The 57671-nt window shown below is 68.2% G+C and carries 44 protein-coding genes, 1 tRNA gene and 2 pseudogenes (2 of these 47 running past the window's edge); 10 read left to right on the top strand and 37 right to left on the bottom strand.

The window, feature by feature from the left end; translation table 11 throughout:
* A protein-coding gene (locus tag PWF70_RS09440) for a TetR/AcrR family transcriptional regulator (RefSeq protein WP_006360593.1) crosses the window boundary here: on the top strand, window positions 1-436 show its 3' portion. 185 nt of this gene lie to the left of the window's left edge; the window shows 436 of its 621 coding nt (coding positions 186-621); its start codon lies beyond the left edge, outside the window; its stop codon occupies window positions 434-436.
* Here the strand turns inward: PWF70_RS09440 and PWF70_RS09435 are convergent.
* The 5 genes from PWF70_RS09435 to PWF70_RS09415 all read right to left on the bottom strand — a co-directional run bounded on the left by PWF70_RS09435 (window position 410) and on the right by PWF70_RS09415 (window position 5645).
* On the bottom strand, window positions 410-1084 hold the full coding sequence (locus PWF70_RS09435; protein WP_035755332.1) for a TetR/AcrR family transcriptional regulator: 675 nt from the start codon (window positions 1082-1084) through the stop codon (window positions 410-412). The genes PWF70_RS09440 and PWF70_RS09435 overlap by 27 nt on opposite strands.
* A 96-nt stretch (window positions 1085-1180) precedes the next feature.
* Window positions 1181-2326 (bottom strand): acyl-CoA dehydrogenase family protein, encoded by a 1146-nt coding sequence (locus tag PWF70_RS09430; protein WP_155225213.1) that lies wholly within the window; start codon window positions 2324-2326, stop codon window positions 1181-1183.
* 21 nt (window positions 2327-2347) lie between these two features.
* Window positions 2348-4024, bottom strand: coding sequence for a class I adenylate-forming enzyme family protein (locus tag PWF70_RS09425; protein ID WP_035755331.1), 1677 nt, complete (start codon window positions 4022-4024; stop codon window positions 2348-2350).
* A 47-nt stretch (window positions 4025-4071) separates the two neighbouring features.
* Window positions 4072-4821: an SDR family NAD(P)-dependent oxidoreductase gene (locus PWF70_RS09420; protein ID WP_006360589.1), complete on the bottom strand. Its 750-nt coding sequence runs from the start codon at window positions 4819-4821 to the stop codon at window positions 4072-4074.
* 32 nt (window positions 4822-4853) lie between these two features.
* The gene (locus PWF70_RS09415; RefSeq protein ID WP_005196147.1) at window positions 4854-5645 is read right to left on the bottom strand and encodes an enoyl-CoA hydratase-related protein; all 792 of its coding nucleotides are present in this window, start codon (window positions 5643-5645) and stop codon (window positions 4854-4856) included.
* Between the two features lie 233 nt (window positions 5646-5878).
* On the opposite strand from PWF70_RS09415, the gene PWF70_RS09410 reads away from it, so the two are divergent.
* Both PWF70_RS09410 and eutC read left to right on the top strand, forming a co-directional pair.
* Window positions 5879-7288, top strand: a complete 1410-nt coding sequence (locus tag PWF70_RS09410; protein WP_042376157.1) for an ethanolamine ammonia-lyase subunit EutB — start codon at window positions 5879-5881, stop codon at window positions 7286-7288.
* The gene (gene eutC / locus PWF70_RS09405) at window positions 7285-8085 is read left to right on the top strand and encodes an ethanolamine ammonia-lyase subunit EutC (RefSeq protein ID WP_006360587.1); all 801 of its coding nucleotides are present in this window, start codon (window positions 7285-7287) and stop codon (window positions 8083-8085) included. The genes PWF70_RS09410 and eutC overlap by 4 nt, the downstream gene beginning before the upstream one ends.
* A 21-nt stretch (window positions 8086-8106) precedes the next feature.
* Here eutC and PWF70_RS09400 read toward each other — a convergent pair whose 3' ends face one another.
* The 26 genes from PWF70_RS09400 to PWF70_RS09275 form a co-directional block, all read right to left on the bottom strand.
* Entirely contained in the window at window positions 8107-8442 is a 336-nt protein-coding gene (locus PWF70_RS09400; protein WP_006360586.1) for an SHOCT domain-containing protein, read from the bottom strand.
* A gap of 13 nt (window positions 8443-8455) precedes the next feature.
* Window positions 8456-8893: a DUF6325 family protein gene (locus tag PWF70_RS09395; protein WP_006360585.1), complete on the bottom strand. Its 438-nt coding sequence runs from the start codon at window positions 8891-8893 to the stop codon at window positions 8456-8458.
* On the bottom strand, window positions 8890-10728 hold the full coding sequence (locus tag PWF70_RS09390; protein WP_006360584.1) for an AMP-dependent synthetase/ligase: 1839 nt from the start codon (window positions 10726-10728) through the stop codon (window positions 8890-8892). The genes PWF70_RS09395 and PWF70_RS09390 overlap by 4 nt, the downstream gene beginning before the upstream one ends.
* Before the next feature lie 110 nt (window positions 10729-10838).
* The gene (locus tag PWF70_RS09385; RefSeq protein ID WP_155225212.1) at window positions 10839-12821 is read right to left on the bottom strand and encodes an ABC transporter ATP-binding protein/permease; all 1983 of its coding nucleotides are present in this window, start codon (window positions 12819-12821) and stop codon (window positions 10839-10841) included.
* A gap of 201 nt (window positions 12822-13022) precedes the next feature.
* Window positions 13023-13487, bottom strand: a complete 465-nt coding sequence (locus PWF70_RS09380; RefSeq protein ID WP_035755326.1) for a hypothetical protein — start codon at window positions 13485-13487, stop codon at window positions 13023-13025.
* 10 nt (window positions 13488-13497) lie between these two features.
* Window positions 13498-14376 carry an acyl-CoA thioesterase gene (locus PWF70_RS09375; RefSeq protein WP_035755324.1) on the bottom strand — a complete coding sequence of 293 codons (879 nt, stop codon included), beginning with the start codon at window positions 14374-14376 and terminating at the stop codon, window positions 13498-13500.
* Between the two features lie 145 nt (window positions 14377-14521).
* Window positions 14522-15946, bottom strand: a complete 1425-nt coding sequence (pyk, locus tag PWF70_RS09370) for a pyruvate kinase (RefSeq protein ID WP_035755322.1) — start codon at window positions 15944-15946, stop codon at window positions 14522-14524.
* Between the two features lie 184 nt (window positions 15947-16130).
* Window positions 16131-17636: a glutamate synthase subunit beta gene (locus tag PWF70_RS09365; RefSeq protein WP_006360579.1), complete on the bottom strand. Its 1506-nt coding sequence runs from the start codon at window positions 17634-17636 to the stop codon at window positions 16131-16133.
* On the bottom strand, window positions 17629-22200 hold the full coding sequence (gltB, locus tag PWF70_RS09360; protein ID WP_155225211.1) for a glutamate synthase large subunit: 4572 nt from the start codon (window positions 22198-22200) through the stop codon (window positions 17629-17631). Before gltB ends, PWF70_RS09365 begins: the two co-directional genes overlap by 8 nt.
* A 337-nt stretch (window positions 22201-22537) precedes the next feature.
* Entirely contained in the window at window positions 22538-24184 is a 1647-nt protein-coding gene (gene lgt / locus PWF70_RS09355; protein WP_006360577.1) for a prolipoprotein diacylglyceryl transferase, read from the bottom strand.
* A 124-nt stretch (window positions 24185-24308) separates the two neighbouring features.
* A complete protein-coding gene (gene trpA, locus PWF70_RS09350) occupies window positions 24309-25118 on the bottom strand; it encodes a tryptophan synthase subunit alpha (protein WP_042376160.1) in 810 nt (269 codons plus the stop codon).
* A complete protein-coding gene (gene trpB, locus PWF70_RS09345) occupies window positions 25115-26446 on the bottom strand; it encodes a tryptophan synthase subunit beta (RefSeq protein WP_035755318.1) in 1332 nt (443 codons plus the stop codon). The genes trpA and trpB overlap by 4 nt, the downstream gene beginning before the upstream one ends.
* 61 nt (window positions 26447-26507) lie before the next feature.
* Entirely contained in the window at window positions 26508-27326 is an 819-nt protein-coding gene (trpC, locus tag PWF70_RS09340; RefSeq protein ID WP_035755315.1) for an indole-3-glycerol phosphate synthase TrpC, read from the bottom strand.
* A gap of 181 nt (window positions 27327-27507) precedes the next feature.
* Window positions 27508-28293: a Trp biosynthesis-associated membrane protein gene (locus PWF70_RS09335; protein ID WP_006359160.1), complete on the bottom strand. Its 786-nt coding sequence runs from the start codon at window positions 28291-28293 to the stop codon at window positions 27508-27510.
* Window positions 28290-29882, bottom strand: coding sequence for an anthranilate synthase component I (locus PWF70_RS09330; protein WP_035755313.1), 1593 nt, complete (start codon window positions 29880-29882; stop codon window positions 28290-28292). Before PWF70_RS09330 ends, PWF70_RS09335 begins: the two co-directional genes overlap by 4 nt.
* Window positions 29879-30058 carry a tautomerase family protein gene (locus tag PWF70_RS09325; protein ID WP_005196179.1) on the bottom strand — a complete coding sequence of 60 codons (180 nt, stop codon included), beginning with the start codon at window positions 30056-30058 and terminating at the stop codon, window positions 29879-29881. The genes PWF70_RS09330 and PWF70_RS09325 overlap by 4 nt, the downstream gene beginning before the upstream one ends.
* Before the next feature lie 39 nt (window positions 30059-30097).
* On the bottom strand, window positions 30098-30469 hold the full coding sequence (hisI, locus tag PWF70_RS09320; protein ID WP_006359158.1) for a phosphoribosyl-AMP cyclohydrolase: 372 nt from the start codon (window positions 30467-30469) through the stop codon (window positions 30098-30100).
* A gap of 19 nt (window positions 30470-30488) precedes the next feature.
* On the bottom strand, window positions 30489-31262 hold the full coding sequence (gene hisF, locus PWF70_RS09315; protein WP_006359157.1) for an imidazole glycerol phosphate synthase subunit HisF: 774 nt from the start codon (window positions 31260-31262) through the stop codon (window positions 30489-30491).
* Between the two features lie 71 nt (window positions 31263-31333).
* Window positions 31334-32155: an inositol monophosphatase family protein gene (locus PWF70_RS09310; RefSeq protein ID WP_006359156.1), complete on the bottom strand. Its 822-nt coding sequence runs from the start codon at window positions 32153-32155 to the stop codon at window positions 31334-31336.
* Entirely contained in the window at window positions 32155-32898 is a 744-nt protein-coding gene (priA, locus tag PWF70_RS09305; protein WP_006359155.1) for a bifunctional 1-(5-phosphoribosyl)-5-((5-phosphoribosylamino)methylideneamino)imidazole-4-carboxamide isomerase/phosphoribosylanthranilate isomerase PriA, read from the bottom strand. Before priA ends, PWF70_RS09310 begins: the two co-directional genes overlap by 1 nt.
* Window positions 32899-32950: 52 nt before the next feature.
* Entirely contained in the window at window positions 32951-33250 is a 300-nt protein-coding gene (locus tag PWF70_RS09300) for a hypothetical protein (protein WP_006359154.1), read from the bottom strand.
* Entirely contained in the window at window positions 33247-33888 is a 642-nt protein-coding gene (hisH, locus tag PWF70_RS09295) for an imidazole glycerol phosphate synthase subunit HisH (RefSeq protein WP_006359153.1), read from the bottom strand. Before hisH ends, PWF70_RS09300 begins: the two co-directional genes overlap by 4 nt.
* Complete coding sequence (hisB, locus tag PWF70_RS09290; protein ID WP_005196188.1) at window positions 33885-34508, bottom strand: imidazoleglycerol-phosphate dehydratase HisB; 624 nt, start codon at window positions 34506-34508, stop codon at window positions 33885-33887. The genes hisH and hisB overlap by 4 nt, the downstream gene beginning before the upstream one ends.
* Window positions 34505-35668, bottom strand: a complete 1164-nt coding sequence (locus tag PWF70_RS09285) for a histidinol-phosphate transaminase (protein ID WP_035755311.1) — start codon at window positions 35666-35668, stop codon at window positions 34505-34507. Before PWF70_RS09285 ends, hisB begins: the two co-directional genes overlap by 4 nt.
* On the bottom strand, window positions 35665-37008 hold the full coding sequence (gene hisD / locus PWF70_RS09280; RefSeq protein ID WP_040004186.1) for a histidinol dehydrogenase: 1344 nt from the start codon (window positions 37006-37008) through the stop codon (window positions 35665-35667). The genes PWF70_RS09285 and hisD overlap by 4 nt, the downstream gene beginning before the upstream one ends.
* A gap of 172 nt (window positions 37009-37180) precedes the next feature.
* A complete protein-coding gene (locus tag PWF70_RS09275; protein WP_006359150.1) occupies window positions 37181-37579 on the bottom strand; it encodes a hypothetical protein in 399 nt (132 codons plus the stop codon).
* A 285-nt stretch (window positions 37580-37864) separates the two neighbouring features.
* Between PWF70_RS09275 and PWF70_RS09270 the strand changes: the two are divergent.
* From PWF70_RS09270 to PWF70_RS09250, 5 genes and pseudogenes are all read left to right on the top strand, one after another.
* Window positions 37865-39510: pseudogene (locus PWF70_RS09270) on the top strand (DUF222 domain-containing protein).
* A 67-nt stretch (window positions 39511-39577) separates the two neighbouring features.
* Window positions 39578-39749, top strand: a pseudogene (locus PWF70_RS09265) (dicarboxylate/amino acid:cation symporter); the annotation flags it as partial.
* Between the two features lie 456 nt (window positions 39750-40205).
* Complete coding sequence (locus PWF70_RS09260) at window positions 40206-41669, top strand: flavin monoamine oxidase family protein (protein ID WP_006357354.1); 1464 nt, start codon at window positions 40206-40208, stop codon at window positions 41667-41669.
* 33 nt (window positions 41670-41702) lie between these two features.
* Window positions 41703-42338 (top strand): TetR/AcrR family transcriptional regulator, encoded by a 636-nt coding sequence (locus PWF70_RS09255; protein WP_006357353.1) that lies wholly within the window; start codon window positions 41703-41705, stop codon window positions 42336-42338.
* 14 nt (window positions 42339-42352) lie between these two features.
* A complete protein-coding gene (locus PWF70_RS09250) occupies window positions 42353-44386 on the top strand; it encodes a neutral/alkaline ceramidase (protein ID WP_286352927.1) in 2034 nt (677 codons plus the stop codon).
* Between the two features lie 7 nt (window positions 44387-44393).
* Here the strand turns inward: PWF70_RS09250 and PWF70_RS09245 are convergent, their stop codons facing one another.
* The 4 genes from PWF70_RS09245 to PWF70_RS09230 form a co-directional block, all read right to left on the bottom strand.
* Entirely contained in the window at window positions 44394-45908 is a 1515-nt protein-coding gene (locus PWF70_RS09245) for a DUF4185 domain-containing protein (RefSeq protein ID WP_006357351.1), read from the bottom strand.
* A gap of 42 nt (window positions 45909-45950) precedes the next feature.
* Complete coding sequence (locus PWF70_RS09240) at window positions 45951-47141, bottom strand: L,D-transpeptidase (RefSeq protein WP_006357350.1); 1191 nt, start codon at window positions 47139-47141, stop codon at window positions 45951-45953.
* A 256-nt stretch (window positions 47142-47397) separates the two neighbouring features.
* Window positions 47398-47470 (bottom strand) — tRNA-Lys (locus tag PWF70_RS09235).
* Between the two features lie 143 nt (window positions 47471-47613).
* Window positions 47614-47835 (bottom strand): DUF3618 domain-containing protein, encoded by a 222-nt coding sequence (locus tag PWF70_RS09230; protein ID WP_006357349.1) that lies wholly within the window; start codon window positions 47833-47835, stop codon window positions 47614-47616.
* A 150-nt stretch (window positions 47836-47985) separates the two neighbouring features.
* Here PWF70_RS09230 and bcp point away from each other — a divergent pair, with 150 nt between their 5' ends.
* Entirely contained in the window at window positions 47986-48477 is a 492-nt protein-coding gene (gene bcp / locus PWF70_RS09225; protein WP_006357348.1) for a thioredoxin-dependent thiol peroxidase, read from the top strand.
* 12 nt (window positions 48478-48489) lie between these two features.
* Window positions 48490-49116 carry a TetR/AcrR family transcriptional regulator gene (locus tag PWF70_RS09220; RefSeq protein ID WP_006357347.1) on the top strand — a complete coding sequence of 209 codons (627 nt, stop codon included), beginning with the start codon at window positions 48490-48492 and terminating at the stop codon, window positions 49114-49116.
* Between the two features lie 29 nt (window positions 49117-49145).
* Here PWF70_RS09220 and acpS read toward each other — a convergent pair whose 3' ends face one another.
* Window positions 49146-49538: a holo-ACP synthase AcpS gene (gene acpS / locus PWF70_RS09215; RefSeq protein WP_006868104.1), complete on the bottom strand. Its 393-nt coding sequence runs from the start codon at window positions 49536-49538 to the stop codon at window positions 49146-49148.
* Window positions 49539-49576: 38 nt separating this feature from the next.
* A protein-coding gene (locus PWF70_RS09210; RefSeq protein ID WP_035750847.1) for a type I polyketide synthase crosses the window boundary here: on the bottom strand, window positions 49577-57671 show its 3' portion. The gene runs 1148 nt beyond the window's last position; the window shows 8095 of its 9243 coding nt (coding positions 1149-9243); its start codon lies beyond the right edge, outside the window; it ends in the stop codon at window positions 49577-49579.

Genomic DNA, 57671 nt, shown 5'->3' with positions numbered 1-57671 from the left:
AACGGCCTACGGTGAGTTGGTCGGCATGCTCCTGGCGCCCTACGACGACCCCGCCGACGGGATCGAGGCGGCGTTCGTCGCCGCAGCAGAGACCATCGAACAGGGCGGCTGGCTGAACATGTGCCCCGTGGGGACCGTCGCAGGTGAGATCGCCGACGCCGAACCGGACCTCCGAGAGATCGCCGCAGAGGTCATGTCATCGTGGATCGACGCCGGCGCGGCGCTGTTCACGGCGCGCGGACTCCCCGTGGCGGACGCCCGCTCACTGATGTCGGCGGTGGTCTCGGCACTCGAGGGAGCGTTCATCGTCGCCCGCACCCAGCGCTCCACCGACGCGATCCTCGCCGCGGGTCGAGCGATGGGCTGTTACGCGCGAGCGCTCACCACACAGGCACGGACGGAAGCGATCTCACAGTCGGGCGAGGTAGGTCGGTAGGGCGTCCTCGACGACGAGGGACTGCAACGCGAAGCGGAGCTGGGCCTCGACGTACCGGTCGAGGTCGTATCCGGGCGCGAAATGCCAATGTTTGAGCGCCCATCCGTGCGCCAGCATCATCAGGTCGAAGACCACGAGGTCGGCGTCGACATCGAGGATGAGCCCGGCCTCGATGCCGGCGGTGACCGCGGCACGCATCGGGGCGGAGGTCTCGACCTCGAGTTCCTTGATCCGCTCGCGTCCCGCCGCGTCGAGGGTGCGGCTCTCCCGGTAGGTCAGCACGACGGCGTCGCGGTTCTCGTCGACGATGGTCGCGTACTGACGGAATCCCGCGATCAACTGCTCGACGGGGTCGTCGCCGGCACGGTCCATGGCGGGCTGGAGCTGATCGCGGAACGCCTCGAGAATGTCGACGATCGCGGCGAGCAGGATCTCTTCCTTGCCGCCGAAGTACTTGTAGAACAGGCCGACGCTCACCTGCGCCTCCTCGGCGAGCGCCTGCATCGACATCTGGTGGAAGCCGGTGCGCTCCATGACCTTCACCGCGGCGTCGAGCAGCTGACGGCGGCGCGTGGTGACGCGCACCGCGCGCACCGCCTCCTCGACGGCCAGGTCGGCCGACGACCTCGCCGTGGCGGGTTTCGCCATCGCAGTACTTCCTTCTGGTCCGCTCATGAGCATCGATTCGAACCACCGGACTGTGGACCCGGCGCGATGAATCAGGGTTCGCTCACTGTACAAGTCCTACAGACCGAGGTCTTTGGCGACGATGGTCTTCATGATCTCGGTGGTGCCGCCGTAGATGGTCTGGATGCGGGCGTCGACGAACGCGCGCGACACCGAGTACTCGCGCATGTAGCCGTAGCCGCCGTGCAGTTGCAGGCATCGGTCGGCGGTGCGTACCTGCAGCTCGGTGGCCCACCATTTGAGTTTCGCGGCCCGCGCGGGCGTCAGCTCCCCGGCCGCGTGTTCGGCGATGCAGTCGTCGAGGAACGTGCGGGCGATGTCGAGTTCGGTCGCGAGCTCGGCGGCGACGAACTGGGTGTTCTGGAACGACGAGACCGGCGATCCGAACGCGGTGCGCTCCCGCACGTACTCCAGGGTGCGCGCGAAGGTGCCCTCAGCGGCCGCGACGGCACCGACGGCCAGCGACAGCCGTTCCTGCGGAAGGTTGCGGACGAGCTGATAGAAGCCCTCACCCTCCTCGCCCAGCCGGTTGGCCGCGGGGACGCGCATGTCCTCGAAGGAGAGTTCGCTGGTGTCCTGCGCGTGCAGGCCGATCTTGTCGAGTTTGCGACCCCGCACGAATCCGGGAGTCTCGGCCTCGACGACGAAAAGCGTGAGCCCCTTGTGCTTCTCGGAACTCGTCCGGGTGGCGACGACGAAGAGGTCGCCGTTGCGACCGTTGGAGATGAAGGTCTTCGCACCGTTGACGACGTAGTGGTCGCCGTCGCGGACGGCGGACGTGCGGATACCGGTGAGGTCGCTGCCCGCCCCGGGTTCGGTCATCGCGATCCCCAGCACGGTGTCGCCGCCGACCACTCCGGGCAGCCAGCGCGCCTTCTGCTCGTCGGTGGTCAGCTCGGTGAGATACGGCAGGACGACGTCGTTCTGCAGGGAGAAAGCGATGGCCTCGGCGGCGGCGCCGGTCCGCGCCACCTCGTCGATCAGGATCGCGTTGTATCGGAAGTCGTCGACCCCGGGACCACCGAACTGTTCGGGTACGGGAAAGCCGAGGAGCCCGTTCTTGCCCGCCTCGACGAAGAGGCCGCGATCCCACTGCCCGGCGTTCTCCCAGTCGGCGTGCGCAGGCGTGATCTGTTCGGCCACAAAGCGTCTGACCGTCTCACGGAAGTGCTTGTGTTCGAGCTCGTGGGTGAGTGAGGACATCGATTCTCCCGTTCGGGTGTGTCAGCCGTGGACGCGGTCGGTGGCCGGCGCGGCGAATGCGCCGTCGGTCATCTCCCGTGCAGCGGATTCGGCGGCCTTGTAGTGCAGCTTCTTCCCGGTCGCCGACACGGGTAGGGACTCGACGATGCGGTATGCGCGTGGCCGTTTGAAGCGCGACAGCATCGGATGTGTGCGGCAGTACGCGTCGAGATCCTCTGGCGTTGGCGCATCCCCGTCGGCGGGTACGATGTAGGCGACTACGAGACTTCCCCACTGCTCGTCGGGGACACCCACCACCAGCGAATCCGACACGCCCGGATGGCCGTTCAGCGCCTCCTCGACCTGGACCGGGTGGACGTTCTCGCCGCCGGACAGGAGCATGTCGTCCTTGCGTCCGACGATGGTGACGAACTCGCCCGAATCCCAGGTGGCCAGGTCGCCGATGTGCAGCCAGCTCCCGTTGTACTTCGCCCTCTCCTGCTGTGGGGAGTCGTAGTAGGCGGCCGCGCATTTGGGCGACCGAATGATGACCTCGCCGACTTCTTCACCGTCGCGGGCGACGACCTCATCCGGGCTCGCCAGATGGCCGTCGTCGTGGACGCGGACCACGCGGACGTCGTCGTCGATGCAGGCGCGGCCGGCGGTACCGGCGTGATCGGGCAGGTCGTCGGGACGCAGGAAGGTGTTCCAGAAACCCTCGGTGCTGCCGTAGCCGTTGAAGATCCGCGGGGTGAGGACCTCTTGGTAGCGCAGCGCCGCCTCACGTTCGAGCGGTGCGCCCATCGTGACGATGCCGCGCAGACTGGTGAGATCGCGCGGGTTCGCCGACTGTGCGCCGGCGAGCATCGCCAGGTTGGTCGGCGCACCGATCAGGAACGTCAGCCGGTACTTCTCCACCCAGTCGAGCGTCAGCTCCGGATCGAACGTGCGCATCGGGACGACCGAGGAACCCAGGTAGAACGACGGATTGGGCCCGGCGCAGTAGAGTCCGCCCCGGTGGAACCAGGGCGTCATGTTCAGCGTCCGGTCGTCCGGGGACAGAGGGAAGTGCATGATCACGTCGTGCGCCGAAAAGATCTCGATGGCCGAGTTCATCGGCACCGCCTTGGGCATCCCGGTCGTCCCTGATGTGTACAGCCGGGTGGTCTCGTCGAAGACGCCACGCGCGACGGTCGGCGCCGCACCGCCGGTGACGGGTAGGTCGTCGAAGCGGATGGAGCCGGGGACGAGTTCCCCGTCGCCGACTCCGACGAGCAGTTCCGGCGTGTGGTCGGCGAGCGCGATGGCCTCGTCGACCATCGCACCGATGGAGGCGTCGTAGACGTAGACCTTCGGCCGGCTGATGTCGAGGATGACAGCCGTCTCCCCGGCCGCGAGCCGGAAGTTCACCGGCGACCCGACCGCTCCGGCTGCCTGCGTCGCCAGGTAGAGCTGGGCGAACTCCGGGCCGTTGAGCAACTGGTAACCCACCACGTCGCCGTCGGTCACCCCGCGATCGGCGAGACCGGCCGCGAGTTCGTCCACCGCCGAACCGAGTTGGGCGTACGTCCACTGGCGGCCGGTGAGTGGGTCGATCATCGCGACCTCGCCGGCGTAGCGGCCGACGTTGCGGCGGAATCCGTTCAGGTAGGTGAACTCGTGCTCGAAGAAACTTCGGTACGCGTGCGCGTCGTAGACGTAACTCGTCTCGGGGGTCATGTCGATTCCCTCGGTTCTCTTCTCGGTCCGGGGTGGGTGGTGGCCGGTCAGCCGGCCATGGTGAGACCGCCGCTGACGCTGATCACCTGACCGGTGATGAACGACGCCGCGGGCGAGGCGAAGAACAGGACGGGTGCGGCCACCTCGTCGGGGCGAGCGAGCCTCCGGAACGGGATCGCCTTCACCAGAGCCTCTTTCAGCTTCTCCGGTTGTGCTTGGAAGAGCGGGGTGTCGGTCGGTCCGGGGCAGACCGCATTGACGGTGATCTGATAACGGGCCATCTCCCGCGCGAGCGACTTCGAAAGGGCGATGACGCCGCCCTTCGCGCCGGCGTAGATGGTCTCGCCCGCCGATCCGACGCGACCGGCGTCGGAGGCGAGGTTGACGACGCGGCCACCCTGCCAGCCGTCGGCCTTCGACGCCTCCACCATGCCGGGCAGGAACGCGCTGGCCATGTGCACGGGGCCGAGGTAGTTGATGGCCACCACCTTCTCGGCGAACTCGGTGGTGGCGTTCAGGAACTGGTCCGTGCGGTCCCAGCCGGCCGCGTTGACGAGAATGTCGGGGACACCGACCTCGGCGTTCACGGCGTCCCGCAGTTCGTCGACCTTCGCCCGGTCGGCGACGTCGACGGCCATCGGGATGATGGAACCGGCCTCCTCCGCGGTGCGCTTGGCGGCGTCGAGGTCGAGGTCGGCCGCGACCACCGTGGTGCCCTCTGCCGCGAAGCCGAGCGCGATGGCCTTGCCGATGCCGGACCCGGCTCCGGTCACGACGGCGATGTGCTTGTCACTCATGAGATTTCCTCTGTGCTGTCGCTGGACGGTGATCAGGCACCGACGTACTGGTTGAACTGCGGTGTGCGCTTCTCCGCGAAGGCGTTGGCCCCCTCGAGTCCTTCGGGGGAGTGCGTGAAGAGGTCGAGCGCGCTCATCGCGAGATTCGACAGCCCGGCCTGATGATCGGTGTCGGCGTTGAAGCTCTGCTTGAGGAAACGCAGCGTGGTGGGCGACTTCTCGGCGATCTCGGCGGCGATCTTCTTCGCCTCGTCGAGCAGATCCGCGGCCGGGACGACCCAGTTGACCAGACCCCACCGTTCGGCGGTCTCGGCGTCGTACTGCCGGCAGAGATACCAGATCTCGCGGGCCCGCTTCTCCCCCACGACACGGGCGAGGAAGGCCGAGCCGAACCCGGCGTCGAAGGAGCCGACCTTGGGTCCGGACTGACCGAAGCGCGCGGTGTCTGCGGCGATGGTGAGGTCGCACAGGACGTGCAGCACGTGACCACCGCCGATGGCGAGTCCGTTGACCGCGGCGATGACCGGCTTCGGGATGTCGCGAATCGTCTTGTGCAGGTTCCCGATCTCGAACATGCCGCTCTCGCTCGGTCCGTAGTCGCCGGTCTCGGCACGCTGTTTCACGTCTCCGCCGGTGCAGAACGCCTTCTCGCCGGCTCCGGTGAGGATGACCGCCTGCACTCCGTTGTCGGCCCAGGCACGTCGGAAGGCGTTGATCATCTCCTCGACCGTCTTGGCCCGGAAGGCGTTGTACCGATGCGGTCGGTTCATGGTGATGATCGCGGTGGGTCCCTCGACCGTGTAGTCGATGTCTTCGTAATCCATCCTGCTCACTCCTTGTGTGGGGAATCGCCCGGGGCATGTCCATGCGGGGCGTCTGCAGTGGTCAACGGCGTCTCGGGCGCCGCGGGGAGTCCATTTATGAACTGTGGTGTTTGTATGAGTGAACGTACATTCATCGCGTCTGCTGTGTCAAGGGTCACTGTCGGATCCATGCCGATCCGAGCGGTTCGTTCGCCATGCACACAGGGCCGGGCGAACCTAGACTTCGGGGAACCATGAGATTCACCCAGACCATCTCCGGCACGACCTATGAGTTCGACGGCCTCGTCGAACTCATGGCGAAGGCCACACCCCGCCGCTCGGGTGACGAGCTGGCCGGCTGCGCCGCCACGTCGGGTGCCGAACGTGCAGCTGCGGCATGGCAATTGGCCGATGTCCCGCTCTCGGAATTTCTCGTCGATCTCCTCGTCCCGTATGAGTCGGACGAGGTGACCCGGCTCATCGTCGACACCCACGATCGCGCGGCCTTCGACGAGATCTCGCACCTGACCGTCGGCGGGTTCCGCGACTGGCTGCTCGAGATCTCCACCCGCGCCGACGCTGCCGAACGCATCGCCCGCATCTCCCCTGCTGTCACTCCCGAGATGGCGGCCGCGACATCGAAGATCATGCGCAACCAGGATCTGATCCTGGTTGCCTCGGCCATCCGGGTGACCTCGGCCTTCCGCACCACGATCGGACTCCCCGGCCGGATCGCCACCCGCCTGCAGCCCAACCACCCGACCGACGACCCGCGCGGAATCGCCGCAGCCACGCTCGACGGCCTGCTGATGGGTTGTGGCGACGCGGTGATCGGGATCAACCCGGCGTCGGACTCACCACAGGCGACCGCCGACCTGCTGCACATGCTCGACGAGATCCGTCAGCGGTTCGAGATCCCGATGCAGTCCTGCGTCCTCTCCCACGTCACCACCACCGTCGACCTGATCGGTCAGAACGTCCCGGTGGACCTCGTGTTCCAGTCCATCGCCGGAACCGAAGGAGCCAACACGGGATTCGGGGTGAACCTCTCGATCCTGCAGGAGGCCAACGAGGCCGGCCGGTCCCTGCGACGCGGCACGGTCGGCGACAACGTCATGTACCTGGAGACCGGTCAGGGGTCCGCATTGTCGGCGGGCGCCCACCTCGGCACCGGGGGCAAGCCCGTCGACCAGCAGACCCTCGAGACGAGGGCCTACGCGGTGGCGCGCGCACTGGACCCGTTGCTGATCAACACCGTCGTCGGGTTCATCGGCCCGGAATACCTCTACGACGGCAAACAGATCATCCGCGCCGGACTCGAAGATCACTTCTGCGGCAAGCTCCTCGGACTCCCGATGGGCGTCGACGTCTGCTACACCAACCATGCCGAGGCCGACCAGGACGACATGGACACCCTGCTCACGCTCCTCGGTGTCGCCGGTGCGGCGTTCGTGATCGCGGTGCCCGGCGCCGACGACGTCATGCTCGGCTACCAGAGCCTGGCGTTCCACGACGCGCTGTACGTCCGCCAGGCACTCGGGTTGCGCCCCGCGCCGGAGTTCGAGGCGTGGCTCGCCCGACTCGGCATGTCCGACGCCGACGGCCGAATCCTCCCGGTCGATCCGGCCTCCTCCCCGCTCCTGCCCCTGGCGGCCGGGCGATGAGCACCCCGGACCGGTCTCCGGTCTCCGACGGCGACGACGTCTGGGCCGCGATGCGGCGGACCACTCAGGCGCGCATCGGTTTGGGGCGCGCCGGGAACTCGTTGCCGTCGCGTCGCGTGCTGGAGTTCCAGGCTGCGCACGCGGCAGCGCGGGACGCCGTTCACGAACCCCTCGACGCCGAGGCCGTCGCCGAGTCGCTCGCCGACCTCGACCTCGGCGATCCGGTCGTCGTGACGAGCCGGGCGTCCGACCGAGGCGAGTACCTGCGCCGGCCCGATCTCGGCCGGATGCCGGAGGATCTGTCCGCCCTCACCGAGTGCGGCGCCGAGATCGGCATCGTCATCGCCGACGGCTTGTCGCCGCGCGCGGTCGTCGATCATGCTCACGGCCTCGTGGCCGCACTCCTCGACGCCTTCGAGGATCGCTACACCATCGCGCCGCCGGTGATCGCCACCCAGGCACGCGTCGCACTCGGCGACCACATCGGTGAGGCACTCGGCGCGACGACCCTCATCGTGATCATCGGTGAACGGCCGGGACTGTCGGTCGCCGACAGCCTCGGCATCTACCTGACCCATCTGCCCCGGCCCGGCCGCACCGACGCCGATCGCAACTGCATCTCCAACATCCACCCGCCAGACGGACTGCACTACGAGGTCGCCGCACGGATCACCACCGCACTGGTCGACGGCGCCCGCAAACTCGGCCGGTCGGGGGTGGCGCTCAAGGACACCTCCCGCCAGGCCGCCCGCGAAAACCTCGACGACGCAGACGAGCTCACCGTCGAGCCGTCCTGACCTGGTGCCCGGTCCCAACCCTCACATCCCGAGGATCTTGGCCTTCTGCGCGGCGAACTCGGCTTCGGTGAGGATGCCCTGCTGATACAGCGCACCGAGTTCCTTCAGAGCCGTGATCGTGTCCGTACTGCTCGACTGCGCCGGCGGTCGGGGCGGCTGTGGCGGGGGCGGCGACTCCGGGTACGGGGTCGGCGCGTACTGGGGTGGCGGGTACTGCTGAGCGGTCGGATCCTGCTGGGTGACGGTGCCCTGTTGTGCCCAGCGACTCGCCTGGCGTCGGGACACCCGATTGCTCACCGCCGTGGCGGTTCCGGAGATGACGGCCGTGCGGGCGACCCCGCGGATCAGACCTGGCATGACACCTGTCCCTTCATTCCTCGATCGCGTCGAGCGTCTCGAGCAGCGCGTCGACCGGGATCCGGCCCGACGCGACCACTCGCCCGCCGTTGTTGCGCAGGGCGGTGGCGAACGGCGCCGCCCACAGGTTCTCCCACACGAGAATCGCTGCGCTGGAACCGGGTTCCAGTGCGGCGGCGGCCTCGCGGATGTCGGTGTCGTCGAGAATCGACGTCGCCGCACCGTCGAAGATCGCGAATTCGGCGCCCAGCTCTCCGATCCCGAGCTCGGCGATGGTGCCGTCGGTCGCCTTCGACACGAAGACGATGTCGATGAGTCGCACGATCCCGCGGTCGATCAGGTCCATCAGGTAGGGCAACGCCTCACCCGTGGGCTGCGTCCCCGCCCACTCGACGACGACGTAGTCGACCGGACCGAGTTCGGGACCCGCCGAGTCGTCGTCGGCGGTCATGACCGCAGATCCACGACGGACCCACCCGGCTCCGATTCGTACAGTGCGCCGATCTCGGCTGCGTACTTGGCCGCGATCGGGTTGCGACGCAACTTCATCGTCGGGGTCAGCTCGTCGCCGCCCGGGTCCCACGCCGCCGGGACGATGGTGAATCGTTTCACCTGTTCGACGCGGGACAGCTTTCCGTTGCCGGTCCGGATCGCCGACGAGACCTCCTCCACGATCTCGGGATGCGTCGACAACTCGGCCAGGTCGGCGTTCGGCATGCTCAGCCTCTTGGCGCGTACCGCCACTGCCTCCGGGTCGAGGACCACGAGTGCGGACACATAGGGTTTCGAATCCCCGATCGCCGCGACCTGACCGATCAACGACGACGCCGCCTTCATCGCGTTCTCGATGTTGGTGGGTGACATGTTCTTTCCGGACTCGTTGATGATGAGTTCCTTCTTGCGGTCGACGATGATCACGTTGCCGTCGTCGTCGATCTTCGCGATATCCCCGGTGGACAGCCAACCGTCGGCGTCGATCGTCTCGGCCGTCTTCTCGGGTTGGTTGCGGTAGCCGCGCATCACGACGGGGCCGCGGACGAGCAGTTCACCGTCGTCGGCGAGCCTGACCTCCATCCCTCGTATCGGCGGGCCCACGGTGCCGATCTTCAGATTGTCCGGGGTGGTCATCGTCGAGACGCCGGTGGTCTCCGACATCCCCCAGACCTCCAGGATCGGAATCCCCAGCCCCAGGAAGAACTTCAGCACCTCTACCGGGATCGCCGCGGCTCCCGATCCCGCGAAGACCACCTCGTCGAGTCCGAGTGCGGCACGCACCTTGTGCAGGACCAGCTTGTCGGCGATTCCGTGCTGGACGCCGCCCAGAAGGCCGCTCCCCTTGCCGTCGATACGCGCCTGCGCGGTCGATGCGCCGACCCCGAAAGCCCAACCGGCGAGAGCCCTCTTGACCGGACTGGACTCCTCGGCGACCTTGGCCTCGATGCCGGCGCGGATCTTCTGCCACACCCGCGGAACCCCGAAGAAGAACGTCGGATGCACTTCGGGTAGAGCCGTCGCGATCTCGCGCGGATCGGGCACTGTGGTGATCTGTATCCCGCGCATCAGGTTCGCTGCATGCGACGACACCCGGTCGGCGATGTGGGCAGCCGGCAGATACGAGATCGAGCGGTCGTCGAATCCCACGTCGAGCTTCTCGGCGAGAGCCGCCATCTCCGCGACGATGTTGCGATGGGTGATCTCGACGCCCTTGGGCGGCCCAGTGGTGCCCGATGTGTAGATCAGGGTCGCGAGGTCCTCGGGTTCGACTGCCTGCCACGACGCGGCGAAGTCGAAACCCTCTGGCGGAGGCGTGCGTTCGACGTCGTCGAGTGAGATGGCGCCGTCGGCCACGTCGTCGACGACGACAATGCGTTCGACGCCGGTGTTCGCGGCGGTGATCACCGGCAGGAAGACCTGCTCGGTGATCACGATCCTGTTCTCGGCGTTGCCGAACAGGTACTCGATCTGGTCAGGGGCGCTGGTGTTGTAGATCGAGAACGGGACCGCACCGAGGTGGAGTGCCGCGGTGTCGACCAGATGGAACTCCGGCCGGTTGGTCAGCATGATGCCGACCGTGTCCCCGCGCCCCACGCCGAGGGCGGCGAGACCGCCGGCGATCGCCTCCACGCGGGTCGCGTACTGCGACCAGGTGAGCTGCTGGATGCCACCGACGGTACGGATCGCCACGGCGTCCGGACGGACGGTGACGGTCTGCTGGAACGCGGCCGGGAGCGTCGACACGTCGACGCCGGTCTCATGGGGAAAGGTGATCAGGTCTGCTGCGGTCATCTGGGCCCCTACTCGCCAGTGCGATGGTTGTGTTGCGCATCACACTAGCGAGTAGTTGCAGCAGCAAGGATCGGTTCACGCAAACGCGACCCGGATCGACAACCTGCAGGTCAAGACCGTTTGTCAAGCGAAGGACTCGAGTCGATCGACGACAGAGTCCACGCCCCGTCACCGGTCAGTTCGAGCACTTCGGTGTGGTGCTGATCGGTGGTGCTGCGGTGGCTGACCGACACCAGGATCGTGTCCGGGAGTTCGGTGCGTACCAGTTGATACAGCGCGTACTCGAGGCCCTCGTCGACCGCCGAGGTCGCCTCATCCATGAACACCGCCTGCGGCTTCGTCAACAGGATTCGGGCGAACGCCACGCGCTGCTGCTCACCCGGCGACAGGACCTTGGCCCAGTCCTCCTCGTCGTACAGGCGGCCGGTCAGGTGCGGCAGGAAGACCTGCTCCAGAGCCTGTTTGATCGCCTCGTCACCGACATCGTCGGGCAGCGCCGGGTAGGCGACGGCTGTACGGAGGTCACCGAGCGGGATGTAGGGCATCTGGGACAGGAACAAGGTGTGCGCGTCCGGTGGACGGGAGAACTCACCATCGATGAACGGCCACAGGCCCGCGAGTCCGCGAAGCAAGGTGGTCTTACCCGAACCGGACCGGCCCTTGACGACGAGTGCGTCACCGGGGTCGAGCGAGATGTTGAGCGCGCGGATCAGTTCGTCGCCGGTCGGGGTCTTGACGCTGATATCGGCGAGACGAACAGCCCGGTCCCGATCCACGGTCGTGATCTCGGGCATGGCACGCGACTTCACGTCGGCATCGGCGAGCCCGTCGAGACGGATGATCGAGGCGCGCAGGCCGGTGAAGTCGTCGTACGCGGTCCGGAAGAACGACAACGCGTCGTGCATCTCGCCGAAGGCCGATGCGGTCTGCTGCATGTCGCCGAGTTTGATCTGCCCGTCGAAGAATCGTGGGATCTGAACCAGGTACGGGAACACCACCGCGAGCTGGCTGACGCTGAAGTTCCAGCCGACGAAGGCCATCTGGACGTGGATGATCTGCCAGTAGTTCCTGATGACCGCCGCGAAGCGTGACATCAGGCCGTTGTGCTCGACGCGTTCGCCGCGATAGAACGCGATGTTCTCGGCCCCGTCGCGGACTCGGACGAGGGCGTAGCGGAAGTTCGCGGTGAGACGTTCCTGCCAGAAGTTGAGTCGGATGAGCGGGCGGCCGATGGCGAAGGCCACGACGCTGGTCACGAGCACGTACACCAGGACCAGCCACATCATCATCCGCGGGATCTCGACGCCGAGGAGCGTCACCGGGCCCGAGAGGTCCCACAGGATCTTCGAGAACGACGCGATCGAGGCGACCGCGGTCAGCACACCGTTGGTCGACGAGCCACCGCCACCCCAGAGCAGCGACGACCCGACCGAGGCGACGTTGGTGATGTCGGCCTGGATGCGCTGGTCGGGGTTGTCGACGCCGGGATGGATGTCGGTCGGCTTCTGCGACGGCTCCGACGTGCGGCGGAACCACTTCCGGCGCATGAGGCCCGAGCTCAGGTCGACGAAACGATTGCGATAGAAAGCACGCCCGTCCATCCAGTCCGCCGCCGCGCCGCCGGTCATCCAGCGGCGCAGGTTGATCTCGAAGGCTGCCCCGACGTAGATCTCGATCATCGTGCGCACGACGTGGACTGTGGCGAGGATGCCGAACACCGCCATCGAGTGCCAGAAGGCGTCCTTGCCCATCTGCAGCATCTCGGCCCCCTGCGGGCCGCCGGCCCCCAGTCCCTCGGCGGCGGTCTGGAGACCTGTGAACAGATCGTTGCTGAAGTAGGAGAACAGCACGGTGATCCGCACACCGAGCAGTGCGAGCACCGTGAGCAGCGCGGCCAGTCCCCAGGCCTTGAGACGGGTGCCGGGCTCGGTGAAGAAACCACCGATCACGCGCCACAGCGGCCGGCCCCATCGGCTGAAGCGAGCGAGCAGGAAGCCGATGACGAGCATCGCGACCGCGGCGATGCCGAATGCGATGGCCAGCCACTTCAGGCTGGCCCAGACCTCGTTACCCCAGTCGATGCTGTACTCCACGCACACTCCCTACGCCTCGGATGTCGCAGCCGGGAATCCCGGCGACATCGCGGCCCGGCTGACTGCGGGGTGTCGAAAAAGGAATCGACACAACGTGTCCGGGCCCACCATTGATCCGGCGAAGTTTAACCCGGGGTTCACCGCCTGTCCGGACAACTGCCGCCCATGTCGCGGCGGGAGAACGGCGAAGACCCGGAGGATTCAGCCGAACGGCCGGAGGACCGCACCCTTCTGGAGGGCAGCGGTCGACACCGGTTGTGACAAGCTCTCGCCGACGCGGACGACATAGCCGGCATCGGTGTACTCCACCCCGTCGACCTCGAACGTCAGTTGGCAGCCCGTGTCGCTGCGGAGAAACCCGCTCAGCGAGGTCGTCGCAACCTCTCCGCCCGCGGCGTCGTAGACGAAGACCGGTGTCCCCCGGGCGATCTGTCCGCCGCCGGGCGCCGCAGCAACCTCTGTCGCGCAGTCGGCGACGACGCCGCCCTTCGCGGTGAAGGTCGGGGTGCGCAGCACACCCAACAGCAGGGCGCCGAGCGCGACGGCCGCGAACAGCACCATCGCGATCGTCGTACCCACGATGACCGGCACCCGGGTCCTGCGTTGCCACGTGCGGCGCGGCAGCGGAGGGCCCGGATCCAGCCACATCTCCTGGCCGATGGTCATTTCCGGTGCGTCACTTCTTCGGCGGAAAATACTTGATCAGTGCCTCCTGGACGACCGAGGTCGCGAGCGTGCCGTCGCGCGTCCAGAACCGTCCCGAGCCCATTCCGCGCGAACCGGTCGCCACCGGCGAACGCGTCGCGTACAGCAGCCAGTCGTCGAAGCGGAACTCGCGATGGAACCACATCGAGTGGTTGACGGTCGCGGCGAACAGCCGGTCGATGCCCCACGACAGTCCGTGCGTGGTGATGATCGAGTCGAGAACCGTGGTGTCCGAGGCGTAACACATTGCGGCGACGTGCATCACGGGATCGTCGGGCATCACGCCGTCGGCCTTCATCCACACCCGGTTGTCGGTGAGCTTGCGCCCCGCCTCCTTCGCCTTCCAGCTCGGGTCGTTGGCGAAGCGGATGTCGACGGGATGCAAGGCGTTCACGAAGGTCGCGATGCGGTCCTCGTAACCCTTGAAATGCTCACCGAGAGGCGGCAACTCCTCCGGGTAGGGCACCTGCGGGATCTCGACGGCGTGTTCGAGCCCGGCGGTGTTGTCCTGGAAGGCCACGAGCATCGTGAAGACCTGTTCGCCGTCCTGCTTGGCGGTGACCTGGCGATTGGCGAAGGACTTGCCGTCGCGGAATCGGTCGACGTGGTACTCCATCGGCTTGGTGACATCGCCACCACGGATGAAGTGGGCGTGCAGAGCGTGGATCGGCGGGTTGCCACGGGTAAGGCTGCGGGATGCGGCCACCACGCCCTGCCCGAGAAGCTGTCCACCGAAGGTCCGAGCGGTGACCTGCTCCGGGTGCTGCCCGATGAACACGTCCTCGTCGCGACGTTCGACGTCGAGCAGTGCCAGCAGCTTGCCGAGATCCCCGGCCTGTTCCACGGTCATGGCCTTCACCCTAGTGACAGACCGGGGCTCACACTCCTGGTGGTCTGCTCAACGCCTCCGGCGTCAGTGGTCTGCTCAACGCCTCCGGCGTCAGTGGTCTCCTTCAACGCCTCCGGCGTCAGTGGTCTGCTCAACGCCTCCGGCGTCAGTGGTCCTGCTCGCCGATGCGGTGGACGTGGATCATGTTCGTCGAGCCGACGGTGCCCGGCGGGGCGCCGGCCACGATGACCACCACGTCGCCCTCGGCCAGACGGCCGATGCGCAGCAGCTGGTGGTCGACCTGGTCGATCATGTGATCGGTGGTGTCGACGTGGTCGACGATGAAGGTCTCCGTGCCCCAGCTCAGGGCGAGCTGACTACGCACCTCCTGCGTCGGCGTGAAGGCCAGCAGCGGCAGGCGCGAGTGCAGCCGGGCGAGGCGTCGGACGGTGTCGCCGGACTGGGTGAACGCCACGAGCGCCTTGACCTCGAGGCGCTCACCGATGTCGCGCGCCGCGTACGAGATGACGCCGCGCTTGGTGCGGGGCACATGCGAGAGCGGTGGCACGTCGCGCGGGCCGGTCTCGACGGCCCGGCAGATGCGGTCCATCGTGCGGACGGTCTCGAGCGGGAACTTGCCCACCGACGTCTCGCCGGACAGCATGACCGCGTCCGCGCCGTCGAGGACCGCATTCGCGACGTCGGAGGCCTCGGCGCGGGTGGGGCGCGAGTTCTCGATCATCGAGTCGAGCATCTGGGTCGCGACGATCACCGGCTTGGCGTTCTCGCGGGCCATCTGGATGGCCCGCTTCTGCACCAGCGGTACCTCCTCGAGCGGCAGCTCGACACCCAGGTCGCCGCGGGCGACCATGATCGCGTCGAACGCCAGGACGATGGCCTCGAGGTTCTCGATGGCCTCCGGCTTCTCCAGCTTCGCGATGACCGGAACCCGGCGACCCACGCGGTCCATGACCTCGTGGACGAGTTCGATGTCGGACGGGCTGCGCACGAACGACAACGCGACCAGGTCGACGCCCAGGTCGAGTGCGAATTCGAGGTCGGCGATGTCCTTCTCGGACAATGCGGGCACCGAGACGCTCATACCCGGCATCGACAGGCCCTTGTTGTTGCTGACCGGACCGCCCTCGGTGACGGTGCAGACCACGTCGTTGCCGTCGATCGAGGCGACGGTAAGTCCGACCTTGCCGTCGTCGACCAGGAGCCGGTCGCCGGGGTGCGCGTCCTCGGACAGGTTCTTGTAGGTGGTCGAGACGCGGTCGTGGGTGCCCTCGACATCGTCGACGGTGATCCGGACATCCTCCCCCGTCTCCCAGACGGTGGCGCCGTCACAGCCGTCGAAACGGCCGAGCCGGATCTTGGGTCCCTGCAGGTCGGCGAGGATGCCGACGGCCTTCTCCGCAGCATCGGAGGCCTTGCGGACGCGCGCGTAGACGGCAGCATGGTCCTCATGCTTGCCGTGGCTGAAGTTCATCCGGGCCACATCCATACCGCTGGCGACGAGTTCCTTGAGCTTCTCGTCGCTGGAAGTGGCCGGACCCATGGTGCAGACAATCTTGGTTCGCCGAGTCACAACCTCACCTTAGTCCCGTCGGTGGTGCATCTCCACGCGCCGCCGAAGTCGTCACCCAGGGGTCATGTGGTGTTGTCGCTGGTGACAGCCCACTACTTTCCGGTACGGATTTCGCCTCACACGGACAGCCCGCGCGTGTTCTCCGTCATCGTCGCCGGAGCGGCGTTCGGCGACCGCGGACCCGTCAGCGCACCGACAGCGGCAGCGCTGCCGGACGAACCGGTGACGGAAGGTCGGATTCGCCGACGAGGAACTCATCGACGGCCCGTGCCGTCGACCGCCCCTCGGCGATCGCCCATACCACCAGCGACGCGCCACGGTGGGCGTCACCACACACGAAAATGCCGGGAGCGTCGGTCTGCCAATCACTTCCACATGAGATGGCCCCACGCTTGTTGGGTTCGATCTCCAGACCCGACAGCAGTTCACCCCGTTCCACACCGGCGAATCCGATCGCGAAAAGCGCTAGTTCGCAAGGGATCTCGAACTCGTCACCAACCGGCCTGATCTCACGTCGGCCGTCGGCGTCACGCTGCACCTCGACCTCGGCGAGCACCATGGTGGTGACATTGCCCTCCACGTCGCCGAGGAAACGCTGCACGGCCACCTGGTACTTGCGCTCCCCGCCCTCGGCGTGCGCACTGGAGGTCCGCATGACCAGTGGCCAGGTGGGCCACGGTGATCGGCTGTCGTCGCGTTCGTCGGGCAGTTCGGGGTTGTAGTCGAGCTGGACCACCGACGCCGCACCCTGCCGGTGGGCGGTGCCCAGGCAGTCCGCACCGGTGTCGCCGCCGCCGATGATCACGACGTGCTTGCCGGCCGCGGTGATCGGCGAGGGGCCGTCGCCCTCGCATTCCCGGTTGGCGGGTACGAGGTGCTCCATCGCCAGGTGGACGCCGTTGAGTTCGCGGCCGGGCACCGGGTTGTCGCGGGCCTCCATCGCGCCGATGGCCAGGACGACGGCGTCGTGCCGGGCACGCAGGTCCTCCACCGTCAGGTCGGTGCCGACGTCACAACTGGTGACGAATTCGGTTCCCTCGGCGCGCATCTGGGCGATGCGACGATCGATGTCGGACTTCTGGAGCTTGTACTCCGGGATGCCGTAACGCAGCAGCCCGCCGAGGCGGTCGTCCCGCTCGTAGACGGTGACGTCGTGGCCCGCACGCGTGAGCTGTTGCGCCGCAGCGAGTCCCGCAGGACCGGAACCGACCACGCCCACCGACTTGCCGGTCTTGGACTCCGGCGGCTCGGGCCCGATGACGCCTTCGGCCCACGACTCGTAGGCGATGGTCTTCTCGATGCGTTTGATGGTGACGCTGCCACCGGTCTCGCGCTCGGAGATCGACAGGACGCAGGCGGCCTCGCACGGCGCCGGGCACACCATCCCGGTGAACTCGGGGAAGTTGTTGGTGGCGTGCAACCGGCTGCTCGCCGCATCCCACCGGCCGCGGCGGACCAGGTCGTTCCACTCCGGGATCAGATTGCCCAGCGGGCAGCCCGCGGTTCCGGAGTGGCAGAACGGGATACCGCAGTCCATACACCGGCGCGCCTGGGTGCTGACCTCCGCCAGAACCTTCGTCGGGTCGTCGGCGTGCACGTAGACGTCGTCCCAGTCCTGGACGCGCTCGGCGACCGGACGGTACTTCGCTTCTTTCTTCGGGACCTCCAGGAACCCGCGCGGATCAGCCACGTGCCGCCTCCATGATCGCTGAATCGACGTCGCGTCCCTCGGCCTCGGCCATCCGGGCCGCGTCCAGGACACGCTTGTAATCGGTCGGCATGACCTTCGTGAACGCCAGGCAGCGTCGGGGCCAGTCCGCGAGGATCGACGCACCGATCGCCGAACCGGTGAGTTCGGCGTGCTTGGTGATGGCGTCCTTGAGCCAGGCCAGGTCGTCGGGGTCGGGGCGCATCAGTTTGACCATCGCCATGTTGACCTTGTCGCGGTCGAGGTCGTGCACGAAGGCGATGCCACCCGACATACCTGCCGCGAGGTTGCGTCCGGTCGGTCCGAGAATCACCACGCGCCCGCCGGTCATGTACTCGCAGGCATGGTCGCCCACTCCTTCGACGACCGCGGTCGCACCCGAGTTCCGCACCGAGAAGCGCTCACCCACGCGCCCGCGCAGGTACACCTCGCCCGACGTCGCGCCGTAGAGGATGGTGTTGCCTGCGATGACCTGGTCCTCGGCGACGAACCACGAGTCGGGATGCGGGGCGACGACGATCTTGCCGCCGCACAGCCCCTTGCCGACGTAGTCGTTGGTGTCGCCGCTGAGCCGGATCGTCACGCCCGGCGGCAGGAACGCGCCGAGCGACTGCCCGGCCGAACCCTCCAGTTTCACCACGATCGTGTCCTCGGCCAGGCCCTCGGCGCCGAAGCGACGGGTGACCTCGGCGCCGAGCAACGTGCCGACGGTCCGGTTCACGTTGCGCACCGGCAGTTCGAGCGTCACCGGGTGGGCGTCCTCCAGCGCCCCTTCGGCGAGCTGGATGAGCGTCTGGTCGAGCGCGCGGTCGAGTGCGTGGTACTGCTCCCGCACCCGCCGGCTCGGCCCCTTGCCCTCGACCTTGCGGAAGATCGGCAACAGATCAAGACCCTTCGACTTCCAGTGTGCGACAGCGGAATCGGTGTGCAGTCGCTGAGACTGACCGATCGCCTCATCGAGGGTGCGGTAACCCAGCTGCGCCAGGTACTTCCGCACGTCCTCGGCGATGAACCGGAAGAAGTTGACCAGGTGGTCCACCTGGCCGGTGAAACGGGAACGGAGCTGCGGGTTCTGGGTCGCCACGCCGACCGGGCAGGTGTCGAGGTGACACACACGCATCATGATGCATCCGGCCACGATGAGCGGCGCGGTGGAGAAGCCGTATTCCTCGGCGCCGAGGAGGGCGGCCATGATGACGTCGCGTCCGGTGCGCAGCGCACCGTCGCACTGCACGGTGATGCGGTCGCGCAGACCGTTGAGCATGAGCGTCTGCTGGGCGTCGGCCAGGCCGATCTCCCAGGGAGTGCCCGCATGCTTGAGCGAGGTGAGCGGCGAGGCGCCGGTACCGCCGTCGTGGCCGGAGATGAGCACGACGTCGGCATGTGCCTTGGAGACGCCGGTCGCGACCGTGCCCACGCCGACCGCGCTGACCAGCTTGACGTGGATACGGGCCTGGGAGTTGGCGTTCTTCAGATCGTGGATCAGCTGGGCGAGGTCCTCGATCGAGTAGATGTCGTGGTGCGGCGGCGGTGAGATCAGCGCGACGCCGGGCGTCGAATGCCGGGTCTTGGCTATCCACGGGTACACCTTGTACGCCGGAAGCTGGCCACCCTCACCGGGTTTCGCACCCTGCGCCATCTTGATCTGGATATCGGTGGCGTTGATCAGGTAGTCGCTGGTGACACCGAAACGGCCGGACGCGACCTGCTTGACCGCGCTGCGTCGTTCCGGGTCGTAGAGACGGTCGACGTCCTCGCCGCCCTCCCCCGAGTTCGACCGGCCGCCGATCTTGTTCATCGCCATCGCGATGGTCTCGTGGGCTTCCGCGGAGATCGAGCCGTAGCTCATGGCGCCGGTGTTGAAGCGCTTCATGATCTCCTCGACCGGTTCCACCTCCGCGATCGGGATCGGTTCGCGCGCATCGAGATCGAACTCGAAGAGGCCGCGGAGCGTGCCGCCCTTGCGGGACAGCCGGTCGACCTCGTCGGAGTACTTCTGGAAGATCTCCGACCGCCCGCTCTTGGTGGCGTGCTGCAGCAGGAAGATCGTCTCCGGGGTGAACAGGTGCAGCTCGCCTTCCCGGCGGTACTGGTACTCGCCACCGACCTCGAGACGACGGTAGACCTGCTCGGTCGGGTTCTCGGGAAACGCGCGGTGATGCCTGATGCGGACTTCCTCGGCCAGTTCGTCGAGACCGACGCCCTCGATCCGCGACACCGTGCGGGTGAAGTACTCGCGCACCACCTCCGACGACAACCCCACGGCCTCGAAAGCCTGTGCGGCGGTGTAGGAGCTGATGGTCGAAATGCCCATCTTGCTCATCACCTTCAGCACGCCCTTGCCGAGCGCCTCGAGGTAGTTGCGGATGGCCTTCGACGGGGTGACACCGGTCAACTCGCCCTCGGCGATGAGGTCCTCGATCGTCTCCAGTGCCAGATACGGGTTGACCGCGGCCGCACCGAAACCGATGAGCGTCGCGATGTGGTGGACCTCGCGGGCGTCGCCGGATTCGACGACGAGCGCGACCCGGGTGCGCTCCTTGGTGCGCACCAGGTGATGGTGGACGGCCGAGATGGCCAGCAGCGACGGGATCGGTGCATGGTCTTTGTCGGTGAGACGGTCGGAGATGACGAGGGTGGTGTGGCCCTCGGCGATCGCCTGGCTCGCCCGCCGGCGCAGGTCCTCGAGGGCGACCCGGAGACCTTCTCCACCGTCGTCCACCTCGTACAGCGCACGCAGCACCTTGGCCGACAGGCCCGGGTGATCACCGTCGTCGTTGATGTGGACGAGCTTGGCGAGGTCGGCGTTGTCGAGGACCGGCCAGTGCAGCATGATCTGGCGGCACGACGCGGCGGTGGGGTCGAGCAGGTTCTGCTCCGGACCCATCACACGGCCCATCGAGGTGACGATCTCCTCGCGGATGGCGTCCAACGGCGGGTTGGTGACCTGCGCGAACAGTTCCACGAAGTAGTCGTAGAGCAGGCGGGAACGCCGCGACAGCACCGCGATCGGGGTGTCGGTGCCCATCGAACCCAGTGGTTCGTATCCCGAGGCGGCCATCGGGGTGAGCAGCACCCGCAGGTCTTCCTCGGAGTATCCGAAGGACTGCTGCCGGCGTACGACGGTGTCGTGGTTCGGCTGGAAGACCGGGCGTTCGGGCAGCGTGGCGATGTCGAGGAGCCCGGCGTGCAACCACTCGTCGTACGCCTCGGCGTGCATCAGTTCGCCCTTGATCTCCTCGTCCGGGATGATCCGGCCCGCGGTGGTGTCGACGAGGAACATGCGGCCCGGCTCGAGGCGCCCCTTGCTGATGATGTCGTCGACCGGGACGTCGAGAACGCCCGCCTCCGAGGCGAGGATGATCCGGCCGTCGCGGGTCTGCCACCAGCGTCCGGGACGCAGGCCGTTGCGGTCGAGGACCGCGCCGACGACGGTGCCGTCGGTGAAGGTGACGCACGCCGGACCGTCCCAGGCCTCCATCAGCGACGCGTTGAACTGCAGGAACGCGCGCCGCTTCGGGTCCATGTCGGGGACGTTCTCCCACGCCTCGGGAACCATCATCATGACCGCGTGGGGCACGCTCCGGCCGCCGAGATGCAGGAGTTCGAGCACCTCGTCGAGCGACGCCGAGTCCGAGGCCTCGGGGGTGCAGATGGGGAAGGCACGCTTGAGGTCGCCGGGTATGAGGTCGGTGTCGAGCAGCGCCTCCCGGGCGCGCATGCGGTTCCGATTGCCGCGAACCGTGTTGATCTCGCCGTTGTGGGCGACGAACCGGAACGGATGCGCGAGCGGCCACGACGGGAAGGTGTTGGTCGAGAACCGCGAATGGACGATCGCGATGGCGCTCTGGCACCGGTCGTCGCGCAGGTCCGCGTAGTAGAGCGGCAGCTGCATCGTGGTGAGCATGCCCTTGTAGACCATGGTGCGGCTCGACAGCGACGGGAAGTACAGGCCGGTGCCCGCCTCCTCGATCTCCGGGGTGACGCGCTCGGCCTGCTTGCGGAACGGATAGATGAAGCGGTCGACGGCGACGCCGCCGATGCGCTCGGCACCCGGCTCGGGGTCGACGGTGACGAACAGCTGCATCATGTACGGCATGCAGGCCACGGCGGTGCCACCGATGTCGGCGTGCTCGTGGTCGACCGGGACGTCACGCCAGCCGAGGATCGTGATGCCCTCGTCGGCGGCGAGCGCCTCCACCCGCGCGATGGCCTGCCGGCGCAGTTCCTCGTCCATCGGCAGGAAGCAGGTACCCGCGGCATAGGTGTGCGAGCCGTCGGCGGCCGGCTCCGGAAGTTCGAAATCGACGGTGGCACGCAACAATTCGTCCGGCAGCTGGATCAGGATGCCTGCGCCGTCACCGCTGTTGGTCTCGGCTCCGGCAGCCCCGCGGTGCTCGAGATTTTCCAGCGCCAGGAGCCCGTCGGCGACGATCGAATGCGATCGGCGACCGTGGATGTCGGTGACCATCGCGACGCCGCACGAGTCGACCTCGGCCTCCGGGTCGTACAGGCCCTGCTTGGCCGGGAGCGCGGAAAACAGCATCACTACCTCCACTCGATCCGGAACGGATCGCTGCTGAGTGTCCACTGGGACAGCACTGGCCCGAGGAGTATTGCGCGGCGAGCGAGTGACCGTGCCGAGATCGGTACCGGGCTGAGTCGAACCGGGCGGTCGGAGATCGCGCGTCATGAAGTTCGATCGTATCCGAACACCACCGAGCACGCGTGTGCTCGAAGGCTGTGATCCTCGCGACCGAGAACCGCCCCTGGACTCGACCCGGTGTGGACGTGCCGGCTACATATCGTCAGCGGTTGCCTTCTGGAGGGTGGTTTTCAGCAGGCGGTTTTCGCGTTTACCTCCTGGCAGGGGCGGCCGAGGGTCAGGGCCGGCGGCGGCGACCGAATCGAGAGGCGACCCGGCGGCGGAGGCTGCTCGAGGCATCGGCCTGTCCGGCGTCGGTGGCCTGCACGTCGGCAGAGTCGGCTGCCGAAGACTCAGCGTCGCCAGCTGCAGGGGCATCGGTTTCGACGGCAGAGGATTCCGGGTCGGATTCGACGACGCCGGTCGCTTGTGCCTCAGATTCCGCGACGCCGGTTGCCGCGTCCTCGGATTCGACGACCTGGCTTGCCGGGTCCTCGTTCTCGACGACGCTGTCGGCCTCATCGTCTTCGGCTGCATTGGCCGTCGCTGCGTCTACGGCCTCGGTGTCTGTTGCCTCTACGTCGGTGGTTGCGTCATCCTCCGCCTCGGGTTCCGCGACCTCGGGTTCAGCGACCTCGGGTTCCGCGACCCCAGCGTCTGCGGACTCAGGTGCGCCAGACTCCCCCGCGTCAGAATCCACTGCCTCAGTCTCAACTGCGCCAGTGGCTGCTTCGGCTTCCTCGGTGACGGGTTCCTCGGTCTCGGTCTCCCCCGCCGCGGTTTCGTCGACCACCGGCTCGGCAGCGGGTTCATCATCCGAGACCTTCGCCGCTGCGGCAGGTTCGGCGGCGACACGGGTGGTCTCCACCTTGTCGGCCTCGGCGTCGAGCGCGTCCAGTGTGTCCACCTCGGCCGGCGGTTCCTGTCCTTCGGCGGCGTCGAGTTCGTCGAAGTCCTCGTCGTACCAGTCGTCCACGTATCCGGCGACGCCCTGTTCCTCGAGTTCGGCGGCACGTTCGGGGTGGTACATCTCCAGCCCCTGTTCGCGACCCTTGGGTGCGACGACGAAGTAGACGATCGCGCACACGAACACGAGGGCCGCGGTGAAGAGGTTCGGGCGGATACCGGCGATGTCGTTGGCGACGGCGGCACGGTCGTCGCGCAGCATCTCGATGAAGAACCGGCCGAGGCAGTAGCCGGCGATGTACAGCGCGAACAGGCGACCGTGACCGATGCGGAACTTGCGGTCGATGACCACCAGGAGGACCACGATCAGGACGTTCCACAGCAGTTCGTAGAGGAACGTCGGCTGGACGACGGCGACCACGACGCCGTTGGACTTGCCGTCTATCAGGCCCGCGTCGGCGTAACCGGCCTTGTTGACGCGCTCGTAGATCTCCAGACCCCACGGCAGTGTTGTCTCACGGCCGTACAGCTCCTGGTTGAAGTAGTTGCCGAGCCGACCGATGGCCTGGGCCAACAGGATCGGCGGGGCGATCGCATCGCCGAAAGCGGGCAGTCGGATGCCGCGGCGTCGGGCGCCGATCCAGGCACCGACCGCACCGAGCGCGACCGCGCCCCAGATTCCGAGACCACCGTCCCAGATCCGCAGGGCGTCGAGCGGCTCCTTGGGGGCGTCGGCACCGAAATAGGTCTTCCAGTCGGTGATCAGGTGATAGAGACGCCCGCCGAGGAGACCGAACGGAACGGCCCAGATCGCGACGTCGAGGACCTCGCCTTCCTGTCCCCCACGTGCGACCCACCGGCGATTGCCCCACCAGACCGCGACGATGATCCCCGCGATGATGCACAGGGCGTACGCGCGCAGCGGGAACGGTCCGAGATCCCACACACCCTGAGGCGGACTGGGGATGTAGGCGAGCATCGTCGTGGTCGGCGCGTTCACGATGCAACCCTAACCGACCGGACACGTGTGCCCGTGCGGTGCGGTTGCCGCGTGGCCCGGATACAGACCTCGGGCAGCCTCTCGGCCCTACTCGACCAGCGGGTCAGACAGCCGCGTGACGCGAACGCACGCCCTCGGCGAGTTCGCCGACGAGGGAGGCCAGGCGGTCCTGGCCGGCCTTGGCGGCAGTCACCAGCGCCGAGCCGACGATGACGCCGTCGGAGTAGGACGCGATCTGGGCGGCCTGCTCACGGTTGCGGACACCGAGTCCGACGCCGATGGGGATGTCGGAGTACTCGCGGACGCGTGCACACAGCTCGGGAGCCATGTCCGACACCGCGTCGCGTGCTCCGGTGACGCCCATGGTGGATGCCGCATAGACGAATCCACGGGACGCGTCGACGGTCAGCGCGATGCGCTCGTTGGTCGACGACGGCGCGACGAGGTAGATGCGGTCGAGGCCATACTGATCGGAGGCGGCGTGCCACTGGGCGCCCTCTTCGGGAATCAGGTTCGGCGTGATGAGCCCGGCGCCGCCCGCGTCGGCGAGGTCTCGCGCGAAGTTCTCGACGCCGTACTGCAGCACCGGGTTCCAGTAGCTCATGACGACCGCGGTGCCACCGGCCGAGCTGATCGCCTCGACCGCGGTGAACACGTCGCGCACCCGCACCTCGTTGGTGAGGGCGAGATCGGCGGCCTCCTGGATCGTCGGACCGTCCATCACCGGGTCGGAGTAGGGCACGCCCACCTCGATGATGTCGCAACCGGCGTCGACCATTGTCCGGAACGAGGTCAGTGAACCCTCCAGCGTCGGATACCCCACGGGGAGATATCCGATGAGTGCGCTGCGGTTCTCCTCCCGGCACTTCGCGAAGACGGGTCCGGTCTTCGAAGAGATCGTGTTTGCGCTCATGCCCGCTCTCCCGGCTGTCCGCTGGTGGCCTTTGCCTCGTCCTGCGACGGCGGCGGGTCGAAGAGGCCGAACCAGCGCGCGGCGGTGTCGACGTCCTTGTCGCCGCGACCGGAGAGGCTCACGACGATGATCGCGCCCTCGCCGAGTTCCTTGCCGAGCTCGAGTGCGCCGGCGACCGCGTGCGCGGACTCGATGGCGGGAATGATCCCCTCGCGGCGGCTCAGCAGCGCGAGCGCGTTCATCGCCTCGGTGTCGGTGATCGGTCGGTATTCGGCCCGGCCGGTGTCCTTGAGGTAGGCGTGCTCGGGGCCCACGCCCGGATAGTCGAGACCTGCGGAGATCGAGTGGGATTCGGTCGTCTGCCCGTCTTCGTCCTGCAGCAGGTACGAGTACGCACCCTGGAATGCACCCGGCGTCCCGCCGGTGAAAGTCGCTGCGTGACGGCCGGTCTCGACGCCGTCACCGGCCGCCTCGAAACCGACGAGACGAACGTCGGAGTCGTCGATGAACGGATGAAAGATACCGATGGCGTTGGACCCACCGCCCACACAGGCGGTCACGGCGTCGGGAAGGCGTCCGGCCTTGTCGAGGATCTGGGCACGTGCCTCCAGACCGACGACGCGCTGGAGATCACGGACCATCACCGGGAACGGGTGCGGGCCGGCGGCGGTGCCGAAGCAGTAATAGGTGTTGTGCGCGTTGGTGACCCAGTCACGCATGGCCTCGTTGATGGCATCCTTCAGCGTGGCCGAACCGTTGTCGACGGCGATGACCTCGGCGCCGAGCAGACGCATCCGGGCGACGTTGAGCGCCTGTCGGTCGGTGTCGACGCGACCCATGTAGATCACGCACTCGAGGCCCAGGAGCGCACATGCGGTGGCGGTGGCCACGCCGTGCTGGCCGGCGCCGGTCTCGGCGATGATGCGGTTCTTGCCCATCCGCTGGGCCAGAAGCGCCTGTCCGAGAACGTTGTTGATCTTGTGCGAGCCGGTGTGGTTGAGATCCTCGCGCTTGAGGAAGATGCGCGCCCCCCCGGCGTACTCGGCGAGACGCTTCGCTTCGTACAGCGGCGACGGACGTCCGGCGTAGTCACGCTGCAGACGGTCGAGTTCGTTCAGGAAGGCGTCGTCGTTGCGGATCTTGAAGAAGGTCGTGGTGACCTCGTCGATGACCGCCATCAGGGCTTCCGGCACATGCCGTCCGCCGTAGACGCCGAAGTGTCCACCCTCGTCGGGTTCGATCGACGTACGCGTCGTCAGGCCGGTGCTGGCCGGCGGGAGCACGGTCGCGGAAGAGTCGGGATGGGCCGAATCAGGATGGGCGGTCACTACATCTCACAGTCGATCGGGCCGACGACGACATGGACCGAACACGGCCCGAAGACGTATGTCAGCGAACTGGTTTCGGGCACGACGGGTGGGTACCCGCGGTGACCAGCTCACGCACGGCGGCGCGGGGGTCACCACTTGTCACGAGTCCCTCACCCACCAGGACGGCGTCGGCGCCCGCGCCGGCATAGGCCAGCAGGTCGGCAGTGCCGCGAACACCCGACTCCGCGATGCGGATGATCTCGGTCGGCAGGCCGGGGGCGATCCGCGAGAACGTGTCCCGCTCGACCTGGAGGGTCTTGAGGTTGCGGGCGTTCACGCCGACGACCGACGCGCCGGCCTCGAGGGCGCGGTCGGCCTCTTCCTCGGTGTGCACCTCCACGAGGGCGGTCATGCCGAGGCTCTCGGTGCGGTCGAGCAGCGAGGCGAGGACGTTCTGTTCGAGGGCCGCGACGATCAGCAGGATGACGTCGGCGCCGTGGGCGCGGGCCTCGTGGATCTGGTACGGACCGACGATGAAGTCCTTGCGCAGGACCGGGATGTCGACCGCTGCGCGAACGGCGTCGAGATCGGCGAGCGAGCCGTGGAAGCGTCGCTCCTCGGTCAGCACGCTGATGATGCGCGCGCCGCCGTCTTCGTAGGCCTTGGCAAGCTCGGCTGGGTCGCCGATCGAGGCCAGCTCACCCTTCGACGGGCTCGCGCGCTTGACCTCCGCGATCACACCGATACCGGGCTGGCGGAGTGCGACCATGGCGTCCCGGGGAGCGGGAGCCTTCGCCGAGGCGGCCTTGACGGCAGCGAAGTCGGTCATCGCCTCACGTGCGGCGACGTCGGCTTTGACTCCCTCGATGATCGACTCGAGAACGTTGGGCATGCTCACAGCGACTCCGCTCCCTTCCGCTCGTCGTGTGGTCTCAGGGTAGACCGACAGTCGCGGCGACCTGTCGCCGGGTTGGCCGATTCTCCACAAAACGGGACCGGTCCTGGACTGTTGCGCATATCTCAGCCTGTCGTGTGCGTCTCAGCGAGGCGTCGGACCGGGGCACTGCTCGCCCGGAGGGTCAGCGCTCGTCCGGATCGGTGGGGTCGATGCCCGTGTCGAGCGCGTCCCACATCATGCGCTCGTTGGCGTCCCGGTCGTCGCCGGGCCGCCGGTCCTTTCCGCCGGTTCCGGCGTCGGCGTCGGCGTCGGCGTCGGCCGGGGTGTCACCGGCTTTCGCGGAGTCGGCCGCGGCCGCCCTCTTCCGCCGCTCGTAGTCGGCGAAGATCTCGGTCTCGAGCTCCTCGCGCCGGGCCGCGGGGGTCTTGTACTTGGACGACATCGTCGCACCCTTGGCGACCCGAAGCAGCACAACCGCGGCGGCGACCGCACACACCGTGCCGAGCAGGACCAGCGCGGCGGGCAACCACTGGGTGTCGGTGTAGAGCACGATGTACCGGTCCGGAATGTCCCCGGCGTCGGCGGCGTACTCGGAGTCGGCGCCACCGGCGATCAGGGAGATCGCCGGGAAGGCGGCGAGCACGCCACCGGCGGCGACGAGCAGCGCGACGAGGCGCAGACCCCAGCCGCGCACCGACAGCACCGCGGCGATGCCGGCGAGGTAGACCAGGGCGAGCGGCGTGAGCCACGGGCTCCAGTCCGATCCCTTCACGTCGAAGGCGCGCTGCGGTGAGAGGCCGTCCTCGGCCGAGACGGTGGCCCACGTCAGCCGGCTCGCGCCCCAGAACGCGGCGGCGGTGGCCAGCATCAGGACCGCCGCGATCATCTGCGGCCGTCGCGAGGACTTCGGCTTGGGCTGGGACGACTCAGGCTGGGACGACTCGGCCGGTTGGTCCGCGGATGTCACGCGATGTCTCCTGACGGGGTCTCCCCGACCCTGTTCATCGTCGACGCGGCGGCGACGGCGTTGAGCACCGCGGTTGCCTTGTTGCGCGCCTCGTTGTACTCGTACTCGGGCTCACTGTCGGCGACCACGCCGCCACCGGCCTGCACGTAGGCCTGGCCACGGGCGAGGAGCGCGGTGCGGATGGCGATCGCGGTGTCGGCGTTGCCGGCGAAGTCGAGGTAGCCGACGATGCCGCCGTAGAGGCCGCGCCGTGTCTTCTCGTGTTCGTCGATGAGCTCCATCGCGCGCACCTTGGGTGCGCCGGTGAGCGTGCCGGCCGGGAAGCAGGCGGTCACCGCGTCGAGTGCGTGTTTGTCGTCGCGCAGCGTTCCCGACACCGTCGACACCAGGTGCATGACGTGGCTGTACCGCTCGATGTGCCGGTAGTCGCTGACCTTCACCGTGCCGGGGACGCATACACGGCCGAGATCGTTGCGGCCGAGATCGACGAGCATGAGGTGTTCGGCGTTCTCCTTCTCGTCCTCGAGAAGGCCCTTGCCGAGCAGTTGATCCTCTTCTTCGGTGGCGCCGCGCCAGCGCGTCCCGGCGATGGGGTGTGTGGTCGCGATGCGGTCGGCGACGGTGACCAGCGCCTCCGGGCTGCTGCCGACGATCGTGAACGGTTTGCGGGCGATCGCGTCGGGAGCGGCAGTGTCGCTGTTCGCCTCGGTCCCCGGCATCCGCAGCAGGTACATGTACGGGCTGGGATTCGATGCCCGGAGCACGCGGTAGACGTCGAGCGGGTCGGCCTCGGTGTCCATCTCGAACCGCATCGACGGCACGACCTGGAAGGCCTCGCCCGCCTCGATCTCGCCGACGAGGCTAGTGACGATCTCGCTGTACTCCTCGAGCGTGCGCTGTGCGGTGAAGTCCGGAGTGGGCCGGTCGAAGGTCGAGACGGTCGACGACGCGGGTGCGGCGAGCGCCTCGGTCATCCGGTCCAGACGCGCCAGGGCGTCGGCGTAGGCCTCCTCGACGCGCTCGTCGGAACCGTCCCAGTTGACCGCGTTGGCGATCAGCGTGATCGTGCCCTCGTGATGATCGACGGCGGCGAGGTCGGTGGCCAGCACCATCATCATGTCCGGCAGGCCGAGGTCGTCGACGGTGGTCTCCGGGAGACGTTCGAGGCGCCGGACCATGTCGTAGGCCATGAACCCGACGAAGCCGCCGGTCAGCGGCGGCATGCCCGGCAGCGGGTCGGTTTTGAGCACGCGCAGCGACTCGGCCAGCACTTCGAGGGCGTCGCCGCCCTCGGGAGCGCCCACCGGCACCGAACCCCACCAGTGCGCCTGGCCGTCGACGACGGTCAGCGCCGAGGGTGCCCCGGCCCCGATGAAGGACCAGCGCGACCAGGAGCGGCCGTTCTCTGCCGACTCCAGCAGGAAGGTCCCGGGACGATCGCCGGCCAGCTTGCGGTACGCCGACAGCGGTGTCTCCGAATCGGCGAGCACCTTGCGTGTCACCGGCACCACGCGATGGTCACGGGCGAGGTCGAGGAATTCCGCGAGGGACGTCGTGTGCGCCCCGGCCGCCGCGTTCACGCCGCTCATCCGAGGGGCTCGCCGCCGACGCCCCACTGAGTGCGCGGCACCTCGGTGATCGTGACCCAGACCGAATCCGGGTTCTTGCCGGTCGCCTTGGCGTACGCCTCGGTCACCGCCGCGATGGTCTCGCGCTTGACGCGGTCGGAGAGTCCGGGGGTCTGCGAGATCTGGATGAGGGGCATGCAGCGTCACCGCCTTTCGGGTGTGATCACGATGGAAATCTACTGTGCGGAATCGACCGGCCGGGCGTCTGCTCCGAAAGACAGCGACTCGGTGTCGAAACAGCTGTGGTTCCCGGTGTGGCAGGCCGCGCCGACCTGGTCGACGACGAGCAACACCGTGTCGCCGTCGCAGTCGAGGCGCGCGTCGTGCACGTACTGGGTGTGACCGCTCGTCTCGCCCTTGACCCAGTACTCCTGGCGTGACCGCGAGTAGTAGGTCGCCTTGCGCGTGGCGAGGGTCCGTTCGAGAGCGGCGTCGTCCATCCACGCGACCATCAGGACGTCGCCGGTGGAGCGTTCCTGCGCGACCGCACTGAACAGTCCGTCGGCGTTGCGTTTGAGACGCGAGGCGAGCTCCGGATCGAGGGCCATCAGCGTTCTCCTGCCTGTGTCATCGGACGGTGATCCCGGCGTCGGCCATGGCGGCCTTCACCTCGTGGATGGTGAGTTCGCCGAAGTGGAAGACCGAGGCGGCCAGCACTGCGTCCGCGCCGGCCTGGACGGCGGGCGCGAAGTCCTCGACCTTGCCTGCACCGCCGCTGGCGATGACCGGGACCCGTACGGCCGCGCGCACCGCCCTGAGCATGCGCAGGTCGAAGCCCTTCTTGGTGCCGTCGGCGTCCATCGAGTTGAGCAGGATCTCACCGACACCGAGGTCCTGACCGCGCCGAGCCCACTCGACCGCGTCGATGCCGGTTCCCTGGCGGCCGCCGTGGGTGGTGACCTCCCAGCCGGACGGCGTCGGCTCCGAACCCTCCGGCACGGTCCGCGCGTCGACCGACAGGACGATGCACTGCGAGCCGAAACGTCGGCTCATCTCGCCGAGGACCTCGGGGCGTGCGATCGCGGCGGTGTTGACGCTGACCTTGTCCGCGCCCGCGCGCAGCATCATGTCGACGTCCTCGACGGTTCGGATGCCGCCGCCGACGGTCAGCGGGATGAACACCTGGTCGGCGGTCCGCTTGACGACGTCGATCATCGTGGAGCGTCCCGAGCTCGACGCGGTGACGTCGAGGAAGGTCAGCTCGTCGGCGCCTTCCCGGTCATAGCGCTCGGCCAGCTCGACGGGATCCCCGGCGTCGCGGAGATTCTCGAAGTTGACGCCCTTCACGACCCGGCCGTCGTCGACGTCGAGGCACGGGATGACCCGCGTCGCCAGCGTCATCGTCGTGTCTCCTTCGTGTGCTCGTTCTTCATGGGATGCTCTCGTGCCTGTCTCATCGGTTGCCGGGGTGCTCATTCCGACCACTCCCCGACCGTTTGCTCGATCACTGCCATCAGACCCGCGTGCACGGTCGGCGTGCCCGCGACCAGTGACGGGGAGGCGACCGTCCAGCGCTCGCCCGCGATGTCGGAGGCGACCCCACCGGCCGCCCGGACCAGCGCGGCGCCCGCCGCGTTGTCCCACGGGTGCCGCCCGAAGGCGACGGCCCCGCCGAAGACGCCCGAGGCGGTGAACGCCATGTCGACGCCCGTGCTCCCCGTCATCCGGATACGGGCGACGCGGGAACTCAACGCGCGCAACAGATCTGCGCGTCGATCCCCCGCATAGCGACCGCGCCCGGCCGCGTTGAACGGCCCGAAGGCGACCGCGGCCTCCTCCAGCGGCGTGTCCGGCAGGGGCTCGGCGGCCTCGCCGTTGATCAGCAGCGGACCGTCGGCGTGAGCAGCGTACTTGCGGTCCAGCAGCGGCAGCCACGTCAGGCCGAGGGTCGCCTCGCCGTCGACGACGAGCCCGAGCAGGATGCCGGTGAGCGGCATGCCTGCCGAGTAGTTGAAGGTCCCGTCGACCGGATCGAGCACCCACACCGGGCCGTCGACCGGATCGGCGCCGCCGAATTCCTCACCGTGGACCGGAATCTGCGTCCGGTCCTCGAGCTCGGCGGAGATCCGCCGTTCCAGGTCGAGGTCGACCTGGGTGGCGAAGTCCGTCCCGCCCTTGTGCACGGCGCTCGGCGCACCCAGACCTTCGACGAAGGTCTCGACGGCTGCGTCGAGCACCGACCCCGCGGTGTCGAGCAACCGCGGGAGGTCGAGCGAGCTCTGGGTCGCGCTCATCAGACCCCGGCGACGGCCGTGAGTGCCTCGGGCAGGGTGAAGCGGCCGGCGTAGAGGGCCTTGCCGACGATCGCGCCCTCGACACCCTGGTCGACGAGGCCGGCGATCGCGACGAGGTCGTCGATGGCCGACACACCGCCGGAGGCGACGATCGGGGCATCGGTGGCCGCGGCGACCTCGGCGAGCAGCTCGAGGTTCGGGCCCTCGAGGGTGCCGTCCTTGGACACGTCGGTCACCACGTAGCGCGAGCATCCGTCGCGGTTGAGACGCTCGAGGACCTCCCACAGGTCGCCGCCGTCGGTGACCCAGCCGCGGCCGCGGAGCCGGTAGGAGTCGCCGTCGCGGATGACGTCGAGGCCGACGGCGATGCGGTCACCGTGTTCGGCGATCGCGCGGGCGCACCATTCCGGGTTCTCCAGGGCCGCGGTGCCCAGGTTGACGCGGGTGCAGCCGGTCGCCAGTGCGGCGGCGAGGGAGTCGTCGTCGCGGATGCCGCCCGACAGCTCGACCTTCACGTCGAGTTCGCCGACGACCCCGGCGAGGAGCTCACGGTTGTCGCCGCGACCGAAGGCCGCATCGAGGTCGACGAGATGGATCCACTCCGCACCGTCGTTCTGCCACGCCAGCGCCGCATCGCGCGGCGAGCCGTAGGAGGTCTCGGTGCCGGCCGCGCCCTGGACGAGGCGGACCGCCTGCCCGTCGGCAACGTCGACGGCGGGAAGGAGTTCGAGGGTGCTACCCATGGGTGGAGTGTTCCTGTCTGTTCTCGGGTCGGGCTGTTGTGTGTCGAGCGGGTCAGGCGGGCGGGTGTCCGTCGCGGGCGGCGATCAGCTCCGCCCGCGCGCGGTTGACCATGCGGTTTGCCACGGTACCGATGGCCGCGATCATCGCGACCACTGCGGCCAGTGCGGCGACCAGACCTGCGAGCGGTGACCAGTTCGCCAGCAGGAGGATGAGCGGTATGCACGCCGCCAGGACCAGCACACCGGCGCCGAGAGCGTAGAACGCGAGCTTGGCGATCGAGAAACCGCTGCCCGCAGACGGGGTGTCGGGCGTGCTCCCGTCCGCTTCGCCGGCCGGCGTGCCGTCGGTCATGAGAGGCCCTTCACCCAGTTCTCCAGGAGTTGGGCGCCGGCGTCCCCGGATTTCTCCGGGTGGAACTGCGTGGCCGAGAGCGGTCCGTTCTCGACCGCGGCCAGGAAGCGTCCACCGTGCTCGGCCCAGGTCAGCTTCGGAGCGTGCAGCGGCGAACCGACGTTGTCCATCTCCCAGGTCTGTGCGGCGTAGGAGTGCACGAAGTAGAACCGGGTGTCGGCGTCGAGGCCGTCGAACAGCACCGATCCCTCGGGGGCCTCCACGGTGTTCCAGCCCATGTGCGGCAGGACCGGCGCGGGCAGCTGGGTGACGCTGCCGGGCCACTCACCGCAGCCGTCGGCCTCGACCCCGAACTCCACGCCGCGTTCGAAGAGGATCTGCATGCCGACGCAGATGCCCAGAACCGGGCGTCCACCGGCGAGGCGGCGGCCGATGATCCGGTCGCCCTTCACCGCGCGCAGGCCTTCCATGCACGCGGCGAACGCACCCACACCCGGAACGACCAGGCCGGTCGCCTGCAGCGCGGTGTTGAAGTCGGAGGTCACCGTCACCTGGGCGCCGGTGCGTTCGAGTGCACGCTGCGCCGAGCGCAGGTTGCCCGAACCGTAGTCGAGGATCGTGACGTCGGTAGCGCTCACAGGGCTCCCTTCGTCGACGGAACGCCGCTGACCCGGGCGTCGTATTCGGTGGCCGTGCGCAGGGCACGCGCCACGGCCTTGAACTCGGCCTCGGTGATGTGGTGCTGGTCGCGGCCGTAGAGCACCCGCACGTGCAGGGCGATGCGGGCGTTGAGCGCGATCGACTCGAAGACGTGCCGGTTGATGATCGTGGAGTACGGCACACCCGGGTAGCCGCCGATCACCGCGGTGAGCAGGTGTTCCGGTTCACCGGTGTGCACGCAGTACGGACGCCCGGAGACGTCGACGACGGCCTGCGCGAGGGTCTCGTCCATCGGGATCCAGGCGTCGCCGAAGCGGCGGATGCCCCGCTTGTCCCCGAGTGCCTGACCGAGCGCCTGGCCGAGCACGATGGCGGTGTCCTCGATGGTGTGGTGACCCTCGACCTCGATGTCGCCCTCGGCCTTGACCGTGAGGTCGAAGCTGCCGTGCTGACCGAACGCCGTCAGCATGTGGTCGTAGAACGCGATGCCCGTGGAGATGTCGGTGATGCCGGTCCCGTCGAGGTTGAGTTCGACCGAGATCGAGGATTCCTTGGTGGTCCGTTCGACCTTCGCGATGCGAGGCGCGGGGATGCTCACTGAGAGTTCTCCAGATCTGTTGTGGCGAGCGTGCGGCTGACGTCGAGGAATGCGTCGTTCTCGTGCGGGAGTCCGATGGTCACCCGCAGGTGGCCGGTGATCCCGACGTCCCGGATGAGGACACCGGCGTCGAGGTAACGCTGCCACGACGCCGGAGCATCCCGGAAGCCGCCGAACAGGACGAAGTTCGAGTCCGAGTCGACGACGCGGTAACCGAAGCCGGTGAGCGCCGTCACCACGCGTTCGCGTTCGGCGATGATCGCCGCGACACCGGCGAGGGTGTCGTCGCTGTGCCGCAGTGCGGCGCGCGCGGCGGCCTGCGTCAGCACCGAGAGGTGGTACGGCAGGCGGACGAGCTGGATGGCGTCGACGACGGCCGGGGCGGCGGCCAGGTAGCCGAGGCGTCCGCCGGCGAAGGCGAAGGCCTTGGACATGGTGCGGCTGACGACGACCTTGGTCGGGAACTCGTCGATGAGCTCGGTCGCGCTCGGCGCGGCGGAGAACTCGGCATATGCCTCGTCGACGATCACGATGCCGGGCGCGGCCTCGATGATGCGTCGTAGATCGGCGAGCGGGAGCGAGCCACCGGTGGGGTTGTTCGGCGAGGTCACGAAGACCACGTCGGGTTCGCGGTTGGTCACCTCGGCGACGGCGTAGTCGATGTCGAGACCGAAGTCGGGCGACCGTGCCGCGACCAGCCAGGTGGTGTCGGTGCCGTCGGAGATGATCGGGTGCATCGAGTACGACGGCACGAAGCCGAGCGCGGAGCGCCCGGGACCACCGAACGCCTGCAGCAACTGCTGCAGGATCTCGTTGGAACCGTTTGCGGCCCACAGGTTTTCGACACCGAGCTGCACACCGGTCGCGCGGGTCAGGTATGCGGCGAGGTCGGTGCGCAACGCGACCGCGTCCCGATCCGGGTAGCGATGCAGTTCCGCGGCGGCCTCACGTGCCGACTCGGCGACGTCGTCGATCAGCGCCGGTGACGGCGGGTGCGGGTTCTCGTTGGTGTTGAGGATCACCGGCACCTTGAGTTGCGGTGCGCCATAAGCGGATTTGCCGCGCAGGTTCTCCCGCAGCGGCAGATCGTCGACGCTGATCTGCGATCCGGGGACCGAGCGCCCCGCCTCCGTCGTCACAGTCGCGTCCGATGCCGTCATGGGCGCACGCTTCCGGCGAAACGCTGCTTCACCGCGTCGCCGTGGCCGGGCAGGTCCTCGGCGTCGGCGAGGGTGACGACCTTGTCGGCGACCTCACGCAGGGCGGCCTCGTCGTAGTCGATGACGTGGACGCCCTTGAGGAAGGTCTGCACCGACAGGCCCGACGCGAAGCGCGCCGAACCCGAGGTCGGCAGAACGTGATTGGAGCCCGCACAGTAGTCGCCGAGGCTGACCGGCGCGTACGGACCGACGAAGATCGCGCCGGCGTTGTGGACACGGTCGGCGACCGCGGCGGCGTCGCGCGTCTGGATCTCGAGGTGTTCGGCGGCATAGGCGTCCACGACGGCGAGGCCGGCTTCGACGTCGTCGACCAGAACGATGCCCGACTGCTCCCCCGACAGCGCGGTGGTGACGCGCTCGCGGTGCTTGGTTGCGGCGACCTGCTGCTCGAGGGCGACATCGACGGCGTCGGCGAGTTCGGCGCTGGCGGTGACGAGCACCGAGGCGGCGAGGACGTCGTGCTCGGCCTGGCTGATGAGGTCGGAGGCGATGATGCCTGCGTCGGCCGAGTCGTCGGCGAGGATCGCGATCTCGGTGGGACCTGCCTCGGAGTCGATGCCGACCACGCTGCGGCACAGACGCTTGGCGGCGGTGACGTAGATGTTGCCCGGTCCGGTGATCAGGTCGACGGGGTCGAGGACTGCGCCCGGCTCGTCGGCGGCGTCGGTGTCGGTTCCGCCGTACGCGAGCAGCGCGACGCCCTGTGCGCCACCGACGGCCCACACCTCGTCGACGCCGAGGAGCGCACAGGCCGCGAGGATGGTCGGGTGCGGCCAGCCGCCGAAGTCCTTCTGCGGGGGCGACGCGACGACCAGCGAACCGACGCCGGCCTCCTGGGCCGGGACGACGTTCATGATCACCGACGACGGGTAGACCGCGTTGCCGCCGGGGACATAGAGGCCCACGCGGCGGACCGGAATCCACTTCTCGCTGACGACGCCGCCGTCGACGACCTGGGTGCGGGTGGTCTCCCGGCGCTGATCGGAGTGGACCTTGCGCGCACGGGTGATGGACTCGCGCAGCGCGTCGGCGACCTGTGCATCCAGACCGGCCAGCGCGTCGGCGATGACCTGAGCAGGCACACGCACCGAAGTCGGGCGGACACCGTCGAACTTCTCACCGAACTCCAGGGCCGCGGGCGTGCCGGTCTCGGCCACCGCATGCACCACCGGCGTCACCGTGTCGAGTACGGCATTGACGTCGGTACCCCCGCGGGGCAGCGCACGACGCAATTCGGCGAGCGTCGGAGTGCTACCGCGCAGGTCAGTTCGGGCGAGCATGATCTCTCCTGGTCGGTGCGGGAAATTACCCATCCAGGATACGGGTCGGTGGCCAGCGGGTTTCTGGTGCGGGTGATCACCGGCGTGTGGTGTGTCGGGCGCCACGCCGCTACGGCGCACGTCGGCGACCCGGGCGGTACCCGGGTCGCCAACGTTGTGGCCAGGCCTCGCGTCAGGGGTTCTTGTCCCCCGAGGGGAGTTGGAACCAGGTGTCGAGGTCGAAGTCCGCCTTGATGCTGCCCTGCTCGACGAGGAACGCCTTCGTGCCGGTGAGCAGTTCGATGGCCTGTGCCGGGAACGGTTCCTCGGAGTAACCGTCGGGGTTCGCCGCGGCACGGACCGCCGCCTCGGGAGCCTTCGAGTTGCCGAGTTCGAACCGCAGGTACTCCTCCCAGTGGGCCTTGGCGTACCTGACGGCGTCGGCGTGAAGCTTCTGCCACGTAGGTGCGAACCCGGGGTTCTTGGTGAGGAAGTCCTCGCTGCTGACGGTCACACTCGTGCCGGCGAGGTTCGGACGATCCCGGTAGACCGAATCGACCAGATGGAAGCCCTTGCCTTCGAACGTCTGCAACGCGACCGACGGGATGACGCCCGGCAGCGCCGCCGCGTCGATCTCCCCCGAGTTGAGTGGCGCCTCCTGATCTGCCGGGTACAGGTGGATCAGGTTCGCCGAGATCCCCTCCTCCGCCAGTTTGACTCAGTGTGATTCGGAAGCCCAGTCGCGCCGCCTGGCGTCACGATGCGCCGGAGCCCTCGCGAGCCGGACGGTCCGGCTCGGTGGTCATCTCGCCGCCCATTACCAGACGCCACCGACAATTCCCGCGATCGTGCGGGTTTCGATAGTCGTTGCGCGGCAATGGGATTGCGAGTACAGTCGAACATACATTCAAACACGGCATCGGGGGTGACCGTCTTGACCGAAATCTCGCAGACCGACGTCGGGCCGTCGACCCGCCCCTCCGAACTCGTGCAGGAACTGCATCGGATCACCGCCGAACTCCAGGCCGTCGATCTGGCGCAGTGCTCCGATGCCGAACTCATCGACGTCGCCGCCGGAACCGAACAGGCCATCGCCCGACTCACTTTCGCCGGCGACCGACAGATCATCGAGATCGCCGACCGCGACCTACCCCACAAGACCGGCCACCGCAGCATCACCCAGTTCATGACCCACCGCCTACGCGTGGCCGACCCCATGCGCCGCACCAAACAACGCCACGCGACCGCCACCCACCTCAGCCCGACCGGCGAACCACTCGAACCCGAACGCCCCGCTCTGGCAGAGGCATTGGCCGACGGCAAGGTCAGCACCTCCCACGTCCGGGCAGTACTCGACGTCCTCGACCAGATCCCACACGCCGTCGACCACGACGTAAAGGTCGCCGCCGAACGACAGATGGCCGAGATCGCCGTCGACCACACCCCCGCCGACATCACCGCCCTCGGTGCACGACTGCTGGCCCACCTCGACCCCGACGGCACACTGACCGACGACACCGACCGCAAACGTCGACGCAATCTGTCGGTCAACCGGCAACGCGCCGACGGCACCGCCCAGATGACCGCCAACCTCACCCCCGAACTCCTCGCCCGCATCACCATGCTGCTCGCCGTCTGGGCCAAACCCGGCATGAACAACCCCGACGACCCCGACTCCCCCCACGGTTCCATCGAGGACGCCGACCCCGAGGCGGTCGAAGCCGCAGCCGCACGCGACGACCGCACCCCGCCCAGCTCAACCACGACGCCCTCAACGCACTCCTGAAAGCCGTGTTCGACGACGGACTCCTGGGTAAGAGCCACCGCGGGTTACCCATCCAGCTGATCATCAAAGCCGATCTCAACGACCTACGACGCGAAGCCGGGTTCGCCACCACCGCGACCGGCACCCTGATCCCGATCACCGACCTCGTCAACCTGGCCGCCGACACCCAGCCCTGGCTGGCGGTGTTCAAAGACGCCACCGCCGTCCCGCTGTACTTCGGACGCGGCAAGAGGTTGGCCACCCGTGAACAACGTCTCGTGTCCTTCGCCCGACCCGACGGCGAGGTCTGTTCCACCCCCGACTGCGGCATATCCGCCGCGCACGTGGAAATGCACCACGCGCAACTGGATTGGGGTCTCGGTGGACTCACCGACATCACCGACCTCGCACCGGCGTGCCCGAAACACAATCGCATGGTCGGCGAGCAGGTAGGTCAGTTCACCACCCGCATGGTCCGTGAAGGCCCCGACGAAGGTCGCTGCGCCTGGCGGTTGAACGCCGAACCCGGCGCCCCACCCAACCCCGAACACATCAACCGGCGACCCGACATCCCCCGCCGATTCGCCGAACAACTCAACAAGGTGCGCACCGAGATCCACGGACCCGACGAGGAGTCCGGCGCTGAAACGCGCCTTCACCTGCGCGAGGTCATCGACCTCCGCAACGCCACCGACGCCGAAGCCACCCTCGCCTCGCTGCTCCTCGCCGCCGCCTACCCGACCCTCGCATCCGTATGACGTTGTGTCCGGAATGCGGGCACAACATCATAAGGTTCAACCGCCTCACCTGCGACGAAATCCGGACCTCAACTACATGATCGTCGTGATGTTCCTCGCGCAGGCGGGCCGAGTGGAGCTCACCGTCGGCGACATCGCCCTCGGCATGGCCCTCGCGATCCTGCTGAACATGGGCACCATCACCGTGCCCGGCGGTTTCCCGGTGGTCGCGACCCTTCCTCGCCACGTCGCTCGACCTCATGCCTAGGCCCCACGACCTGCGGGTACTTGGACCTCAATGATCCCGAACCGGCTGCGGGCGTTGTTTTTCCGCAGTAGCGTCACGGACATGCCAGCATATTGGGTCATGTTCGTCGTCGCGCTGATCTCCTGCATCATCATCGGGGTCGGGTTCATCGTCGGCATCCCCGGCAACAAGGACTGATCGCCGGCCCCTCCTCTGCGGCCGCATCGAGAGTGCGCGCCGCAGGTCAACGTCGCGCGCACCACTTCGACACGCGCACAACTTCGACACGATCGCCACTTCTGGCGCATGAGCGCTGGTCACAGCCAGCGCTTGTGCGCCGGAGGTGGCGATTGTGCGTTGATCGGGGTGTTGCGCCTCACACTCTCCTGTTACTCTCTCGATACTTCAGGTCATCTGACCTGAACATGTGGTCGATAGCCTCGCCATCACCACGAGATCGGGGGATCACATGGGTACACACCTCTCACGCAGACACTTCCTGGGCGGAACGCTGGCGGCAGCAGGCGCGTCGCTGGTCGGGTCGGGGCGGGTGTCGGCTGCGCCGACGGGGATCGTCGACGTCATCGTCGTCGGCGGAGGACTGTCCGGGCTCGCGGCTGCCAGGGCACTCAAGGCTGCCGGCGCGTCGGTGACCGTGCTCGAGGCCCGAGACCGTGCGGGCGGGCGCGTCCACAACATCTCCTCACCCAAGCTGGGCGCCACGCTCGACGCCGGAGCCGAATTCATCGGGCCCACACAGGGTCACATCGCCGGCCTCGCCCGTGAGTACGACGTCCGGACGCTGCGGACCTACAACGCCGGCGACAGCATCTTCGTCAGCCGCACCGGGACGACGCGGGTACCTGCCGCTCTGCCGATTCCCGCAGTGGCCGACCTCGGCCAAGCGGGTGCCGCGCTGGTCCGGGCCCAGGCCGACGCGCTGGCGGGCTTCCCCGTCGGCCAGCCGTGGAAGCACCCGAACGCCGCCTACCTGGACTCGATCACCTGGGGGCAGTACACCCACCAGATCGCCGACACCCAGACCGCGCGCGACCTCGTGCAGATAGCGATGTCGGCACCGCTGTCGGTCCGTCCCGACGAAGTCTCCGCGCTCTACTACCTCAACTACATCGCGGCATCCGGCGACGAGCAGAACCCGGGAACCCTCATCCGACTCCTGAGCACCGACGACGGCGCGCAGGAGCGACTGTTCGAAGGCGGCGCCGCCCTCATCCCGCTTCGGATGGCCCGCGAGCTCTCGGCGAACATGGTCTACAACGCGCCCGTCCGGTCGATCTCCTACACCGACGGCATCGCGACCGTCGCCGGCGACGCCGGCACCCATCGCGCGCGCCGCGTCATCGTCGCCATGTCCCCCGCCATCGCCGGCCAGATCGACTACCGCCCAGGACTTCCCGCCGCACGCACCGGCATCCACCGCGGCTACCGCATGGGTGCGGTCAGCAAGTTCGCGGCGCTCTACAAGCGGCCGTTCTGGCGCGACAAAGGTCTGTCGGGACAGGCCTACGGCGCTGGACGCCCCATCGACGTGACCTTCGAGAGCTACGCCGAGGGCAACCACATCCTGATGGGCTTCATCTCCGCCGACGCCATGCGCCGCCTCGATCACGCTCCCGAATCCACCCTGGTCAAGGAGTGCATCGCCAACTTCGTCGAGTACTTCGGTCCCGAGGCCGCCGACTTCATCGACTACGGCGTGTTCAAGTGGGATCTCGAACCCTGGTCGCGCGGTGGGCCGGTCGCGGTGAGCCGACCGGGCACCCTCACCAAATACGGCACCGCACTCCGCGAGCCCGTCGGCCCCATCCACTGGGCCGGCACGGAGACCTCGGACTACTGGACGGGATACATGGACGGAGCGGTCCGCTCGGGGCGTCGTGCGGCACGGGAGATCCTCGGTGATCTCCGGTGACCGAGCTGACGTGAAGGTGCGCCGACCATGAGGATGCCTGTCGAGGAACGGCGAGAACTGCTGCTGGAGTCCGCATTCCGGGTGATCGCACGACGCGGGGTCGACGGCGCGACCACGCGCGCGATCTGCGCGGAGGCCGGCGTCACGCTGTCGACCTTCCACTACGTGTTCGCCACCCGCGACGAACTCCTCGAGGCACTCGTCGAACGCGGAACCGAGAAGGAGTTGACCGCGGTGGGCGCCGCGCTCGGCGAGGGCGCCCAGGACATCTCGCCGGGCCGGGCCGGCGTGGTGGCGATCCTGCAGAGCGCGCTCTCCGCCTACATCGACGGGGTACAGGCCGATCCCGACCGCGAGCAGGCCATGATCTCGCTGAACCAATACGCCAGGCAGACCGACGGACTCAGCGACCTCGGCGCACAGATGTACCTCCGGTACTACGAGGCGATCGCAGACGCGCTCGACGGTGTCGCCGCGGCCACCGGTACCGCCTGGGACCGCGCCTCCGCCGATCTCGCACCGCTCGTCCTCGCCGCCACTGACGGAATCACTCTGTCTTTCCTGAACATCCGCGACCGCGCGATCTGCGACCTCATCGCAGACGCCGTGGTCGCCAACCTGTCGACGCACATCGCCGACAACCCAGAGACCACCCAGGAGAAAGCTTGAAGGGGACACACCACGTGGACGTGACACGGAGACAACTGATCGCCGGTGCGGCGGTGACCGTTGCGGGCGGCGGTCTGGCGCTGAGCACGGCCGGTCGGGCCCCGGCCGCCCCCTCCGACTCGACGAACTACCTCGTCGGCTGCGGTATCGGTGACGTCACGGGTGCCGTTGCCGGACAGGGCATGATGGGCTACTCCAATCCGGAGCAGGTCGCGGCCGGCCTCCTCCAGCGATGCTGGGCGCGCGCCTACATCATCGTCGACCAGGCCACCGGCAAGCGCGTGGTCTTCCTGACCGCCGACATCGCCTGCCTCTTCGAGTCACACCACATGGGGCTGATGGAGAAGCTGAGCAAGCGTTTCGGTTCGCTCTACACCGAGGCGAACGTCAACCTGAACGCGCAGCACTCGCATGCCTCCTGCGGCGGGACCGCCTGGGACTACGCATATTCGCTCGCCGCTTTCGGATTCAAGAAGAACTCGTACGACGCCGAGGTCGACGGCATGTTCGCCGCCATCGTCCGCGCGCACGACAACCTGGCGCCCGGCACGATCACCATCGGTCGCGAGGAACTGCACAACGCCAGCGCGAACCGGTCCAGGGTCGCCTTCGACGCCAACCCGGCGTCGGAGAAGAAGTTGTTCCCCAACGCGATCGACCCGCAGGTCACCGTGCTGCGGCTTCGGCACGCGAGCGGGAGGGACGTCGGGGCCATCACCTGGTTCTCGACCCACGGCACCTCGCTGGCCGATCACAACGTGCTGATCGCCGGCGACAACAAGGGGTACGCCAGCTACCTGTGGGAGCGCACCCAGCCGGGCTTCGTCGCCGCCTTCCCGCAGACGAACTCGGGCGACATGACGCCCAACCTCTCCCTCGAGTGGTTCACACCGAGCGGCCCGACGACCGACAACAAGCGCAACTGCGAACTCATCGGTGAACGCCAGTACGTCGCCGGACGGCGCGCCTTCGAGGCCACCCGCCCGATGACCCGCGGCGGCGTCGACTCGATCACGCGCTACGTCGACATGTCCGCGGTGCGGGTCGCCGGAACCTACACGCCCGACGGGAAACCGGCGTCGACGACGCCGGCGATGATGGGTGCCGCCGCAGCGGCGACCAGCAGCGAGGACAACTACGAGCAGCCGCTCCCCCTCCTCGTCGAGGGCATGACCAATCCCCTCGTGGCCGCTCTCGGCGGCGACAAGAAGCCGCCGATCGCCCCGTGGATGCGGGACATGCAGGCGCCCAAGCTGATTCTCTTCCCTCTCGGACTCATGCCGCCGTCGGGCTGGATTCCGTCGGTGGTCCCGTTGCAGATCATGCGGATCGGGGAACTGGTGCTCGTCGCGGTGCCGGCCGAGGTGACCGTCGTCGCGGGACTCCGACTTCGTCAGGTCGTCGCCGACGAACTGCGCGTCGACATCGACAACGTGCTCATCCAGGGTTACGCGAACTCCTACACCCAGTACGTCACCACCCCGGAGGAGTACGACCTCCAGCAGTACGAGGGTGGCGAAACCCAGTACGGCCGCTACACATTGCCCGCGTACATGCAGGAGTTCGCGAAGCTCGCCGCCGCGATGGCATCGGGCCGCAGCCTGGGGCGCGGTCCGGCGCCCGTCGACAAGTCCGGCTTCCAGCCCGATCTGCTACCGCCGGTCCCCGCCGACCGCCCCATCCCGGGGCACGCCTACGGCGACGTCCTCCGCCAGCCGGGCGGGTCGTACCGTCCGGGGCAGCCCATCACCGTCGACTTCGTCGGCGCGCACCCCAACAACGACTTCCGGCATGGCGGAACGTATCTGGAGGTCCAGCGCCGCGAAGGTGATTCGTGGACGACGGTCGCCGACGACAACGACTGGTCGACCGAGTTCCGCTGGGCACGCCCGCCCGGCAGCACCGACACCTCGCGCATCACGATCACCTGGCGACCGCCCGCCGGGGCGTCGGGGACGTACCGGATCAAGTACGACGGCAACAGCCGCGACGGCAGCGGCAGGATCCGGCAGATCAGCGGGATGTCGCGGACATTCGAGGTCCGCTGAGCGTCCGTCAGCGGACGCGCGCCTGCATCAGTGCGACGTTGTAGTCGGTCCAGGTCGACATGGTGAAGTACAGGTCCTCCCCGCTCGACCACGGGTGCATGAAGCCGCCGTAGAGCTGGTCGTACCTCGACGAATGGACCAGTTCTGCGGGTTCGGACCAGAGCCCTTGGGGTTCGCGGGCCTTGCGCAGCATGATCCCGCCGCGGAGGGCGTCGAGGTAGGTCAGCTGCCACCGCTTCGACTTCTCGTCGTAACGGGCCGACACCTCGCCGGCCGGTCCGGCGAAGATCACCGACGCGACGTTGCCGTCGCGTGCGGGGACCCAGCGACCGTCTCGCCAGTACTGGTAGGCGGTCTTGTTCAGTACGTGGTCGCGGTGGACTCGCGCGAGGCCGACCGAACCGATCCGCGAGTTGGGCGTGCCGAACATGTACACGTACTCGCCCTGGGGAGCCATCGACGACACCTGGAACTGGCTGACGCCGAAGATGTTGTCCCATCGGGCGTACGGGTCCTTGGTCCACGTCGACCCGCCGTCGTCCGAGTACGCCAGCCCGCCGTGGTTGGTCAGCCACGTGCCGGGAATCTTGCCCCAGGTCCGCACCGACATATAGGTCATGAACTGGCGGTCGCCGATCGCGAAACCCGAGGTCGGGATGACGGTGATCTCGTAGTGGTCGATGCGTCGCGCGCTGAGCAGTTCCGCGGCGTGGCATCGGCTGTCCTGGATCATCGTGTCGATACTCATCCCGTCGGACAGCTTCGCATCGCTCGAGAACCCGAGCACGTTGGACCGCCAGTCCCGCCCGTTGGCACCCGGCGGGCGGAAACCCTTGCCGACGGTGTCGCCGAAGACGACCGCGACCTTCCCCGGTGCGGACTCCCACATGATCCCGAGGTCGGTGCCGTGGATCTGCCAGCGCTTGTCGGTACGGCTCGTCGAACCCTTACCGGTGAGCGTGCTGACGAGTTCGACGCCCGACACCCGCGGACGCGTCGGCTTGGATGCGACCGGTCCGGCGTCGACACCCGGGGCGACGGCCGCAGGTGGCGGAGGAAGCTCCGGCGGGTTCGGGTTGGGCACCGGAACAGGGATGTTCTTGGGCGCCGGATCGAAGGTGATCTTCGGGAACTCGATGCTCAACGCGGGACCGCCGGCGTCGGGTTTCGGCTTGGGTGGGTCGGTGATGTCCGGGCACGGGTCCGAGCACGGGTCCTTCGGCGGCTTCTCCGACGGGATGCGGACCACCGGCTTCTCCGGAGCCGGTTCGGGCACCGGCAGGATCCGCGGGTACGGCAGCGGGATGCTGAACCGGTCGGGCAGCCGCGGGATCAGGTCACGCGGGTCGACCGGACCCTTCTTCGGTTTCGGCGGCAGATCCGCCTCACACCCCGAACTCGGCAACACGTCCGACGGTGCTGCGTGCACAACCGCGGCGGAGCCCCCGAGCGCGGTTCCGGCGACCACGATCGCGCAGACCGGGACGAACCATCGCAGCCTGCCGATCCGGAAAGAGCCCATACGAGAACCGTGTGTGCGGCTCTCGGATGGACTGTTCATGGGTCAGGAGTTGTCCGCGTTGCCCTTGCGCCACTCCGACCACGGGATGTTCCAGTCACCGAGGCCGTCGGTGCCGGAGAGCGTGCCGCCCGTGGTGTTCTTGACGACCACCGGGTCGCCGCGCAGCGTGTTGTTCATGACCCAGAGCGCGTTCTCCGGGCTGAGGTTGAGGCAGCCGTGGCTCGTGTTGGTGTTGCCTTGGGCCCACACCGACCAGGGCGCCGAGTGGAAGAAGATGCCGCTGTAGGACATCCGCGTCGCGTAGTCGACGGGGGTGCGGTAACCGTTGGACGAGTTGATCGGGACGCCGTACGTCGACGAGTCCATGATGATGTGGTCGTGCTTGTCGGCGATCAGGTAGATGCCGTTGTCGGTCTCGTCGCCCGGCTTGCCCATCGACGTCGGCATGCTCTTGATGACCTGGCCGTCGCGCTCGAACACGACCTGCTTGGTGTTGTCGTCGGCGGTGATCACCATCCGGCGGCCGACCGTGAAGTTGGTGCGGACGTTCTCCTGGCCGTACAGGCCGTCACCGAGGTCGATGCCATAGGTGTTGACGGCGACCCGCACCTTGGTGCCGGGCTTCCAGTACTCCTTGGGACGCCACCGGACCTCGCTGTCGCTGATCCAGTAGAACGCGCCCTCGACCGGCGGATCGGTGATGACCCGGATCGCCTTCTGCGCGGCTCGACGGTTCGGGATCGGCTCGTCGAACTTCACCGCGATCGGCTGTCCGACGCCGACGGTCTCACCCGGGTTGGGGGTCAGGTAGGCCTGCGTCAGGTTGTTGGGGCTGCTGGTCGTGAAGGTGACCTTCTTGGTGACCGCGCCGCCGATGCCGACCGCGTCGGTCTCCAGCGTGTAGGTGCGGTTGTAGCCGAGCGCCTCGTTGCTGACCCAGACGGTGTCGTTGTCGGTGAAGGTGCCCTTGAGCGGGGTCCCGTCCGACTTGGTGATGAGAACCCGGCTGAGCGTGCCCTCGCTCGTGGTGACCTTGATGGGTGCACCCGGCTGGACGCCGACCGTGTTGTCACTCAGCGGCTGATCGTTGAGTTCGGTGATGTCGACGGCGGGCTTGAGCAGATCGTCGAAGAGGCTCGAACTGGTGACGTTGTCGGAGTACGCCGCCTCCTGTGAGCACGATGTCACGAGTGCGATGATCGCAAGCAACACACCACTGATGATCAGTGGCATCCGTCGTGAAGAACGACCGATCCCCATCTCTCTCCCGCCTGTCACGCCCGACTCTGATGACCGGTCGGCCGAATGCCTCCCCGAATCTCGCACCAGTGTACGAGAACCCGGTCTGTGAGCTCCGCTGTGTGTCGTCCGTTCGGCGGCGTGTCCTGCGCACCGCCCGCGACACCGACCTCCGCAGGCCACTGCGTCACAAACCCTGATATGCCACAAGACGCCTCGCAATTGCTGCGAGGCGTCTTGTGAAACTCTGTGCGCCATCAGGGACTCGAACCCCGAACCCGCTGATTAAGAGTCAGCTGCTCTGCCAATTGAGCTAATGGCGCTTGCCTTTTTCGCCTCCGGAGTACCTCCCGGCGGCGAGAAGGAACATTACATGACACCATCCCCAGTTGTGAAATCGCCTGGTCGGAGCGGGTTTGCGCGGGTTTGAGGCCGTCGCTTCCCGGGGTGCCGGCAGCGGCGTGGGTCAGCTGGTGATCTTGCGGACCACGAGCACGAGCACGAGTGCCCCCACGCCGGCGATGGAGTACATGACCGCGGGCTTCTGCAGCGTCGCCAGAGCCTTGGATTTGGCGTCGTCGGCGAGGCGCTGCGGGTTGGCACGTTCGGCGAGCGCGTCGAGCGTGCTGGCAAGGTCCTCACGGGCCTTGGCGATCTCCTGCTCGATACGTTCGGTGTCTCCGGCCACGTTGCATCCTTCCGGCGCTTCTCGCTCTAGTTACGCGTCGTCACTGCTCACGCGTTGTCATTGACTGTCCAGATCGCCGCCGGACGGCGGCGGTTCGATGCTACGACATCCTCCCGTCGCGGCATGTGACCATGCACTAGCCTGACTGTCATGGCAGAGGTCACTCCCCCGGTGGAGGCACAGCGTTTGTCCGTCGGTGATCGCGCACCCGCGTTCACCCTGCCCGACGCGAACGAGAATCCGGTGTCGTTGTCCGACTATGCCGGACGGAAGGTCATCGTCTACTTCTACCCGGCGGCGTCGACGCCCGGCTGCACCAAGCAGGCGTGTGATTTTCGCGACAATCTCGCCGAGCTGAACGACGCCGGCCTGACGGTGCTCGGCATCTCCCCGGACAAGCCGGCCAAGCTGGCCAAGTTCGTCGAGAAGGAAGGGCTGACCTTCCCCCTGCTGAGCGACCCCGAGAAGAAGGTGCTCACCGAGTGGGGCGCCTTCGGCGAGAAGAAGATGTACGGCAAGACCGTCACCGGCGTCATCCGCTCCACGTTTCTCGTCGACACCGACGGCACCATCGCGCTCGCGCAGTACAACGTCCGCGCCACCGGACACGTGGCCAAGCTGCGCCGCGACCTGTCCGTCTGAGATCCACCTCCGATGACCGAGTCCGCCGAACCGCTGATGCCGCGCAAGCGGCCCACGCAGGAACGAAGCAAACGCAAGTTCCAGGCGATGCTCGAGGCGGCCCGCGAACTGCTGATCGACGTCGGTTTCGAATCGCTGACGTGTGAGGAGATCGCGGCGCGCGCCGAGGTCCCGATCGGGACGCTGTACCAGTACTTCGCGAACAAATACGTCATCGTCTGCGAACTCGACCGGCAGGACACCGTCGACGTCCGCGAGGAGCTGACCGCGTTCGCCACCGAGGTGCCGTCGCTCGAGTGGCCCAGCCTGCTCGAGAAGTTCCTCGACCATCTCGCGGCACTGTGGCGCACCGACCCGTCACGGCGTGCGGTGTGGCTGGCGGTGCAGTCGACGCCCGCCACGCGTGCGACCGCGTCGGAGAACGAACGCGTGCTCGCAGAACAGGTCGCACGGATCATCGCACCGCTCACGCCTTCTCAGCGTGAACGTCGCGAGATGATGTCGCAGGTGCTGGTGCACACGGCGTACTCGTTGCTCAGTTTCTCGGTGCAGGACGGCCACGACCACGACGAGACCGTCGCCGAACTCAAGCGGATGCTCGCGGGCTATCTGCTGCTCGAGGAGTCGACGACGGTCTGAGGGTCGTGGCGGCCCTGAGGGTGTGGGGCCTATCTGCCCTCGAGGATCGCTACCGCCGCCGCGGTGTCCCCGTCGTGCGTCAGGGACACGTGGACGACGGTGTCGCGCAGGTGATTGCCGATCTCGCCGGACAGCCGGATCGCCGGCCTGCCCCAGTTGTCGGTGACGACCTCGATGTCGCTGTGCCGGATCAGCGGCAGCAACGGGGACCGCGAGAACCGGCTCACCGACCAGGCTTTCACGACGGCTTCCTTCGCCGCCCAGCGCGCGGCGAGATGCCGTGCGTCGTCGCCGGTTCCGGCAGCCGAGTCCCGCCGTTCGCCGACCGTGAACCGGTCGGCGAACGTCGTTCCCGGCTGCCGGAGCTGCTCGGCGAACTCCGGGATCGACACGATGTCGATCCCCACTCCGAGAACGCTCATCTCTTCCGGCTTCGCCTCACTGCTCGAATCCGCTGCCGTCACCGGGTTTCCGGAACCGGACCGGACCCGTACACGTCCGCCGCGTCGAGGCGCACCGACGGGTCGAGGAGCATGCCCGCCTCGGCGTCGTGCTCGTCGACCGACTCGTCGAAGCGGCGGTTCGGCGGCCGCTGGTAGGCCGGCTCGCCCCCGCAGATCGACTGCAGGAAGCGCTGGCTGCCCAGGCGCGCACGCTCATCAGCCCGCTTCCGGTAGGTCTCCCGCTCCTCGGGTGCCAGGGAGGCGATGAAGGCCTCCGGGTGGACGACCGCGATGAGCCCGGACACGTGACCGAAGCCGAGGCTGGTCAGCAGACCGGCCTTGAGCGGGAACCGCTCCCCCAGCTGCAGCGTCTCGCGCGGCCACACCAGGTGCGGGTACTCCTTCATCTTCTCGTCGACGCAGTCGAGGCTGCGGTTCGGCGGGATGACCCCGTCGCGGAGCATCTGGCACAGGCCGATCAGCTGGAAGGCCGCGGCACCGCCCTTGGCGTGGCCGGTGAGCGACTTCTGCGACACCACGAACAGCGGGGCGCCGGTGTTGCGTCCGATCGCCTCGGCGAGGCGCTCGTGCAGCTCGGACTCGTTGGGGTCGTTGGCCTTCGTCGACGTGTCGTGCTTGGACACCAGCGCGACGTCGTCGGCGGTGACACCGAGCGAGTTCAGGGCGTTGGCCAGCGGCGAGGACAGCGCACCGCGGGCTGCACCCAGGGCACCGAGTCCCGGAGCCGGGATCGAGGTGTGCACGCCGTCGCCGAAGCTCTGCGCCCACGCCACCACACCGAGGACCGGCAGACCCATCTGCGCCGCCACGTCGCCGCGGGCGAGCAGGATCGTGCCACCACCGGCCGACTCGACGAACCCGCCGCGTCGGCGGTCGTTGGCCCGCGAGAACCGGCGGTCGTCGATGCCGCGTGCGGTCATCTTCGCCGAGTCGGCGGTCGCCGACATCGCACCGAAGCCGACGATGCCCTCGATGCCGAGGTCGTCGAAGCCGCCGGCCACCGCGAACAGCGCCTTGCCGAGACGGATCTTGTCGACGCCCTCCTCGACCGACACCGCTGCCGTGGCGCAGGCCGCGACCGGGTGGATCATCGCGCCGTAGGAGCCCACGTACGACTGGACGACGTGCGCGGCAACGATGTTCGGCAGGGCCTCCTGCAGGATGTCGTTGGCGTTGGCCTCACCGAGCAGGGTGTTGATGTAAAGGTCCCGCATCGAGGCCATGCCACCCATACCGGTGCCCTGGGTGTTGGCGACGAGGCCGGGGTGTACCCAACGCATCAGCTCGCTCGGCGTGAAGCCGGACGACAGGAACGCATCGACGGTCGCGACCAGGTTCCACAGGGCCACCCGGTCGATCGCCTCGACCATGTCGGGGCTGACGCCCCAGCGGGTCGGGTCGAAGCCGGTCGGGATCTGGCCGCCGACGGTACGGGTCAGCGAGAACTTGCGCGGCACACGGATCTCCGTGCCGGCCAGGCGCGTGACCTGCCAGTCGCCGTCGGGATTCTGCGTGACCCGCGTCTTCTCGGGGTTGGCACTCGCGAACGCACGGGCCTCGGCCTCGGAGTTGACCGTGAAGGTCAGGTCCTCGTCGAGGAACACCGAGGTGAGCAGCGGCGAGGTGTTGTCGACCATCGCGCCGTCGTCGGCGTAGCGACGAATGCCGCACCGCGACACGACCTCGTCGTGGTAGCGCTCGGCGATCTCACTCTCCGGCACCGGATCACCGGACTCGGTGTCATACCAGCCCGGCTTCGGAGCCGAATCCCAGTGGATCAGACCGGTGTTCCAGGCCAGCTCGAGAACGCCTGCCGCCGATAGCTTCTCGTCGACCTCCATTTCGAAGCGGGTACGCGCCGAACCGTACGGCCCGAGCTCGCCGGCACCCACGATGACCACCAGGTCCTCGGGACGCGCGTCGATCGTCGGCCATTCCGGACGCATGCTGCGCGGAGCGCGGGCGGGCGCCGGGAGTGCGGCGACGGTGGTCGTCGCCGATGCCTCGTCGGCATCCTCGCCGGCCTCGGCAGCCGCTGCGGCGGTGGCCGCGAGCGCCTTGAGGTCGGTCGAGGCGTCGAGCCCGCCGGTGAAGTCGGCCAGGACCGGAGCGGTGGCCGCGGACTCACGCTGCTCGGGGGTGCACAGCGTCAGCAGGTTGGCGGCCATCTCCTCGGTGCTCCAGGTGCGGACACCCGCAGCCTCGACCGCGTCGACCATGCCGTCGTTGTGGCCCATCAGCCCGGTGCCGCGCACCCAGCCGATGAGGGCGTGGGCCAGCGTGGTCTTCGAGCCCCACGACTCCTCGGCCGACCAGCGGGTCACGAGCGCGTCGAGGGCGGCCTTGCTCTCGCCGTAGGCGCCGTCGCCACCGAACATGCCGCGGTTCGGGGAACCCGGCAGCACCACGTGGAGGCGGGCCGCGATGTCGTGGTCGGAGTGGACCTCCGCCAGCCCGGCGATCAGCCGCTCGACCGACCACAGCAGGACCTTCATCTCCAGCTCGGCGCGAGCGCCGGCGTCGGTGAGGTCACCGGCCACCCGCGGAGCGGCGAACGGGAACAGCATCGTCGGCTTCATGGCCGGCTTCACCACCGCGATCGTGCCGCCGAGGTTCTCGGTCTGCTCCGCGGCCACCCACTCGACCAGGTCGTCGACGTCGGTGTACGACGCCATGTTCGCCGGGGCGATCCACAGCGCGGCACCGGTGCGGGCGTTCTCGCGATAGAGCTTCTTGTAGAAGGCGAGACGCTCGGAGTTCAGTCGCGAGGTGGTCGCGATGACGGTCGCACCGCCGGCGAGGAGGCCGGCCACCACACCTGCGGCGATCGAGCCCTTGCTGGCGCCGGTGACGACGGCGATCTCGCGGCTGTAGATCCCCTTCTCGGGGTTCTCGGCGGCGTGCGCGATGGCACCGAAGACGCGGCCGTGCACGGCGTTCCCGTTCGCGAGGGCCTTGCCCTGCCACCAGGTGGCGTGTTCGGCGACGGTGTCGCCGGCTCCGGCGAACCCGCCGACGACCTTCTCGAAGTCGGCGTCGAGCTCCTGCTCGTCGGCCAACCAGAGACGGACGAGATCCTCACGGGCGGTTGCCCACCGGTCGTCGATGAGCACGACCTTGGCGTCGTCGAACGCCGGCGCGACAGTGCGCGCCCAGTCTGATCCGAGTTCGGCACTGACCAGCTCGGCCAGCTCGGCGTTGGGATCGGCCGCGGCCTCGGCGAGGTCGGCGACCTCGGCGAGTCCCAGCTTCTCCAGCACCGTGTACGCCGCCGAGGCGAGCGCACCCGACCGGCCGGTGATCTGCTCGGTGAACTCGCCGAGAGCAGCCGCGTCGACCGTTGCCCCACCGCCGGATTCGGCGGCGGGCTTGCCCACCGCGATGCCCTTCTCGGCACCCACGGCGGTGACCGCCTTGTCGATCAACGCGTCGAGCGCGTCGGCGTTGGCGACCGGGCCGTCGAGCAGGTTGCCCAGTGCCTCACCGCGGACCGAGGCCCCGTCCCGCGTGCCCAGTGCGAGTGCCACGGTCGTGTGCAGTCCCCAGCCGGGGCCGAGCTGCCACACGCTGCTGACGCGGTCGGTGATGTAGTTCTGGCGCTTGCCCAGCGGGCCGAGGACCTTGCGGACCTGGTCGCTGACCGCGTCGGTGAGCACCGCACCCAGCGGCCGGTAACCGCGGGCGAGTGTCTCGACGGTCGACGACAGCGCGACCATGTCGGCCTCGGCCGCACCGTCGATGGCGCCGAGTCCGAGCTCGCCGCCGATGTCGAGCAGGAGCTGGTTGCGGCGTGAGGACACACCGTCGCACAGCGCCTCGATGGTGTCGGCCGCACCGATCTGGTCGACGCGCATCTTGGTCCACAGGGCGATCACGGACTTCACCGCATCCGACGGGGTGAACGTGATGTCGTCGGGACGCGGGCCGCCGGCGGGAGCGGCCGGAGCCGGTGCCGCCGCCGCGGGGGCAGCGTCCGCCGGAGCGGCGGCCGACTCTGCGGGAGCGTCGATCTCGTCCTCTTCCGGCTCGTGACCGGCATCCTTGGCCAGGATCACGTCGGAGTCGCGTTCGACGTTCACCACCTCGGTGGTGGCCGAGGCGTAGTCGTCGAGCTTGAGGGTGTTGTTGGCCAGACCCGTCAGGGTCGGCGCACCCTTCAGACCGATCTCGACGAAACGCTGCACGGCGAGACCATCGCGCTCCGGACCGCTGAACAGCAGGTCCTGGGTCTCGATCCAGCGCACCGGGCTCGCGAACTGCCAGGCGAGGAGCTCGATCAGGAGAACGCGGGCCAGCTCGGTGGGCTTGGCGGTCCAGTTGTCCCAGTCGGCGAGGACCTCGTTCAGCGGATCGGACGGCACGAGCGCCGCGATCTCCTCGACGAAATCGCGTCCGAGGTTGAACAGGCGCGGCACCAGGTTCGGAATGTAGCGGCCGATCAGGATGTCGATGTCGATGTCGGCGGGCAGCAGCTCCTCGAGCTTGCCGCGGAACTCCGGCACACCGGCGCGCAGGACGCTGGAGTGGAACGGGACGTCGATACCCGGGATGAGGATGAACGCCCGCTTGCCACCGAACTCGGCACGGCGACGGTCGATCTCGGCCTCGAGGTGCTCCAGGCCCCGGACCGTGCCGGCGATCGCGTACTGCGAGCCGAGCAGGTTGAGGTTGACGACCTCGAGGAACTCACCGATCTCCGCACCCAGGCCGGAGACGAAGCCGGTCACATCGGCGTCGGCGAGACCGAACTGGCTCGGCCGGATCGCGGCCATGCGATAGTCGCTGCGGCCCTGCTCATCTCGCGGAACGAGATGGTGCATGGCCTCGCCGCGCTGGAACACGACCTCGAGGACCGCCTCGAGCGGCAGGACGCCGGCGCAGGCGGCGAGAGCGTTGTACTCGCCGACGGAGTGACCACAGGTGATGGCGCCCTCGACGAAGCCGCCGGCCTCCTTGAGTTCGGCGATCTGCGCGACACCGAGGGTCGCCATCGCGACCTGGGTGAACTGCGTCAGGTACAGCACGCCGTCGGGATGGTTGTAGGTGGTGCCGTTGGCGACCAGGGTCGTCGGGTTGTCCCGCACGACGGCCAGGATCGAGAAGCCGAGCGCCTTGCGCGTGTGCTTGTCGGCGCGATCCCAGATCTCACGGGCTGCCTTGGACCGCGACCGGGCGTCGAGGCCCATGCCCTTGCTCTGGATGCCCTGCCCCGGGAAGGCGTAGACGGTGCGCGGCGCGGCCAGGAGGCCGGTGGCGCTCATGACGAGGTTGTCGCCGACCTTGGCGCTGACCTCGACGACCTCACGGCCGTTGTCGAGGCCGACACGGTCGACGCGCACGGTGATGGTGTCGCCGAGGCGGACCATCCCCAGATAGCGTGCAGTCCAGCCGATCAGCGGTCGCGGCGACGGGGTCGGGTTCTTCGAGTCGGTCGCGGTGACGACCTGCTGCGCGGCAGCCGACAGCCACATGCCGTGCACGATCGGGTCGCCGAGTCCGGCCAGCTTGGCTGCCGAGGCGTCGGTGTGGATCGGATTGCGGTCACCGGAGACGACGGCGAAGCCGTGCATGCGGTTCGGCGCGGTGATGGTGGCCGAACGGAGCAGCTTGCGGGTGGCCGACTGCTCGGCCTTCGGGGCACCGCCCGCGCGGAGCGGGTCGGTGAGCTCGGCGGCACCGAGGCGTCCGCGGATGGCGAAGCGCTCGTCGAGGGTGGCGATCGGGCCGGCAGTCCCGGCGATCTCCACCGAGACCTCGACGACACGGCCCACGTCGGAGTCGCGGACCGCGCCGGCACGGGCGGTCACCGTCAGTTCGGCGGTCTCCGTGGGGATCTCACCGGTGAGAGCGATCGCATGGTCGAGGTGGACCAGGTCGAGCAGACCCTCGACGACCGGTGCGCCGGTCTCGGTGCGGGCGGCACCTATCACGCTGAACACGCTGGGCCAGCAGGCGCCGACCAGGGTGTCGGGGACGGCGAAGCCGAAGGGCTCGGTCGGGGTGGTCGGACGCAGGTGCGCGGGCAGGGAGAAGCCGGTCACCGATGCATGGTCGGCCACCGAGTCGGGCTGCCAGGTGATGGTGGTGGTCGCGGTGCCGTCGGTCACCTCGGCGAGTTCGCCGCCCGCGGCGACCGTGAGGATCTCGGTCATCGCGCCGGCTGCCTCGTCGAGTCCGACGACCGGCGATCCGCCGTCGCGCACGCCGAGACCGGCGAGCAGCGGGATGCGCACGGCCGCACCGGAGATCGGGACGACGAGATCGAAACGGACGACGCCGTTCTCGGTACCGGCCTGCTCGATGACGGCGCCCGTGGGCTCGTGCTCGGCACGCTCGGGGGCGACGATCGACCAGGCGGCGCGATCACCGAGGAGGGCGACCGGGCTCGGGACGATCCGTCCCGCCCAGCTGACGTCGTCGGATTCCAGAACAGCAGTCAGGACGCCGGCGTCCTCGACCAGTCCGGCACGGTGTCGCGAGGCAACCTCCACCGAACGCACACCTGCGGTCAGCAGGTCGGTGACGACCTGCGCCTCGAAGCGGTCCAGCAACTCGCCGACCGGCTCGTCGACGCGGGTGATGCCGGCAACGGCGACCGGACCGGGGATGACGCACACGGCGTCGGCGCCGTAGCGCGTGTCGTGGGCCTGCCACAGCGAGTCACTGCGCCACCAGCGGCGCACGTCCTTGTCGATGACCGGCACGAAGTTGACCGGCTTGCCCGGGGTGCGGCACTGCTCCAAGAAGAACGCGACGTCCGCGGGATGCAGGACGTCGGTGTCGATCTCGCGGTAGACGCTGCCCAGCGCGTCGATCGCGGCGTGCGGGTCGTCGGTGGACGACAGCTCGGCGAACATCGTCGGGATGGGACCCGAGTCCTGCGGGTGCATGCGGGCCTCGGTGCGCTGCAGCATCTCGACGAAGCGCTGCTGCCAGGTGATGTCGGCCCACGGGTGCTGATCGCCGTTGGCGTCGCCGACCGCGAGGGTGGCGTAGCGGTCGAGCCATTCGCGGTAGGTCATCTCGGCGACGTCGCCGAAGTACGGCTTGGCGGTGTCCGCCATCGCCGCGATGATCTCGTCGCGGCGTGCGGCGACGGCCTCGGCGTCACCGGCGACCTCGTCCAGCAGACGGCCGCAGCGGGACGCGGTGTTGTCGACCTCGTGGATGTCGGCGCCGAGCTGCGAACGGCCCGAAGCCATTCCGGCGGTCGCGTGGCCTGCACCGATCCACTCGTCGATACCGACGGTGTCGACGAGGAGCTGCTTGACCTCGGGAGTGGTGGTGGCCTCCTTGGCGGCCATCGCCGCGGTGCCGATGAGGATGCCGTCGAGCGGCATCAGCGGATAGCCGTAGCCGCTCGACCAGACGCCGGTCAGGTATTCGCTGGCACGCTCCGGGGTACCGACGCCGCCGCCGACGCAGATGACCACGTTGGGTCGGGCGCGGAGTTCGCCGTAGGTGGCGAGCAGCAGGTCGTCGAGGTCCTCCCACGAGTGGTGGCCACCGGCGCGGCCGCCCTCGATCTGGACGATGACCGGATGGTGCGGGACCTCGTTGGCGATCCGCACAACCGAACGGATCTGCTCCACGGTGCCCGGCTTGAAGGCGACGAAGCGGAGTCCGGCCTCGACGAACTCGTCGACGAGGGCGACCGCGTCCTCGAGTTCGGGGATGCCGGCGGAGACGATCACGCCGTCGAGCGGCGCGCCCTGGGCACGGGCCTTCTGCACGAGGCGTTTGCCACCGAGCTGCAGCTTCCACAGGTACGGGTCGAGGAACAGCGCGTTGAACTGCGCCTCGCGACCCGGCTCGAGCAGGTCGGTGAGAGTGGCGATGTTGCGGGCGAAGATGTCCTCGGTGACCTGGCCTCCACCGGCGAGCTCGGCCCAGTGGCCGGCGTTGGCCGCGGCGGCGACGATCGCCGGGTCGACGGTGGTCGGGGTCATGCCCGCGAGCAGCATCGGCGAACGTCCGGTGAGACGCGTGAACGCGGTCTCGACGACGGTCCGGCCGTCGGGCAGCTCGACGAGGGTCGGGGCGAACTGGGACCACGGGGTGGCGACCTCGGGCACCCCGCCCGGGCTGAAG

It is taken from the genome of Gordonia sp. Swx-4 (assembly GCF_030316175.1).
GTDB lineage: Bacteria > Actinomycetota > Actinomycetes > Mycobacteriales > Mycobacteriaceae > Gordonia > Gordonia alkanivorans.
Note: the sequence above shows the minus strand (reverse complement) of the source record. Positions and strands in the feature narration are given on the sequence as shown.

Excerpts from the sequence above, each read along its gene's own strand:
- PWF70_RS09435 (WP_035755332.1), bottom strand. The coding sequence starts at position 1,084 with ATGGCGAAACCCGCCACGGCGAGGTCGTCGGCCGACCTGGCCGTCGAG.
- PWF70_RS09430 (WP_155225213.1), bottom strand. The coding sequence starts at position 2,326 with ATGTCCTCACTCACCCACGAGCTCGAACACAAGCACTTCCGTGAGACG.
- PWF70_RS09425 (WP_035755331.1), bottom strand. The coding sequence starts at position 4,024 with ATGACCCCCGAGACGAGTTACGTCTACGACGCGCACGCGTACCGAAGT.
- PWF70_RS09420 (WP_006360589.1), bottom strand. The coding sequence starts at position 4,821 with ATGAGTGACAAGCACATCGCCGTCGTGACCGGAGCCGGGTCCGGCATC.
- PWF70_RS09415 (WP_005196147.1), bottom strand. The coding sequence starts at position 5,645 with ATGGATTACGAAGACATCGACTACACGGTCGAGGGACCCACCGCGATC.
- PWF70_RS09410 (WP_042376157.1), top strand. The coding sequence starts at position 5,879 with ATGAGATTCACCCAGACCATCTCCGGCACGACCTATGAGTTCGACGGC.
- eutC (WP_006360587.1), top strand. The coding sequence starts at position 7,285 with ATGAGCACCCCGGACCGGTCTCCGGTCTCCGACGGCGACGACGTCTGG.
- PWF70_RS09400 (WP_006360586.1), bottom strand. The coding sequence starts at position 8,442 with ATGCCAGGTCTGATCCGCGGGGTCGCCCGCACGGCCGTCATCTCCGGA.
- PWF70_RS09395 (WP_006360585.1), bottom strand. The coding sequence starts at position 8,893 with ATGACCGCCGACGACGACTCGGCGGGTCCCGAACTCGGTCCGGTCGAC.
- PWF70_RS09390 (WP_006360584.1), bottom strand. The coding sequence starts at position 10,728 with ATGACCGCAGCAGACCTGATCACCTTTCCCCATGAGACCGGCGTCGAC.
- PWF70_RS09380 (WP_035755326.1), bottom strand. The coding sequence starts at position 13,487 with ATGACCATCGGCCAGGAGATGTGGCTGGATCCGGGCCCTCCGCTGCCG.
- PWF70_RS09375 (WP_035755324.1), bottom strand. The coding sequence starts at position 14,376 with ATGACCGTGGAACAGGCCGGGGATCTCGGCAAGCTGCTGGCACTGCTC.
- gltB (WP_155225211.1), bottom strand. The coding sequence starts at position 22,200 with ATGCTGTTTTCCGCGCTCCCGGCCAAGCAGGGCCTGTACGACCCGGAG.
- lgt (WP_006360577.1), bottom strand. The coding sequence starts at position 24,184 with ATGCTCGCCTACATCCCCAGTCCGCCTCAGGGTGTGTGGGATCTCGGA.
- trpA (WP_042376160.1), bottom strand. The coding sequence starts at position 25,118 with ATGAGCGCAAACACGATCTCTTCGAAGACCGGACCCGTCTTCGCGAAG.
- PWF70_RS09330 (WP_035755313.1), bottom strand. The coding sequence starts at position 29,882 with ATGAGCGGCGTGAACGCGGCGGCCGGGGCGCACACGACGTCCCTCGCG.
- PWF70_RS09325 (WP_005196179.1), bottom strand. The coding sequence starts at position 30,058 with ATGCCCCTCATCCAGATCTCGCAGACCCCCGGACTCTCCGACCGCGTC.
- hisI (WP_006359158.1), bottom strand. The coding sequence starts at position 30,469 with ATGGCCCTCGATCCGGAGCTCGCCTCGCGTCTCAAACGCAACGCCGAC.
- hisF (WP_006359157.1), bottom strand. The coding sequence starts at position 31,262 with ATGACGCTGGCGACGCGGGTCATCCCGTGCCTCGACGTCGACGACGGC.
- PWF70_RS09310 (WP_006359156.1), bottom strand. The coding sequence starts at position 32,155 with ATGAGCGCGACCCAGAGCTCGCTCGACCTCCCGCGGTTGCTCGACACC.
- priA (WP_006359155.1), bottom strand. The coding sequence starts at position 32,898 with ATGGGTAGCACCCTCGAACTCCTTCCCGCCGTCGACGTTGCCGACGGG.
- PWF70_RS09300 (WP_006359154.1), bottom strand. The coding sequence starts at position 33,250 with ATGACCGACGGCACGCCGGCCGGCGAAGCGGACGGGAGCACGCCCGAC.
- PWF70_RS09285 (WP_035755311.1), bottom strand. The coding sequence starts at position 35,668 with ATGACGGCATCGGACGCGACTGTGACGACGGAGGCGGGGCGCTCGGTC.
- hisD (WP_040004186.1), bottom strand. The coding sequence starts at position 37,008 with ATGCTCGCCCGAACTGACCTGCGCGGTAGCACTCCGACGCTCGCCGAA.
- PWF70_RS09260 (WP_006357354.1), top strand. The coding sequence starts at position 40,206 with ATGGGTACACACCTCTCACGCAGACACTTCCTGGGCGGAACGCTGGCG.
- PWF70_RS09255 (WP_006357353.1), top strand. The coding sequence starts at position 41,703 with ATGCCTGTCGAGGAACGGCGAGAACTGCTGCTGGAGTCCGCATTCCGG.
- PWF70_RS09245 (WP_006357351.1), bottom strand. The coding sequence starts at position 45,908 with ATGGGCTCTTTCCGGATCGGCAGGCTGCGATGGTTCGTCCCGGTCTGC.
- PWF70_RS09240 (WP_006357350.1), bottom strand. The coding sequence starts at position 47,141 with ATGCCACTGATCATCAGTGGTGTGTTGCTTGCGATCATCGCACTCGTG.
- bcp (WP_006357348.1), top strand. The coding sequence starts at position 47,986 with ATGGCAGAGGTCACTCCCCCGGTGGAGGCACAGCGTTTGTCCGTCGGT.
- PWF70_RS09220 (WP_006357347.1), top strand. The coding sequence starts at position 48,490 with ATGACCGAGTCCGCCGAACCGCTGATGCCGCGCAAGCGGCCCACGCAG.
- acpS (WP_006868104.1), bottom strand. The coding sequence starts at position 49,538 with ATGAGCGTTCTCGGAGTGGGGATCGACATCGTGTCGATCCCGGAGTTC.